Here is a 55,267-nt window from a genome sequence, read left to right as displayed (position 1 = left end):
ACCCCGGATCAGCTCCTCGGCCGCCTTGTCGGCCTCGCTGACCGGAGTCATGTCCGGCTTCGTCTCGACCTTCAGGTCGAGCGCCTGGAAACGGTCCATGGTGGCCGCGTCGGCGGCATCCGCGAGGACATGGGCGAGACGCAGATCATCGTGGTAATCGGCCATGGTCGGCACTCTATCGCCGTGTGATCGCCACGCGGAGAACCGTCCACCGGCACTCTTGACAGGGCGTGACCGGCTGCCGACGCTGTGCGGAGAACCGTTCCCTCCCGGAGGTGCCGATGGCGACCGCCCGCGAGGCCCTGCTCGACGCCGCGCTCGCCGCGCTCGCGCACCGGCCCTGGTCCGTCGTGCGGATGGCGGACCTCGCCGCGGCCGCCCGGGTCTCCCGGCAGACCCTCTACAACGAGTTCGGCAGCAAGGACGGGCTCGCCCGCGCCCTGGTGCGACGGGAGGCCGACGCCTACCTCGACGGCGTACGGCGGCTGCTCACCGCCCCGGCCCCGCCCGAGCGGAACCTGGTCGCCGCCGTCGAGTGGATCGTGGCCAGGGCGGCCGCCCGCCCCGTCCTCCGCGCCCTGCTCACCGGCGCCTGGGACGGGAGACTGCCCGCGCCCCGGCCCGCCAGGACCGGCGCCCGCCCCGCCGCCGTCCCCGCCCAGCGCCGCGCCGACGAGGGGCCGCCGGCGCCCGGCGAGCTGGTCGAGGCGACCGTCGCCTGCGTGGACGAACGGTGGGCCGCCGGCTGCGAGCTCGCCGTCCGGCTGGCCCTCAGCCATGTCGTGGCGCCCGCCTTCCCCGCCGCGTGGGGCGCGGGGGGTCAGTGCGAGGAGCCGGAGAGCTGGAGTCCGATGACCCCGAGGATCACCAGGGTGATCGAGACGATCTTGAGCGTGGAGACCAGGTCGCCGAGGAAGAGCATGCCGTAGATCGCCGTCCCGGCCGCGCCGATCCCCGTCCACACCGCGTACGCCGGACCCACGTCGAGCTTCCGCAGGGCGAGCGTGAGAAGGCCGAAGCTGCCCAGGGCGAAGGTCGCGAAGGCGATCGTCGGCCAGAGCCGGGTGAATCCGTGCGAGAGCTTCAGACAGACCGCGAAGCCGGTCTCCAGGAGCCCCGCGAGTACCACCAGCAGCCACGCCATCGAAAGTGCCTCCCACGCCGTCGGTGACTGCTTCGTCGCACTTGGTGCGATTATGCCCACATCGGTCACGGTCAGCCCTCAAGGCGGACGGCTCAGTCGCCCTCGCGTCGCTCCCGGGTCGACAGCAGCCGGCGCAGCGACTCCAGGCGCGCCGGATCGGCGTGCCCGTCGGCCACCCAGGAGTCGAGCGCGCAGTCCGGCTCGTCGTGGCTGCACGCGCGCGGGCAGTTCTCCGTACCCGGCACGAGGTCGGGGAAGGCGAGGATCACCCGGGACGGGTCGACGTGGTGCAGACCGAAGGAGCGCACGCCCGGCGTGTCGATCACCCAGCCGCCCTCCTTGTCGTCCAGCGGCAGGGCGAGCGCCGAGGTCGTGGTGTGCCGGCCGCGGCCGGTGACCGCGTTGACGACGCCCGTGGTCCGGCGCCTGTCCGCCGGGACCAGGGCGTTGACCAGGGTCGTCTTGCCGACGCCGGAGTGCCCCACGAACGCGGTGGTGCGCCCCTTGAGGTGCTCGTGCACCCGGTCGGCGGCGACGCCGTCCACGAACTCGTCGCGCGTGGTCACCACGTGCGGCACGCCCAGCGCGCCGTACATGTCGAGGAGCGCGTCCGGCGACGCCAGGTCCGACTTGGTGAGGACGAGCAGCGGGGTGAGACCGCCGTCGTACGCGGCGACCAGACAGCGGTCGATCAGCCGCGGGCGCGGCTCGGGGTCGGCCAGCGCGGTGACGATCGCCAGCTGATCGGCGTTGGCGACGACCACCCGCTCGTACGGGTCGTCGTCGTCGGCCGTTCGGCGGAGCACCGAGCTGCGCTCGCCGATCCGCACGATCCGGGCCAGCGTGTCCCGCTCGCCGGACAGGTCGCCGACGATCGAGACCCGGTCGCCGACCACGGCGGCCTTGCGGCCCAGCTCGCGCGCCTTCATCGCCGTCACGACCCGGTCGTCGACCAGACAGGTCAGCCGGCCCCGGTCGACGGTGAGGACCATGCCCTCGACGGCGTCCTCGTGCTTCGGGCGGATGGTCGTCCGGGGACGGGTGCCCTTGCGGTTGGGCCGCTGGCGGATGTCGTCCTCGTCGGTGTTCTTGCCGTAACGCCGCATGGTTCAGACCCCGAGCATTTCGGTCCACATCCTCGGGAAGTCAGGCAAGGTCTTCGCCGTCGTCGCCACGTCCTCGATCTCCACGCCCTCGACCGCGAGGCCGATGATCGCGCCCGCCGTCGCCATGCGGTGGTCGTGGTACGTGTGGAAGACACCGCCGTGCAGCGGGCGCGGGCGGATGTGCAGACCGTCCTCGGTCTCGGTGACGTCGCCGCCCAGCTCGTTGATCTCCTTGGTGAGCGCCGCGAGCCGGTCCGTCTCGTGCAGCCGCAGATGGGCGACCCCGCGCAGGGTGGACGGGGAGTCGGCGAGGGCCGCGACCGCCGCGATGCCCGGCGTCAGCTCGCCGACCTCACCGAGGTCCACGTCGATGCCGTGGATCCGGCCCGTGCCGGTGAACGTCAGACCCGCGTCGGTCAGCTCGCAGGAACCACCCATCTCGGTGAAGATCTCCCGCAGCGCGTCACCGGGCTGGGTGGTCCGCGCGGGCCAGTCGCGGACCGTCACCCGGCCACCGGTCACCAGCGCGGCCGCCAGGAACGGCTGCGCGTTCGACAGGTCGGGCTCGACCACCAGGTCCCGGCCGCGCAGCGCGGACGGCGACACCCGCCACACGTCCGGGGCGCCGCCGTGCTCCGGCTCGTCGACCTGGGCGCCGACCGCCCGCAGCATGTCGACCGTCATCCGGATGTGCGGCAGCGAGGGAAGCCGCGTGCCCACGTGCCGTACCTCGACGCCCTGGTTGAAGCGGGCCCCGGACAGCAGCAGGGCGCTCACGAACTGGGACGACGAGGAGGCGTCGATCTCGACCGTGCCGCCCTCCAGACCGCCCCCGCCGTGCACGGTCAGCGGCAGCGCGCCCCGGCCGTCGTCGTCGATGCGGGCACCCAGCGCGCGCAGCGCGTCGATCACGCCGTGCAGCGGGCGCTCGTGGGAGCGGGGGTCGCCGTCGAAGCGGACCGGGCCGTCGGCGAGCGCCGTGACCGGGGGCAGGAAGCGCATGACCGTGCCGGCGTTGCCGACGTCGACGGTCGCCGGTCCGCGCAGCGGCGCCGGGATGATCCGCCAGACCTCGCCGGAGCCGTCGGGGCCCACGCCCTCCTCGATGCGCACGCCGAGGGTGCGGAGCGCCTCGGCCATCAGGAGGGTGTCCCGGGAGCGCAGCGGACGCCGCAGCCACCCGGGCTCGGAGGCCAGGGCGGCCAGGACCAGGGCACGGTTGGTGACCGACTTCGAGCCGGGCACGGTGACGGTCGCGTCGACGGCGCCCCGCGCGTACGGGGCGGGCCAGAGGTCGGTGGACGGGTCGGTGTGCGCGGAAGCAGCTGCGGTCATGGAACTCACTGTACGGGGGAGTCAGTAGCCCAGGAGCCAGCGCCCGCCGCCGATCAGGGCGCAGATCGAGACGGCGTGGAAGAAGAACAGCCACACCCCGGCGGGCACATGGGTGAGCCGCGCCAGCTGGTCCGCGTCCGAGTCGCCGGCGCCGCCGTGGCGCCGCTTCGCCTGGAGCTCGAAAGCGGGACGCACGCCACCGAGGAGGAGGAACCAGACCACCGCGTAGGCGAAGGCCGACTGGACCTCGGGTCCGGTCAGCCAGGAGACGAGGAGGAAGGCCGCGCCCGTCAGCAGGACGGTGAGGATCCCGTACGCGTTGCGGACCATCACCAGCATCGCGAGGAGCAGGGCCGTCGCCACCCACAGCAGCAGGGTGACCCGGCCGGTGCCCAGCAGGGCGGCGCCGCCCAGGCCGAGCAGCGGGGCCGCGGGATAGCCGGCGGCCAGGGTGAGCACCACGCCGAGGCCGGTCGGACGGCCTCGGCTCACGGTCAGGCCGCTGGTGTCCGAGTGCAGCCGTATCGCCTCCAGGCGCCGGCCGGTGGCGAGGGCGAGGAGCCCGTGGCCGCCCTCGTGGGCGATGGTGATCGCGTTGCGGGCGAGCAGCCAGAGGCGGCGGGGCACGGTGACGGCGAGGGCGGCGACGCCGGTGGCGATCACCAGCCACTCGGCCGGGGCTGCCTGCGGGGTGAAGAGGTCCATGTCTCGGGCCGCTCCTCGGGGGGTCGTGGGTCGTGGCAGTCTGGCACGTATGTGCGGACGGTATGCAGCGAGTCGGCGGCCCGAGGACCTCGTCGACGCCTTCGGAATAGAGAAGTGGGAGCCGGAGGAGACTCTGGCCCCGGACTGGAACGTGGCCCCCACCAAGGAGGTCTGGGCCGTCCTGGAGCGTCCGCTGAAAGACGCAGGATCGCGGAGTCCGGTTCGCCAGCTGCGCGCACTGAAATGGGGCCTCGTGCCGTCCTGGGCCAAGAACCCCGAGGGCGCCGCCCGGATGATCAACGCGCGCGCGGAGACCGTGGCCGAGAAGCCCTCCTTCAAGCGGGCCTTCACGGCCCGCCGCTGCATCCTGCCCGCCGACGGCTACTACGAGTGGGTCACCGGGGCGGGGGAGCGCGATCTGGAGGTCGAGGGCAAGAAGAAGCGGCCCCGGAAGCAGCCGTACTTCGTGACCCCGGCGGACGGCTCGGTCTTCGCCATGGCGGGGCTCTACGAGTTCTGGCGCGACCGCACCCTCCCCGACGACCACCCCTCCGCGTGGTGGGTGACCTGCTCGGTGATCACCACCGAGGCGGAGACCGGCCCCCTCGGCGTCGCTCCGGCCGAGGGCCCGCACTCGCTCGCCGACATCCACCCCCGGATGCCCCTGATGCTCACGGAGGACCGCTGGGACGCCTGGCTCGACCCGGCGCGCACCGATCCCGAGGAGCTGAGCCGACTGCTCGCCCCACCGCCCGGCGGACGGATGCGGGCCTACCCCGTGGCCACCGCCGTCAGCAACGTCCGCAACAACGGACCCGAGCTCCTGGAGGAGCTGGAGGGCCCGGAGATGGCCACGCTGTTCTGACCCTCCGGGGCGCGCGGACGGCACTATGGCCCTGTGACCGATGTGACACAGTCCGAGACCGTTCCCACCGACGCCGGTGAAGCCCGCGTCACCTGGCACGAGGGGACGGAGCCGTGGGCCGTCCTGGCCCTCGGCCACGGCGCCGGCGGCGGCGTCGAGGCCCGCGACCTCCAGGCCCTGGCCGCCGCGCTCCCCGCCCGCGGCGTGACCGTCGCCCTCGTCGAGCAGCCCTGGCGGGTCGCCGGCAAGAAGGTCGCGCCCGCCCCGAAGACCCTCGACATCGGGTGGCGCGGCCTCTGGCCCGCCCTCGCCCGCCCCGGCCTCCCGGTGATCGCCGGCGGCCGCAGCGCCGGCGCCCGTGTCGCCTGCCGCACCGGCCGGGACCTCGGCGCGCGCGCCGTCCTCGCGCTGAGCTTCCCGCTGCACCCCCCGGGCAGGCCGGAGCGGTCCCGCGCCGACGAACTCCTCGGCACCGGCCTGCCGACACTCGTCGTCCAGGGCGGCAACGACCCCTTCGGACGCCCCGAGGAGTACCCGGAAGGCCCGTACGACCTCGTCGTGATCCCGCACGGCGACCACGGCCTCGCCGTGCCCAAACGCGCGCCCCTCGGCCAGGACGAGGCCATGGACCGGCTCGCGGACGGGGTCGCCGAGTGGATCACCGGACTGCGCCGAACACCCCGCCGCTAGCGGGAATGTGGAACGGGGCGGCGCTGTTGTCGAGAGCGTCTGTGTGAGAGCAAAGGAAGAGGTGTCCGTCGTATGGGTTCGACCATCTGCCCGGAGCGTGCGCAGGTCGCTGACCTCGACTGGACAGTGCTGCCCGCCCCCCAGGGCGCCCACATTCGGGCGGCGGGCGGAGCGGTTCCTCGTCTATCCTCCGAAACGAGCGGGTCCGCCCTCGGGCTCGCCGCCGCGCTGGAGGAGGTGGGTCCGGTCACTGGGACCGACACAGGGACCGACGACGGCCCCGAGGAGACGACCGAGGAGCGCAACGCGCGCTTCGAGCGGGACGCCCTCGGCTTCCTCGACCAGATGTACTCGGCCGCGCTGCGCATGACGCGCAACCCCGCGGACGCGGAGGACCTGGTGCAGGAGACCTACGCCAAGGCGTACGGATCCTTCCACCAGTTCCGCGAGGGTACGAACCTCAAGGCGTGGCTGTACCGCATCCTCACGAACACCTTCATCAACTCGTACCGCAAGAAGCAGCGCGAGCCCCAGCGCAGCGCCGCCGAGGAGATCGAGGACTGGCAGCTCGCCCGCGCCGAGTCGCACATGTCGACCGGGCTGCGCTCCGCCGAGTCGCAGGCTCTCGACCACCTCCCGGACTCCGACGTGAAGGAAGCCCTCCAGGCGATTCCCGAGGAGTTCCGCATCGCCGTCTATCTCGCGGATGTCGAGGGCTTTGCGTACAAGGAGATCGCGGACATCATGGGGACACCCATCGGTACGGTGATGTCCCGACTGCACCGGGGCCGCCGCCAGCTGCGCGGCATGCTCGAGGACTACGCCCGCGACCGCGGGCTCGTTCCCGCGGGCGCCGGAGAGTCGTCGAACGATCTGAAAGGCTCGGGCTCATGAGCTGCGGAGAGCCGCACGAGACGGATTGCTCAGAGGTCCTGGATCATCTCTACGAGTTCCTCGACCACGAGATGCCCGACAGTGACTGCACCAAGTTCGAGGTGCACTTCGAGGAGTGCTCCCCGTGCCTGGAGAAGTACGGTCTCGAGCAGGCGGTGAAGAAGCTCGTCAAGCGCTGCTGCGGCAGCGACGACGTCCCCACCGACCTGCGGGCCAAGGTCATGGGCCGGATCGACCTGATCCGCTCCGGGCACATGGTGCCCGAGCAGGAGATCACCGAGATCCTCCCCACGACGCCGGCTCCGCAGGAGTAGTACCCCTCCGGCAGAGGGAAAGGAGGCCGCCGCGGCACGAACGCGGCGGCCTTCCCCGTAAGTCAGCTTGTATCACCCGATGGTGCGAATCAGCGCCACACCGCCGCCCCCGGCAGCCCCGCTCGCTAGCGTGACACGCGTGATGGGCGTGAAGGTCATTCCACGGGCGGCCCGCGTGTACATCGGCTGCGCCCTGCTCGGCGCCGGGGCCTGCGCCCTGCCCGCGCTGCACCCCGGCGCGTCCACCCCCTGGAGCACCCTCGCGCTCCTCGCCGCCCTGTACGCGCTCTGCGAGCTGCCCGCCCGCTGCCCGCTCCTCGGCCGCGCCCTCGGCGGCTCCGTCCCCATGGGCACCGGCTCCTTCCTCCCCGTCCTCCTCGCCGCCGCCCTCCTCCTGCCGCCCGCCGCCGCCGCGCTCGCCTCCCTCCCCGGCAGCCTCCTCACCCGCGTCGACGAACCCCCCGCCGCACCCCGCCGCGCCTGGCGCACCGCCGCCACCGCCCTCGCCGTCTGGGCCGCCGCCCGGGCCGCCGAGGCCCTCGACGCCTCCGACGCCCTCGGACGCGGCCCCGACACCCCCGACCTCCCGTACGTCCTGCTCCCCGCAGGCGCCGCCGCGCTCACCTTCTGCCTCGTCCTCACCGCCCTCGACGGCGGCATCCGCGCCACCGCGGACGGGGTGCACCCACGGGCCGCCTGGCGCGGCCTGCTGGGCCGGGCCCTCGCCCCGCACATCGTCCACGGCCTCGCCGGACTGATGATGGCCGTCCTCTGGCGCAGCACCTACGGGCCCGTCTCGGCCCTCTACGTGCTCCTCCCGATGTACATCTCCTGCTGGGTCTTCGCCCAGTACCACCGCGAACGCGCCGCCCACCAGGCCACCATCCGCGCCCTCGTCCAGGCCGTCGACATCAAGGACCGCTACACCCGCGGCCACAGCGAACGCGTCGGCCACGCCTCCGTCCTGATCGCCCGTGAGCTCGGCATGCCCGACGACCGGCTCGACGTCGTACGGTTCGCCGGCATCCTCCACGACGTCGGCAAACTGGGCGTCCCCACCCGCGTCCTGCGCAAGGACGGCCCCCTCACCCCCGAGGAACGCCGGGTCATCGAACTGCACCCCGAGTACGGACACGAGATGGTCCGGGGCATCGGCTTCCTCGGCGAGGCACGGGACGCGATCCTCCACCACCACGAACGCATGGACGGCACCGGCTACCCCTACGGGCTCCGCGGCGAGGAGATCCCCGAATTCGCCCGGGTCGTGGCCGTCGCCGACGCCTTCGACGCCATGACCTCCACCCGCTCCTACAGCCGCGCCCGCCCCGTCCCCACCGCCGTCGCCGAACTGGAGCGGTGCGCCGGCAGCCACTTCGACCCCCGGATGGTCACCGCGCTCGTCCAGGCCCTGGACCGGCACGGCTGGCAGCCCGCCGTCACCGCCGACGAGACGCCCCCGCCACCCGACCAGGTACCCCCACCGCGCGGACCCGGCACCTCCCGCCCCACCGGGCCGAGGGAGCGCGCGTGAGGCCCGGCGCCGTCACCGTCGGCGCCGTCCACGGCGCCGCACTCCTCCTCGGCCTCACCGCCTTCGGCTCCACCCTCTGGTACGGAGTCGTCGAACCCGGCAACGCCCTCGCCTTCGGCACCCTCGTCGTCCTCGGCGAACTCGCCCGCTGGGGCGCCGCCCCCGACATGGGGGTACCCCCCGCGGCCGAGGACCTACGAGGGAGCGAACCCGCCCCCCTCGCCGCCGCCGGAGCCCTCGCCTACGCCCTCCTCGGAGCGAGCGCCGGCACCGCCACCACCCACGGCGTCCTCCAGACCGTCGCCGTCGTCGTCGCCGCGGGCCTCGCCGGGATCGTCCCCCACCTCGCCCGGGGCCGCGGCCCCACACCCGACCACCTCGCCCGCCGCGTCCTCACCGTCGCCTTCGCCGCCCTCTGCTTCCAGCCGCTCTACAACTCCGGCGCCCTCATCGAGCACCTCGGCCACGGCCCGCCCTACGCCCTCTTCCTGCTGCTCCTGCTCGCCCTGACCGCCCTCTGCGACGCCGTGCTCGCCGCCCTCCTGCTCCGCGCCCGCACCGGATTCCCGTACGGCCCCCTGCTCCGCGACGAACTGCGGGCACTCCTCGGCATCGGCTCCGCCGTCTGCGCCACCGGCACCGTCATGGCCCTCGGCGTCGCCGCCGCCGGGCTCTGGGCGCTGCCCGTGCTCGCCGTGCCGCTGCTCCTCACCCAGTTCTCCTTCCGGCGGTACGCGGCCGTGCGCACCGTCAACCGCCAGACCATCGCGTCCCTCGCCCGCGCCACCGAGATCGCCGGCTGCACCCCGCCCGGCCACGCCCGCCGGGTCGCCCTCCTCAGCACCGCCGTCGGCCGCGAGCTGGGCCTCTCCGGGGCCGAGCTGACCGTCCTGGAGCACGCGGCGCTCATGCACGACATCGGCCAGCTCTCCCTCGTCGACCCGGTCGAGGGCGGCGCCACCGCGACCCTCCCGGCCGACGAGCAGCGCAGGATCGCCCTCCTGGGCGGCGAGGTCGTCCGCAGGACCGGCGTCCCCACGGCCGTCGCCGTGATCGTGGAGCGGCAGGCCGACCCGTACCGCGAGCAGCCGCTGCCCGCCCGGATCGTCCGGGCCGTGAACGCCTACGACGACCTCGCGGGCGTCGAAGGACCGGGCGCCGCCCTCGACGCCCTGGAGCGGCTCCGCCTCGGCACCGCCCGCGACTATCACCCGGATGTCGTCGAATGCCTGGCCAGGGTCCTGGCACGGGGCGGAGCCCCGGGGGTGACCTCCGCGGTCACGGGGTAACCCATGGGTAATGAGCGCGCGTCCGACCGGGCATGGTTGGATGCGAACAAGAGGGTGAAGCGACCGGCAGGCGGGAATCGTGAAGATCTTCGGGAAGGTACGGCATCGGCCCTCCGCCTCGTGGCGGCAGGCCACCGACCGCGCGTTCACGCTGATCGGCGACGGACGGTACGAGGACGCGGGCGCGCTCCTCACACGCGCGGCGGACATGGAGCCCTGGCTCTCGGAGTCCTGGTTCAACCTGGCGCTGCTGCACAAGTTCCGGCACGACTGGGAGCAGGCGCGGGCCGCCGGGCTCCGCGCGGTCGCGCTCCTCGACAAGGAGAGCGGCGCCCCCGACTGGTGGAACGTCGGGATCGCCGCCACCGCGCTCCAGGACTGGCCGCTCGCCCGCCGCGCCTGGCAGGCCTACGGCCTCAAGGTGCCCGGCGCCGCCTCCGGCACCGGCGAGCCCGCCGGGATGGAACTGGGCAGCGCCGCCGTCCGCCTCTCGCCCGAGGGCGAGGCCGAGGTCGTCTGGGGCCGCCGGCTCGACCCGGCCCGGATCGAGGTCCTCTCCATCCCGCTGCCGTCCTCCGGGCGCCGCTGGGGTGAGGTCGTCCTCCACGACGGCGTGCCGAACGGCGAGCGGACCACCACCGCCGGACCCTCCTACCCGGTCTTCGACGAGATCGAGCTGTGGGCGCCGTCACCCGTCCCCACCTGGGTGGTCCTCCTCGAAGCGGCCACCGAGGCCGACCGGGACGCGCTGGAACAGCTCGCCGCCGAGGCGGGATTCGCCGCCGAGGACTGGTCGTCCTCCGTGCGGCTGCTCTGCCGCGCCTGCTCCGAGTCGACGATGCCGAGCGCCGAGGGCGAGGGCGAGCACTCCGACCCCCACGACCACAGCGAACCGGGACACCCCGGGCCGCTCGGCCACCGCTCGCCCGGCGAGCTGTGGGTGCCGGAGCGGGAGTGCGGCCTCGCGGCCCCCGCGGGCCTGGTGCGCGGCCTCCTCGACGGCTGGGTGGCCGACAGCCCCGACAGCCGCGAGTGGCGGGATCTCGAAGAGGTCTGCTGAGGCTTCTGTCCCGGGCCCGTAGGCTGTCCTCCGACGGAATCGGGTTTTCAGAAGGGCGCGGCCGGACATGGCGCAGCAGGAGACGGACGAGCAGACGCAGATCAACGACGGCTTCGTCGTGGACACGGAGGACTGCGAGGCGCGCGAGCTCGCCCACCGCGAGCGCGGCACCGCCCGCCCGATCACGGTGGTCGGCAACCCGGTGCTCCACAAGGAGTGCAAGGACGTCACCGCGTTCGACGACGAGCTCGCGGCGCTCATCGACGACATGTTCGCCAGCCAGAAGGCCGCCGAGGGCGTGGGCCTGGCCGCGAACCAGATCGGTGTGGACCTGAAGGTCTTCGTCTACGACTGCCCCGACGACGAGGGCGTCCGGCACACCGGCGTCGTCGTCAACCCGGTGCTCCAGGAGCTCCCGGCCGAGCGGCGCGTCCTCGACGAGTCCAACGAGGGCTGCCTGTCCGTGCCGACCGCCTACGCCGAGCTGGCCCGCCCCGACTACGCGGAGGTCCACGGCCAGGACGCCCAGGGCAACCCGATCAAGGTGCGCGGCACCGGCTACTTCGCCCGCTGCCTCCAGCACGAGACGGACCACCTGTACGGCTACCTGTACATCGACCGCCTCTCCAAGCGCGACCGCAAGGACGCCCTGCGCCAGATGGAAGAGGGCACCCCGCGCTACGAGACGGTGCCGAACGCCTGATCGTCGTACGGCGAAGGGCCCTGCACTCGGTGAGTGCGGGGCCCTTTCCCGTATCCGTGCCCTGTCCGTGGGGCCTAGAAGTCCTCGTCCAGGTCCACCGAGCCCTCGACCGCCACCTGGTAGGCGGACGGGCGGCGCTCGAAGAAGTTGGTCAGCTCCTGGACGCCCTGGAGCTCCATGAACGAGAAGGGGTTGTCGGAGCCGTAGACGGGCGCGAGGCCGAGGCGTACGAGGCGCTGGTCGGCGACGCACTGGAGGTACTCGCGCATCGACTCGGTGTTCATGCCCGGCAGGCCATCGCCGCACAGGTCGCGGCCGAACTGCAGTTCCGCTTCGACCGCTTCCTTGATCATGGCCGTGATCTGCCGGCCGAGCTCGTCGTCGAAAAGCTCCGGTTCTTCCTCGCGTACGGTGTCGACGAACGCGAAAGCGGCATCCATGTGGCAGCTTTCATCCCGGAACACCCAGTTGGTCCCCGTCGCCAGGCCGTGCAGCAGGCCACGCGAGCGGAACCAGTACACGTACGCGAAGGCGCCGTAGAAGAACAGGCCCTCGATGCACGCGGCGAAGCAGATCAGGTTCAGCAGGAAGCGGCGCCGGTCGGCGGCCGTCTCCAGCTTCTCGATCTTCTCGACGGAGTCCATCCACTTGAAGCAGAACTGCGCCTTCTCGCGGATGGACGGGATCTCCTCGACGGCGTCGAACGCGGCGGCGCGGTCGTCCGGGTCGGGCAGGTAGGTGTCCAGCAGCGTCAGATAGAACTGGACGTGCACGGCCTCCTCGAACAGCTGGCGCGACAGGTACAGGCGCGCCTCCGGGGAGTTGATGTGCTTGTAGAGCGTCAGGACCAGGTTGTTCGACACGATCGAGTCGCCGGTCGCGAAGAACGCGACGAGCCGGCCGATCATGTGCTGCTCGCCGGGGGTGAGCTTGGCGAGGTCGGCGACGTCCGAGTGGAGGTCGACCTCCTCCACGGTCCAGGTGTTCTTGATGGCGTCCCGGTAGCGCTCGTAGAAGTCCGGGTAGCGCATCGGACGGAGGGTCAGCTCGAAGCCCGGGTCGAGGAGGTTCTTCTGTTCGGTGGAGCTCATCACTGGCAGGCCTCGCAGGACTCGGGGTTTTCGAGGGAGCAGGCGAGGGCGTCCGCGTCGGGAGTCGCCTGCTGGACGGGGATGGTGGCGGCGGCGGGCGTCGACGCCTGGGCGGCGCGGGCGATGCGGGTCGCCGGGCGGGAGCGCAGGTAGTACGTCGTCTTCAGGCCCTGCTTCCAGGCGTACGCGTACATCGACGACAGCTTGCCGATGGTCGGCGTCTCCAGGAACAGGTTCAGCGACTGCGACTGGTCCAGGAACGGGGTGCGGGCGGCGGCCATGTCGATCAGGCCGCGCTGGGGGATCTCCCACGCCGTGCGGTACAGCTCGCGGACCTCGGCCGGGACCCAGGTGAAGCCGGCCACCGAGCCGTTGGCGTCGCGGAGTGCCTCGCGGGTCTGCGCGTCCCAGACGCCGAGCCGCTTCAGCTCGTCGACCAGGTAGGAGTTGACCTGGAGGAACTCGCCGGAGAGCGTCTCGCGCTTGAAGAGGTTGGAGACCTGCGGCTCGATGCACTCGTATACGCCGGCGATCGAGGCGATGGTCGCCGTCGGCGCGATCGCCAGGAGCAGGCTGTTGCGCATGCCGACCGTGGCGATCCGCTCGCGCAGCGCGGCCCAGCGCTCCGGCCAGTTCAGCTCCACGTCGTAGTGGTCCGGGTGCAGGACACCGCGGGCGGCGCGGGTCTTGTCCCAGGCGGGGACCGGGCCGTTGCGCTCGGCGAGGTCGGTGGAGGCCTCGTACGCGGCGAGCATGATCCGCTCGGCGATACGGGTGGAGAGCGCGCGTGCCTCGGGGGAGTCGAACGGCAGCTTCAGCTGGAAGAAGACGTCCTGGAGGCCCATCGCGCCCAGGCCCACCGGCCGCCAGCGGGCGTTGGAACGGCCCGCCTGCTCGGTCGGGTAGAAGTTGATGTCGACGACCCGGTCGAGGAAGGTGACGGCCGTGCGGACGGTCGCGTCGAGGCGCTCCCAGTCGATGTCGGAACCGACGACGAACGCGCCGAGGTTGACCGAGCCCAGGTTGCAGACGGCGGTCTCGCCGTCGTCGGTGACCTCCAGGATCTCCGTGCAGAGGTTGGAGGAGTGGACGGTGTGGCCGGGCTCGGCGGTCTGGTTGGCCGTACGGTTCGAGGCGTCCTTGAAGGTCATCCAGCCGTTGCCGGTCTGGGCCAGGGTCCGCATCATCCGGCCGTACAGGTCGCGGGCCGGCATGGTCTTGCGGGCCAGGCCCGCCGCCTCGGCCTTGTGGTAGGCGGCGTCGAACTCCTCGCCCCACAGGTCGACCAGCTCGGGCACGTCCGCCGGGGAGAACAGCGACCAGTCGGCGTCCGCGTTGACCCGGCGCATGAACTCGTCGGGGATCCAGTGCGCCAGGTTCAGGTTGTGCGTGCGGCGCTGGTCCTCGCCCGTGTTGTCGCGGAGCTCCAGGAACTCCTCGATGTCGGCGTGCCAGGTCTCCAGGTAGACGGCGGCGGCGCCCTTGCGGCGGCCGCCCTGGTTCACGGCGGCGACGGAGGCGTCGAGGGTCTTGAGGAACGGCACGATGCCGTTGGAGTGCCCGTTGGTGCCGCGGATCAGCGAACCGCGGGCCCGGATGCGGGAGTAGGAGAGGCCGATGCCGCCCGCGTGCTTGGAGAGGCGCGCGACCTGGTGGTAGCGGTCGTAGATGGAGTCCAGCTCGTCCAGCGGGGAGTCGAGGAGGTAGCAGGAGGACATCTGCGGGTGGCGGGTGCCGGAGTTGAACAGCGTGGGGGAGGACGGCAGGTAGTCCAGGCGGCTCATCAGGCCGTACAGCGCGGCGACCTCGTCCAGGGCCCGCGTGCTGTCGTTCTCGGCGAGACCGCAGGCCACGCGGAGCATGAAGTGCTGGGGGGTCTCGACGACCTTGCGGGTGATCGGGTGGCGCAGCAGGTAGCGCGAGTAGAGGGTGCGCAGACCGAAGTAGCCGAAGCGGTCGTCGGCGTCGCGGTCGATCGTCGCGTCCAGGCGGGCCGCGTGGAGGGCGACGAACTCGGCGGTGCGGTCGGCGATCAGGCCCTCGCGGTGGCCGACGGCGACGGAGGCGGAGAAGGAGGCCGAGCCCTGGCCGGCCGCCTCGTCGGCGATGGTGATCGTGAGGAGCCGGGCGGCGAGCCGGGAGTACGCCGGGTCCTCCGCGATCAGGCCCGCGGCCGCCTCGGTGGCCAGCTCGCGCAGCTCCGCCTCGTCCGACGTGGCGCTGCGGCCGCGGAGCGCGGCGGCGGCGACCTTGCCGGGGTCGGTGTCGGGGAGATCGGCGGTGAGGTCGGTCAGGGTCCGCAGCAGCACGGTCCCGGGGCCGTCGCTCTCGACCGCGGAAGCCTCGGCGGTAGCCGGATCGGCGGGCGCGATGGTCACGTGGGGGCTCTCCCTCGCTCGGCTCGGGGCCGCGGCGGGGGAAGGCGGGCACGCGGGCGTCCGTAACGCCGGACGCGACGCTTCCACCGGCCCACTCCGCGAGGCCCGGACGTCAGTGGCACCCGGAACGGACGGACCGGGTGCGCTGCGGCAGGTTGTCGGACTCACCTCGTACGAATGGGTCGTATCCGTAGGAGGCACACCGTTGCGGGACAGTTCCGGATTCGCGCCGGATTCCCCTGCGTCGACAGCGAGCACGAGCATACATGTGGGGGGCGCCGCTCATGGCACCCCCCACATGTTGTGTCGTCGTCCGGCTTCAGAACTCCAGGGCGTAGGTGCGCAGCAGCAGGCCGGGGGTCGGCTCCCAGTCCCGGTGCGGGGTGCGGACGAAGCCGAGGCGCTCGTAGATCCGGTGCGCCGAGACCATCTTCGCGTCCGTGGAGAGCACCAGCCGCGCGCACCCCGGCAGGGCCCTCGCGCGCTCGATGCAGGCCCGTACGAGGGCTTCTCCGACGCCCCGGCCGCGGGCCTCCCGGGAGACGGCGAGCATGCGGAACTCGGCCTCGCCCTCGACCGCGATGTCCGCCCAGGGGGTGCCGCCGGTGGCGAAGGTCACCCCGCCGAGGAGCCGTCCCTCGGCGTCGTCGGCGACCAGCACCTCGCTCTCGCGGGCCCGCCGCGCGGTGTCGCGCAGCACGTCCAGGTAGAAGTCCTCGGCCCCGAACTGCAGCAGCCCGTCGTTCAGATAGGTGCTCGCGGTCAGTTCTCCGAGCGCCTCGTACTCCTCGGGCCGTACCGCCCTGATCGTGAAGTCCATGAGGGAAGTGTGCCTGCCGGGGGGACGCGGGAGGGCCCGGGATCCCTCGCGGAGATCCCGGGCCCTCGTGCGCGGTCGTGCGTCGGGTCAGTGCGTGTCGGCGCCGAGCTTCGGGAGCTCGGTCTGCACGCCGGGGTCACCGGCGTCCGCCGTGTAGTCGGACGGGGAGGTTTCGTCGATGCCCTCGGGGGCCTTGACGGCCTTGAGGACGAAGGTGAGGACGACGGTGACGAGGAGGTTGAGGACGAAGGCGGTGAGGCCGATGTAGCCGATCTCGCCGATGCCCGGGATCTCGGCGGAGGAGCCGCCGAAGTGCTTCTGGGTGGGGCTGGCGACGCCGTACGCGGCGACCGTGCCGTAGAGCATGCCGACGGCCCAGCCGGCGAGCAGTGCCCAGCGGTGGAACCAGCGGGTGAAGAGGCCGCCGACGAGGGCGGGGAAGGTCTGCAGGATCCAGATGCCGCCGAGCAGCTGGAAGTTGATCGCGACGGTCTTGTCCATGGTGAGGACGAAGGCGAGCGCACCGACCTTCACCAGGAGCGAGACGATCTTGGAGACCTTGGTCTCCTGCGCCGGGGTCGCGTCCTTCTTGATGAAGTCCTTGTAGATGTTCCTCGTGAAGAGGTTGGCCGCGGCGATCGACATGATCGCCGCCGGGACGAGCGCGCCGATGCCGATCGCGGCGAACGCGACGCCCGCGAACCAGTCCGGGAACATCGTCTCGAACAGCTGCGGGATGGCCAGCTGCCCGTTCTTCACCTGGATCCCGGCGGCGATCGCCATGAAGCCGAGCAGCGCGAGCAGGCCCAGCATCAGCGAGTACAGCGGCAGGATCGTGGTGTTGCGGCGGATGACCTCACGGCTCCGGGACGACAGGGTCGCCGTGATGGAGTGCGGGTACATGAACAGCGCGAGCGCCGAGCCGAGCGCGAGCGTCGCGTACGTCCACTGGCCGGCCTCACCGGGGACGAGCGCACCGCGCGGCTTGTCCGTCGCCGGGTTGGTCTGCGCGTACGCCTCGCCGGCCTTGGCGAAGATCTCGTCGAAGCCGCCCAGCTTGATCGGGATGTAGATGATCGCCACCGCGATGACGATGTAGATCAGGGTGTCCTTGACGAAGGCGATGAGCGCGGGGGCGCGCAGACCCGAGGAGTACGTGTACGCCGCGAGGACACCGAAGGCGATGAGCAGCGGCAGGTCCTTGATGAACCAGTGGGTGTTCTCGCCGCCGCCGACGCCCATCACGTCCAGGACGGCCTGGATGCCGACGAGCTGGAGCGCGATGTACGGCATCGTGGCGAGGATGCCGGTGACCGCGACCGCGAGGGAGAGGCCCTTGGAGCCGAAGCGGCCGCGCACGAAGTCCGAGGTGGTGACGTAGCCGTGCTTGTGCGAGACGGACCAGAGGCGCGGCAGGAAGGTGAAGATCAGCGGGTACACCAGGATCGTGTACGGCACGGCGAAGAAGCCGGCCGCGCCCGCCGCGTAGATGGCCGCCGGGACGGCGACGAAGGTGTAGGCGGTGTAGAGGTCGCCGCCGAGGAGGAACCAGGTCACCCAGGTGCCGAACGACCGGCCGCCCAGGCCCCACTCGTCGAGGCTGTTCTCGTTCTCGGCCTTGCGCCAGCGCGAGGCGAGGAAGCCCATGACCGTGACGGCCAGGAAGAAGAAGATGAAGACGGCGAGTGCGACGCCGTTCACGCCGTCCTTCATCGCGCGTCACCACCCTTGCGGGAGCGCTGGTCGATCTGCCACAGCTTGTAGGCGACCATGGTGAGCGCGGTGGAGATCAGCACCCAGAGCATCTGGTACCAGTAGAAGAACGGGATGCCGGCGAAGAGCGGTTCGGTCTTCGCGTAGGAGCTCACCCAGAGCATCGCCACGAACGGGGCGAACAGGCAGAGGCCGATCACCACCCGCATGGGTGTGATGGTGGGTTGTTTCCCTTGTGTCGCATCTGGCGCGTCTGACATGGCGATTCCCGTCCCCTCGCTGATCACCTCGGTAATGGTGGGGAAATCTAGGGGACGTCTCAGCTCCATGGAACCCCTGTCCGCATAACGGAAGTGATTCGTCATGACCCGAGTGATGTGTCGTGCGGTCCCCGGACGCGCTGTCAGAGCCAGCCCTCCTTGGCGGCCCGCACTCCCGCCTCGAAACGGCTGCGGGCGCCGAGACGGCTCATCAGCTCCGAGCTCATCCGGCGCACGGTCCGCAGGGAGATCCCGAGCCGCCGGGCCGCGATGTCGTCCGTGCAGCCGATGCCGAGCAGCATGAGCAACTCGCGCTCCTGCGGGGTGAGGTCGTGCTCGTCCCGGCGGGGGGTCTCGCCGAAGGGGGTGCCGGTGTCCCACAGGCGGTCGAAGAGCACCACGAGCGCGTGGACGAGTCCGGGGCTGCGGACCTCCAGGGCGCCCGCGCGCCCGTCCTCCGGGTCGACCGGGACGAGCGCGGCCTCGCGGTCGACGATCACCATGAGCATCGGGACCACGGGTACGGTCCGCGCCTCGCCGCCGAGGTCGCAGTACCAGCGGACGTACTCGACGGTCGGCGGGTCGTTGCGGAAGCTCTCCTGGTAGATCGACCGGATCTTCACCCCGCGTTCCAGGGCGAGTTGGTCGAGCGGCTGGCTCGCGTCCATGGTGTCGGGGAGCTGTGCCCCGCCCGGGAGGAGCGAGAGGCACTCGGTGCGGGCGTTCGCGGCCAGGTCCTCGAGTCGTTCGCGGACGTCGTCGAGGCCGGTGATGCGGTCCACGAGGTCGTGCCGGACGCCCGGCTCGGGGTGGTCGGCGTACGAGGCGAGGATGCCCGCCACGGCCCGGCCGGCCTGCTCGACCTGGCGCTTGCGCTTGCTCAGTTCGGCCTCGGCGCGGGACAGCAGGAAGGAGAAGCCGACGTCCGGGTTGAAGGGCTCGACCTCGCCCGAGGAGTCGTCCATCAGGACGAGCTTGAGGTCCGCGAGGCAGGCGAGCGCCTCGCGGACCTCTGGTTCGGGGCGGCCGAGGTGGGCCGCCATCTCCGTCACGTCGTACTCGGGTCGCTCCAGGAGCAGGCGGTAGACGGCCTCCGTCGACTCCTTTATGCCGAGCGCCTCCAACATGCGTTATCTCCCCCGTCGTCCCCGTCGTCACGTTCCGTCGCGCGATCGATCGCGTTGGTGATCGCGGTCGTCGATGCTAAGCGGGAGGGGCTCTCTAGGTCTAGACCAATCGGGGTGAACTCCGGAGTACGGCGACCGGTCCGGACGGCGGTACGGCCAGCCGCCGGCCGGCCAGCGCGTCCAGCGTCGCCGCCATCGCGAACCCCGAGACCAGCAAAGCCAGTTCGACCTGCGGGCCGAGCCCGACGGCGAGGACCGCGAGCGCGCCGGCACCCGCCGCCACCGGACCCGCCCACGACGGACCACCAGACGCCGAGGCGACCGCGCGCTCCAGCGAGACGCAGAAGGCGAACACGCCCACCACCAGCGGGACCCAGCCCGTCACCGCGCCGGTGCCGGCCGGACCCCACTGCCACAGGACGGTCAGCGCGCCCGCGGACGCGGCGGCGGCGAGCAGGCCGCCCGCCACGGCGCGGGCGGCGGCGCCCGCCGCCGTGAAGGCCGCGAGCACGCCGAACCCGGCCAGGGCCGCCGCCGGGACCGCGTACGGGAGGAGCCCGTACACCCCGTCCACGAGGTCACGGTCCACCACCCCCGAACCGCCCACGAGCACGGGGGCGTCGGTGCCGTCGTGACCCGCGCCGTCGTGCCCCGCGCGTGCCCGAGTGCTGTCGTGTTTCGCGCCGTCGAGGCCCGCGCCGTCGTGCCCCGCGTCCGACCCGGTGTCGTCCGGCCCCACGAGGGCCGAGCGCAGGGCCGTCACCGTCGCGGCGCCCGCCGCCGTCATCGGTTCCTCCTCCGGTACGACCACGACCAGGGCCGACCCGGCGCGCCGCCAGTCGGGGGCCGTCGGCGCCGCCGCCAGCAGTACTCCCGGCACCCGGGCCGCCCGCGCGGCCACGGCCCGCGCGTCCACGCCCCCGGGTACCAGGACCTCCAGGGGGTTCAGCGCCCCCGTCGGCACCCCGGCCGCCGTGAGCCGGTCCAGACCGTCCCGGGCGGGGCCGCTCGCCACCAGGGCACGGGCCTCCGGATTGCCCACCCGCAGCTGGGTGGCCGCCCCGGCGAGCACGACGAGGAGCGCCAGACCGAGCGCCGCCGGGACGCCCCTCGGCCGCCACCCGACCCGTACCGCCGCCGGGACGCCCCTAGGCCGCCACCCGACCCGTACCGCCGCCGGTCGCGTCGTCCCGCTCCGGCGCAGGGCCGACCGCAGCACCGGCGTCAGGGTCAGGGACGCCGCCGTGCCCACCGCGCACACCGCGAGCCCCGCGATCCCGACCGAGCGCAGGAACGCCGCCGGGAAGAGCGCGAGGGCCGCACAGGCCGCCGCGCCCGCCGCGCCGCCCGCCACCCCGGACCGGGCGGCCGGACCCGGCGGCTGCGCCCAGCGGTGCACCGCGAGCACCAGCGCCGTGACCGGCACCAGGTAGACCACGATGAAGCTGATCTCGGTGAACCCGGCCACCGCCTCCACCAGGACCAGCGCCCCCACCGACGTCACCCCGGCGAGCAGCAGCGGGGCCAGGGCGCCCACCGGCGAGCGGAACGCCAGGACCAGCAGCACGAGCAGCCCGAGCGCGCAGGCCGCCTTCGCCGCCAGGGCGAGGGGCCCCGGCCCCGCCACCGCGCTGTCGTGCGTGAGCGGAAGGACACCCGTCACGTCGACCCGGGCCTCGGGGAGGGCCGACCGCAGCCCGGCCCGCAGGGTGCCCGCCGCCTCCTCGACGGCCGTCAGCCCCGCCAGGTCCGGCCTCCCGGCCCCCGGGTACACCAGCGCGTACACGGTCCGGCCGTCCGCGCCGAGGAAGCCCTCGTCGCCCGTGCCCGCGTACGAGACCGTCCGCGCGCCCGGGCCCGCCACCCGCCCGACGGCGGACGCGAACCGCCCGGCCGTGCCCGGGTCCCGTACGTCCGCCGCCGCCGGCCAGGTCGCGACGGCGACCAGCGGGGCGACGGCCGCCCCGTTCCCGTACCGCTCCTGGACCGCCTGGTTCGCGCGGTGCCCCGGCCCGCCGGACGCGGTGAACGACTGGTCGAGCCTGCCGAGGCCCGCCACCGCCGCCGCACCGCCGAGCAGCAGCACCAGCGACCACACCACCACCATGGCCACCCGGTGCCGCAGCGCGAACTCCTCGACCGCGCGGAACCGTTCAGTCGACATCGTCGAGCCGCTTCCTCAAGTCCGCGTCGAGCCGCAGCCCCACCGCGCCGAGCGCCTCGTCCAGCTGCGCCGGCGAACTCGCCCCGATCACCGGCAGGACCGGCAGCGCACCGCCCAGGGCCCAGGCCAGGACCACCTGGTTCGCGGTCACCCCGAGCTCCGCCGCGACCTCCGCGAGCACCTTCAGCCGCCGCTCCGACCCCGCGTGCCGGTACTGCTCCGGCACCTCCTTGCCCGGATCGGTGTAGGCGCCCGTCAGCTGGGTCGTGTACGCCGTGAACGTCAGCTCCGGCCGCGTCCCCAGATAGTCGAGCAGCTCCTCGGAGGCGTGCGGGTTCACCCCGAAGTCCGCGCCGGGACGCGGCCGCAGATAGGTGTACCGCTGCTGCACGGCCGCGTAGTCCGGCACCCCGGCGGCGACCGCCGCGCCCCGGGACTCCTCGATCCGCCAGGCGGCGAAGTTGGAGCAGCCGGCCCGGCCTATCTTCCCCGCGTCCTCCAGCTCGCCGAAGGCCCCCATCGTCTCCGCGACCGGGGTCGCCCGGTCGTCGATGTGCGCGTAGTAGAGATCGATCCGGTCCGTGCCCAGGTTCCGCAGGCTCTCCTCCACCTGACGCCGCAGCACCGGGGCCGAGAGGCCCTCCGCGCACTCCGGCCAGGCCGAGCCCGGCGGGTCCGGCAGCGCCCCGACCTTGGTGGCGATCACCATCTCGTCCCGGACGCCCCGGCTGCGCAGCCAGCGGCCGATGAGCAGCTCGCTCTCGGCGCCGGTCGCGCCCGGCTCCCAGAAGGCGTACGTGTTGGCGGTGTCGATGAACGTGCCGCCGGCCTCGTGGAAGCGGTCGAGGACGGCGAAGGCGGCGGCCTCGTCGATCCGGGTGCCGAACGGCAGGGTGCCCAGGCACAGGGTGCTCACGCGGGGGCCCTCGGGGCCGCCCAGGTGGGTGTACTCCATCGGTTCTTCCCTCTCTCTCATAGGTGGGGGGTGGTGACGGTCAGCTCCTGGACCAGGTGGTCCGAGAGGCCCTCCGCGTCCCGGAAGCGGTAGGTGCCGACCCGGGCGCCGCCGCCGGTGAACGCCCAGTCGATCCGCCACAGCCGCAGCCGTGCGCGGGCGTTCCAGCTGGCGGGGAGGACCGAGCGGCAGGCGCCGATCGCGTCGCGCAGCGACCCGGGCATCCGGCGGATGTCCCCGATGGCCGCGCTGGTGTTGAAGTCGCCGGTCACCAGGACCGGGTGCGGGTTGCCCCGCAGGTCGGCGACGAGCGCCGCGTACTCCCGGTCGCGGGCGGCGGCCCGGCGCCGCATGTCCCGCAGGAAGGCGGGACGCAGCGGGTTCATCACGGTCAGCTGGACCGGGATGTGCACGTTGTACGTGGACAGGACCCCGTCGCCGATCCGCAGGTCCACCCGGAGCGAGCAGGCGCCGACGGGTACCGGCGGGGCGGCGGGCGGGAACCGGGACAGCGTCACGGAGTTGTTGCCGACGGCCAGGTGGTGGCCGGGGAACGCGGCCCGCAGCCGCTCCTCGTCGTCGATGTCCCAGACCTCGCCGCCCTCGAAGCCGTTCAGGTACTCCTGGAGCACGTAGACGTCGGCCGCGAGCGCGCGCAGGAAGCCGTAGAAGCGGTCCGGGTCGCCGCCCTGGTTCCAGTGCTGGGTGTTCCAGGAGACGAGCCGCAGCCCCGCCGCGGTCTCCGAACGGCGGCTCAGCGCCCGCAGGTTGACGCCGTTCTGCGACCAGCCCGCGAGGAGACAGCCCAGGGCGAGAGCCGCGGCCCACCCGCCGCCGGTGACTGCGGCGGCGGCGAGCAGGACCAGCGGGACGGCGGCGAAGGTCACCGGCGGCAGCAGGGAGACCGCGAGCCAGGGCCACCACCGCCCGTTGAGCGCGAGGTGCAGGGCGAGGAACACCGCCCAGACCAGGGCGCAGTACAACACCACGCCGTCACCCGTTCCCCGGCAGGGACACCCACAGGTCCTGCACCGCGTGGTCGGAGAGTCTCTCCGGCTCACCGAACGCGTACCGCTCGGCCCTCGCCCCGTTCCCGGTGAACGCCCAGTCGGTCCGCCAGAAGGGCTTCCAGCCGCCCTCCTCCCAGCTCGTGGGGTACGGGTCGGTGCTCACGTCCGCCGCGTCGTCGAGGCGCTCCCGCAGCGGGTCGAGGTCGGACATCGCGGCCGTCGCGTTGAAGTCCCCGGCCACCACCACCGGGTTGCGGTTGGCCGCCAGGTCGGCCTCCAGCCCCGCGTACTGGGCCCGGCGCGGGGCGAACCGCTCCCGCATGTGGCGGTAGAAGGCGGCGGAGAGGAGCCCGTCCGGCATGCTGTTCCACACCGGCATGTGCACGTTGTAGAACGAGACCGTCCGGCCTCTGACCAGCACGTCCGTCCGCAGCACCTTGTTCTCCCGGTACTCCGCCGCCCAGTCGGCGCCGGGCGGAAGGTCCCCGGCCGGGCCGACGGCCGGCTGCCGCAGGATCGGGAACCGGGAGAGCGTCACCAGCTCGCCCCTGACCGCCACCTGGTGACCGGGGAACTCCCGGCGCAGCCGCGCCAGGTCGTCGATGGGCAGCCGGCCCTTCCGGTCGGCGGTCACGTGCTGGTACTCGTGCAGCAGGTACACGTCCGCGTCCTTCGATCTCAGGAAGGCGTAGAAGTGGTCCTGCGTGCCGAGGAGCTGGTTCCACGAGTTCGTGTTCCAGGCGAAGACCCGCACGGAGTCAGGACCTGGCCTCGGCTCCGCCCGCCACAGCGCCGCCGGGTCGACGCCCGACTGGCCGAAGCCCACGGCCAGCGCGAGCACGGCGGCCGCCAGGCTCCGCCACCGGGCGGCGCCCCGGGCGAGCGGGGCGAGGGCCGCGAGCAGCAGCGGGACGATGACGAAGGCGGCCGGCGGGACGATGCCCACCAGGTGCCCCGGCCAGATCCGGCCGTCCGCCGCCCACTCCACGAGGAGCACGACGAGCCAGGCGAGGGCCGCGCCGAGGACGAGGCGGTCGCGCCGCCGCCGGGGAGGGGCGGGAGCGGTCGGCGCGGTCTCGCGTACGGGCTCCCGGGCGAGCGTGTCAGCCACGGGAGGCCCCCGCGGCCACCCCGGCCGTCGCCGCCGGAAGGTCCGGCCGGGGCTGCGGGTCGTACAGGTGCCGGAACCGCTTCGAGCACAGCCACTGCACGCCCGCGACCCCGATCGCCGCGCACACCGTCAGGTTCACCAGGAAGTTGACGGCCACGAAGTACCCGAGGAACACCCGCCCCCGGTGCCGCCGCACCACCCGGTACATGTCCAGATCGCCCCACACGCCGAGGCCGAACAGGGCGAGCGGCAGCAGCGCCCACCAGGCCCCCCAGAGCAGCGGCGCGGCGAGCGCGGCCACCGTCAGCGGCGCGGCGAGGCTCGCCCCCGCGCGCGGGCCGGTGACGAAGCCGCCCTGGAGCGCCCGGCGGCTCAGGATGAGCGGCACGGCGAGCCGGGCACGGGCGAAGACCTTGTCGAGGACGATCCGTACGGTGTCGTCGTGGTCGTGCCGGCCGAGGACCTCCAGGGAGCTGAGGACCGTGTAGCGCTCCGAGATGCGGCGGCCGTAGTCCTGGTCCTCGGTGTGCCGCAGGATCGGGTTGAACGGGCCGACCTCGTCGAAGACCTGCCGGGGGATCGCCAGGATCGCCGTGTGGACGGTGTCGATGACTCCCTCGGACCTCAGCAGCAGGTAGTACTGCTGGAGCGAGCGGTACTCCTCGATCAGGCTGTCCCGGATCAGCGGCTCCGGCTCGTAGGTGCCGCAGATCGCCCCGTACCCCTGTCCGGAGCCGAGCAGTTCGACCGACTTCGCGACGGCGTCCGGGTGCATGGCCACGTCGGAGTCGAGGAAGACCAGGATCTCGCCCGAGGAGAGGGCGGCGCCGAGGTTGCGGGCGACCGCGACCCCGCTGTTGACGCCGGTGGACACCACCCGGGCGCCGGCCGCCGCGGCGATCGCGGCGGAGTCGTCGGTGGAGCAGTCGTCGACGACGAGGACCTCGATGTTCGGGTACGTCTGGGCGAGGGCGGCCTCGACGCACAGGCCGATGGAGCGGCCGTAGTTGTAGTTGGGGACGATGACGGAGACCAGGGGGTGGTCGCCGGCGGTGGTGGGGGACATGGTGGGTGGCTCCTAGAAGAGGACCTTGGCGAGGGAGAGGGCTCCCTGCCGCCACGGTTCGACACTGGTGACGCCCTCGCTCTTCTTCGCGGGGCGGGCGCCGGCGGGGAGCGCGGCGGCGGCCCGCCGCTGCTCGCGCCACCAGGCGAAGGTGCGCAGGATCGCGTCCTGGTTGGAGTGCTTCGGCCGGAAGCCGAGGACGTCCCGGGCCTTGTCGGTGGAGACGAAGCTGTCGTCGAGCAGCTTGTGGAGCAGCCGTCCGTACACCGGGGAGAGCCCGCTGCGCTGGAGCAGGCTGAGGGCGGCGAGGGCCGGTCTGGCGGGCAGCGAGCGGACGCGCTTGCCGTGCCCGGCGGCGTCCAGGACGGCCTGGAAGTCCTCGCGGATCGTGCCGAACGAGGTGGCCCCGAGGTTGAACGTGTCGTCGGCGCGCTCGGCCGGCGCGTCCATCGCGGTCACCACCGCGTCCACCAGGTCGTCCACGTCGAACATCTGGATGCGGACGTCGCCGCGGCCCAGGACGGGGAAGTTCCGTCCCTCCTCGGCCCATTCGAAGAGCATCGCGAACAGGCCCATCCGGCCCGGCCCGAGGAAGGTCTTGGGCCGCAGGATCGGCACGCACGTCCCCCGGCCCCGGAAGCGCTCGGCGACCTCCTCGGCCTCCGCCTTCGCGGCGCTGTACGTGTCGACGGGCTCCCTGGGGTACTCCTCCGGGGTGGGCACCGTCTTCGGCAGGCCGTAGACGGCGGTCGAGGAGATGTGGACGACCCGGGGCACGGCGTTCGCCTCGGCGGCCGTCAGGACCGCCTCCGTACCGCCGACGATCACCGAACGGATGGTGTCGGCGGGGTAGCTGGGCAGGGCCGCCGCGCAGTGCACCACCACGTCCGTGTCCGCCGTGACCCGCTTCATCGCGACGGCGTCCCGGATGTCCGAGACGGTGTGGGTCAGGTTCTCGTGCTCCGTGCGCGGGGCCCGCAGGTCCACGCAGTGCACCTGCCGGCCGTCGCCGAGGAGCCGGTCGATCAGCGTCGAACCGAGCATGCCGGCGCCGCCGGTCACCACGATGCGCTCTACCACAGCGACGACACCTTCTCCTTGACGAAACGGGTGAGCAGCCGGGGCAGGCCCTGGGCCAGGGTCTTGTCGAGGGCGTCCAGGAAGAACTCGACCTCGTGCGGCTCGGCGACCAGCGAGGGGGCGACCATCAGCGGGTTGTCGCCGTTGAGCGTGTAGTACGCGTAGATCCCGTGGTCGCGGTAGAGGGCGTTGACCACCGACGAGGTGATGAGCTTGGTGCGGAACCGCGGGTCCTTCGTCATCGCGCCCGGCACCAGCTTCGTCACCAGCTCCAGGACCTTCGGGCCCTTGTGCAGGAAGACCCCGTGCAGCGCGCCGTGGCCACGGACCTCGGCCACCACGTCCGGGTACTCCTTGGCGATCCGCGCGAGGCCGGGCGCGAGGATCCGCTCGATGTCCCGGGCGCGGGCCGGATAGTCGTCCTCGACGGCCACGTTGACCGCCTCGATGGCGGTGACCGCCTCCTCGCCGAAGCCGTAGTAGGTGGTCGACGTCGACTGGAGCAGGGCGTCCGTGAGGTTGTCGTACGCCTTGCGGAACACGGGCTCACGGGCGACGAACGCGGAGATGGAGGACTTGCCGCCGCCGAAGGACTTCGAGGTGGTGAGGATGTCGGGGACCAGGCCCTCGTACCGCATGAAGTGGAAGAGGGTGCCGGTCTTGCCCCAGCCGGTGTAGATCTCGTCGAAGAGCAGCACGATGTCCTCGGCCGTGCACAGCTCCCGCAGCCCGCGCAGGAACTCCTCCGAGCACTCGTTCATCGTGGACGCCGACAGCGGTTCGATGAGGATCGCGTACACGTCCGACCCGCCCGAGGCGGTGCGGTGCGCGGCGACCAGCTTCCGGACCGAGTCCAGGTCCCCGTACCGGAAGATCTCCACCCCCGGGATGCCGGGGAACTGGAAGGTGGACTGGTTCTGGCCGGTGAGGCTGCCCGAGCCGAGGAGCTTGCCGTGGAAGGAGATGTCGGCCCGCAGCACCCGGGAGCGCCGGCCGCCGTGGTACTTGTACGCCAGCTTGACCGCGCCCTCGACCGCCTCCGCACCGGAGTTGGGGAAGAACGACATGCTCAGGTCGCCGGGCAGCAGCTCCGCGAGGTTGTGGCCGAGGGCCGCGATGTACGGCGAGAAGTAGGTCTTGTGGACCTCCATGCTCCTGCGCTCCTGGAAGCGCTGCCGGGCGGCCAGGATCCGGGGGTGGTTGTGGCCGTGGTTGAGGACCCCGACACCGCCGGTGAAGTCGAGCACGCGCCGGCCGTCGCGCTGGGTGATCCAGACGCCCTCGGCGCTCGCGACGAGCTCCTGGCCGAAGCCGAACGAGGTCATCAGGGAGACCTGGCTCCTGTTGACGTGGTCCTTGTACAGGCCGTGGACATGCTTGGTCGTCAGCGACTCGCAGTCGTCGACGGAGTACAGCGGGGGCATGGGGGCGGTCCTAACGTGTGGGAGGGGATGTCGGTTCGGTGGCGGAGGTGCGGGAGGGGAGGGTCAGGAGCAGGGCGGCGCCCCCGACGAGGACCTCGCTGAGCGTGCAGACCACCCGGCTGGCGACGGCGACGGCGGTCGCCTCCTGCCAGGGCAGGACGGCGGTCAGGGCCAGGAGCAGCAGCGCCTCGCGGGCGCCCCAGCCGTCCGGCAGCACCACCACGAGGCTCGCGGCGGCCGTGGCGAGGGCGAAGCCGCCGACGCAGACCGGCAGCGCGGTCAGCGGCGGGGCGCCCAGCATCACGGCGAGCGCCCACAGGTGGAGGCCGCCGACGGCCCAGGAGGCGGTCGCGGAGGCGAGGGCCCGCCGCATGCCCCGGTCGCTCGCCCGGGTGGACGGCGCGGGCCGCCGGGCGAGGCGGGCGGCGAACGCGGCCAGGTGGTGCAGCAGTCCGGGCCGGACGGCCCAGGCGAGGGTGACGGCGCCCGGCAGCACCAGCCACCAGGCCTCCGCGCCGAGGGTCCAGGGCGCGGCGAGGGGGCCGACGGCGAGACCGGTGAGGACGGCCACGATCAGGTTGAGCAGGAAGACGGCGAGCACGACCGGTGCCGGGACCCCCGCGGCGCCGCCCATCCGCAGCTGCGCGAGGACGCCCCAGACGGCGCCCGGCACGTACTTGCCGAGGTAGGAGGTGAAGTAGATCCGGGTCGCCGTCCTGCCCGGTACGCCGGGCCCCAGATCGGCGAGGAGGGTGCGCCAGGTGGTCATGGAGAGCAGGACGGCCAGGGCGTTGGCCGCGAGCGCGGTGAGCAGGTACGGGACGGAGTCGGGCCGCAGGACGAGGGCGGCGAGCTCGCCGGCCCGGCCGTACAGGGCGAAGCCGATGCCGGTGACGACGGCGACGGGGAACAGGACGGGGAGGGCGCGCCGGAGCGGGCCGCGGCGGGGTGCGGTGGCGGGTCCGGCGGCGGCCGGCGGGGAGGTCGCGGTGGCGCCGGTCGGGTCGGGGGCCCGGTCCGTGGCCGGGGCGGTGGTCGTCATGACCGCCTCACGCGCCGAGGTGGCTGAGCGGCCACGCGCCGGCGAGCAGCGCCGACCAGAGCAGGGCGTTGGAGACGGTCATCCGGTCGCTGAACAGGGCCCGGGAGGGGTTGCCGCCGCCCGCGTCGACCACCAGCAGCTGGAGGTAGCGGGCGAGCCCGAAGAGCGCGAACGGGGCGGTGAGCACCGCGACCAGCGGACCGTGCGGGCCGAAGACCGGGCTGTCCTGCACGTGCAGGACGTAACTGACCGCCGTGAGGACCGCGGTGAACGCGAGCAGCTGGTCGAGGAAGCCGAGGGTGTAGCCGCGCAGCGCGGGCCGGTGCAGGACGCCGCCGACCGCCATCTCGTGGCGCCGCTTGCCCAGGATGAGGAGCAGGCAGAGGGAGAGGACGCAGAGCGTGAGCCAGCTCGGCACCGGGTTCCCCGAAGCCAGGCAGCCCTGGGTGAGCCGCAGGACGAAACCGAGGGCGACGATGAAGACGTCGAGCAGCGGGACGTGCTTGAGACCTTTGCTGTACGCGGCGTTGAGCGCGATGTACGCGGCGACCGGCCACCAGTCGACCGGCGAGGCCGTGCCGGTCGACACCGTCAGCGCGACCGTCGCCGCGAGGAGGACGGCGAGGGCGGTGGCGAAGGCGACGGCGGTGGCGACCCCGATCCGCCCCGCGGCGATCGGCCGGTGCCGCTTCTCCGGGTGGCGGCGGTCGCGGTCACGGTCGCCGATGTCGTTGACCAGGTAGATCAGCGCGGACGCGAGGGTGAAGACGCCGATCGCGGACGCGGCCCCGGCGAGCGCTCCGGCGTCGAGCCGGGGGGCGCCGAGCAGCCCGAGGGGGACGACGACCAGGTTCTTCGTCCACTGTCCGGGGCGGACGAGGGCGGTGAGGTCGGCGAGGCGACTGGGAGGACGGGAGGCCGGCGGGCGGGCCGTCGGCGCCTGGGGGCCGGTGAGCGTGGGCGTGGCCATGAACGGGCTCCTGGGGGGAGGGGCGTACGGAGGAGGACGGCGGAGGTCATCCGGTGGTCGTGGGGGCGGCGGCTCCGGGGCGGTCTCCCGGGACGTCCGCGTCTCGGCGGTGCGCGCCGGGCCCGAAGTCCGGATCGGTGAGCCGGCGGACGGCGCCGCGCGCCGCGCCCAGCACGATCGCCTGGTGCAGCACGAAGTGGACGGCGGTGAAGTACAGGAGGAATCCGGGCCCCCGCGTCCGGAGCGCGAACCGGCTCAGGCCCGGGTCGGCGCAGACGAAGAGGAGCGCGCACAGGGCCGGGACGAGCAGCAGCCAGGGCGTGAGCGCGCCGAGCGCCAGGGTGGGGAGGGTGAGCGCGGCCGCCAGGACGCCGAGCGGCCGGTTGGCGGTGAGGCCGCCGTCCCGTATCTGCCCGAGCGCCGCGATGAGCAGTTGGGAACGCCGGTACTGCTCGCTGAGCATGTCCCCGAGCCGGTCGACGTCGTCGTGCCGGCCGCGGATCGCCTCGGTCATCAGGATGCGGTGGGTCCGGACGAGGCGGCCGCTGTACTCGACGTCCTCCGAGTCCCTGAGGTTCTCGTCGAAGGGGCCGGTCGCCTCGAAGACGTCCTTGCGGATCGCGCCGAGGGCGAAGAAGGCGGTCCTGACCTCGCCGACGGCACGGCGGCGCCAGAAGTGGGCGTGGAGGGCGTGGTAGCGCTCCACGGGGCCGTCGTCGAAGAGCGGTTCGGGGTCGAGCACGCCGTGGACGCAGCCCAGACCGGGGTCGTCCCGGAGCAGGTCGGCGGCGTTCGCGAGGGCCTCGGGGTGGAGCGCCGTGTCGGAGTCCAGGAAGAACAGGATCTCGCCGCGGGCGGCGGCGGCCCCCAGGTTCCGGGCGGCGGACACGCCGCTGTTGTGGGGATTGGCGATCAGGACGACGTCGAACTCCCGGGCGATGTCCCGGGACCCGTCGGTGCTGGCGTCGTCGACCACGATGACGTCGAGCGGGGCGTGGCTCTGGGCGAAGACCGAGGTCAGGCAGGCGCGGAGGGTCTTCTCGTAGTTGTAGTTGGGGATGATGACGGACACACTGGGACGGGCCCTGGGCATGGGGGTTCCTCGGGGTGGTGGCGCGGGGATCTCGCGGGGAGGCTTCAGAGGAGCCGGAAGTCCGCGATGCGGTGGCGGGAGAGCTCGGGGGAGTGGCCGAGGAGACGCCGGCAGAGCAGCAGCGCGTGGCCGACGGCCTCGATCTCGTCAGGGCCCCGGATGTACAGGGCGAGCCGGACCGACCGGTCGACGACCAGCGCCCGTGCGGACTCGAAACGGTCCTGCGGACGGGCGACGCGGTGCAGCGTCTCGACGAGTGCGGCGGCGGACGGGGCCGGTGGGTCGGTGTCCGGGGCGGGTTCGTCGTCCGGTGCCCTCATCGAGATGCCGACGAGGTAGATGACGATCAGCCCCAGGAGAACCCGTTGTCGCTGTTGGTGGGCCGCGCGGTCGGGGCGGTCGTGTCCTCGGCGGTGACGACGGCTGCCCCGGCGGGCGCCGGCTGGGCGGTGAGGACGAGGGTCAGAGCGGCGGCGGCCGGGACGAGCAGGGCGAGGGCGGGGCGGACCTGAACGCGGACGAAAGCGACGAAACGGGCGCTGCTGGGCATGGCGGTACTGCCTTTCCTGCGAGGCGGGCGTGACGGGTGACGGGCGTGACGGGCGTGGCGGGTGGCGGGCGTGACGGGCGTGGCGGTGCCGAGCGGGTCGGCCGGGGCTTCCCCCGGTGCCGCTCCGGGGCTCTGCCGGGCGGCTTCGACGGGTCCAAGACTGGCCCGGCCGCGGGGGCCCTGTCACCGGAGAACGGCTGGCGCCAACCGCGTGGCCGTTAGGAGCCACGCCGCGGGCCCGGCCGCCGCGCACCGCTCACCAGGCGGTTTCCCGAGGCCGTCACGTTGCTGCCAGGCGGAAGGTGCCGGGGTGCCGTCAGCTCCCCGCGGGGGCCTGTCGGCTCCCCGTACGGCCTCCGGAGAACGCCCGGGAAAGCGGAACGGCCGCACCCGGTGGGGTGCGGCCGCTCGTGGCGTACGGAAGGGGCGGGATCAGCCGTTGGGGCGCTTGAGGCGCGCCACGAACTTGTACCGGTCGCCGCGGTAGACGGACCGTACCCACTCCACCGGCTCGCCGTCGGCGTCCACGGAGTGGCGCGAGAGCATCAGCATCGGCAGGCCCACGTCCGTGCCGAGCAGTCCGGCCTCCCGGGGGGTGGCGAGGGAGGTCTCGATGGTCTCCTCGGCCTCGGCGAGGTGCACGTCGTAGACCTCCGCGAGCGCGGTGTACAGCGAGGTGTACTTCACGAGCGACCGGCGCAGGGCGGGGAAGCGCTTCGCCGACAGGTGCGTGGTCTCGATGGCCATCGGCTCGCCGCTCGCGAGCCGCAGGCGCTCGATGCGGAGCACCCGGCCGCCGGCCGAGATGTCGAGCAGCCCGGCGAGGGTGTCGTCGGCGGTGACGTACCCGATGTCGAGCAGCTGCGACGTGGGCTCCAGGCCCTGGGCGCGCATGTCCTCCGTGTAGGAGGTGAGCTGCAGGGCCTGCGAGACCTTGGGCTTGGCCACGAACGTGCCCTTGCCCTGGATCCGCTCCAGGCGGCCCTCGACGACCAGCTCCTGGAGGGCCTGCCGCACGGTGGTCCGTGACGTGTCGAACTCGGCGGCGAGTGTCCGCTCCGGCGGGACCGGAGTGCCGGGCGGCAGGGTCTCCGTCATGTCGAGCAAATGCCGCTTGAGTCGGTAGTACTTGGGCACGCGCGCGGTGCGGGTGGGTGCCCCGCCCTCCGTCTCCGTGCTGCCCGCGTCCGTGGCCATGGCCTGCCTTCCCGACTCCTGTGCTGCTGCCGTCACCGGCTCCTCCGTCTGTAGCGGCTCACATGGTGGCACGGACCGGTCACGGGTCGTCGCCCTCCCTCAGGTGTCGGTCCGATAACGGACGCGACTGCCCTTCTTATACACCCTTGACACCCCTAAAGGTCTAGGCCAAGCTCCGGGTACTGGTCTAAACCATTAAAGACCAGGTCCCAGCCCCACGAGCACTACCTGACGTATGTCTTCGCGCGGTGGGCAGGGGTTGCAGGCATCCCTGAGGAGGGTGGCGTGAAGCGCAAGCTCATCGCGGCGATCGGCGTCGCGGGCATGATGGTCTCTATCGCTGCGTGTGGTTCCGACAGCGACAGCGGCAAGGGCAAGGACGGCGCCAAGGCGTCGGCCGGGGGTGACAAGACCCTGACCGTCTGGGTCATGGACGGTTCCGCTCCGGACGCCTGGATGGCCGAGGTGAACAAGGCCTTCGAGGCCAAGCACCCGGGCGTCAAGGTCAAGGTCGAGAAGCAGATCTGGAACGGCATCCAGGAGAAGGTCACCACCGCCCTCTCCGAGGACACCCCGCCGGACGTCCTGGAGCTCGGCAACACGCAGACCGCGGGCTACGCCGTCACCGGCGGCCTCGCCGACCTGACCGGCGACAAGGCCACGCTGGGCTACGACGCCTGGAACAAGGGCATGGTCGCCTCCAACGAACTGGACGGCAAGCTCTACTCCGCCCCGTGGTACGCCGCCAACCGCGTCGTCGTCTACGACAAGGCCGCCTTCAAGAAGGCCGGTGTCACCCCGCCGAAGACCCGCGCCGAGTGGATCGACGGACTGAAGAAGCTCAAGGCCTCCGACCCGAAGTCGCAGGCGATCTACCTGCCGGGTCAGTCCTGGTACGTCCTCGCCGGCCTCATCTGGGACGAGGGCAGCGACCTCGCGGTCAAGGACGGCGACAAGTGGAAGGGCAACCTGTCCTCCCCCGAGGCCGCCAGCGCCATGAACTTCTACAAGGAGCTGGCGTCCTACTCCACCGCTCCGAAGGACAAGGACGAGGCGACCCCGCAGCAGTCCACCGACGTCGTCCCCAAGGGCGGCGTGGCGTCCTGGATCGGTCTCGGCTGGGAGGCCGGCGGCGCGATCGACGCCATGAAGAAGGCCGGCAAGACCGCCGACTTCGGCTACTTCCCGATCCCGGGCAAGACCGCCGACAAGCCGGGCTCCGTCTTCCTCGGCGGCTCCAACCTCGCCATCGCCGAGCGCTCCAAGAACAAGGACCTCGCGAAGGAGTGGCTGGCCCTCGCCGCCGGCAAGGAGTTCATGACGAAGTACGCCGCCGCCACCGAGGGCGCGCTGCTTCCGAACAGCGACGCCGCGCAGTTCAAGCCGGCCGCGGGCTCCTTCGCCGAGGCCATGGCCCTCTCCTCCGCCTCCGGCAAGGTCACCCCGGTCACCCCGGGCTGGGCGAACGTCGAGACCGCCCCGAACCCGATCAAGGACTACATGACCAAGGTCCTGAAGGGTGAGGACGCCAAGGCGGCCGGCGAGGCGGCCGACAAGGTCATCAACGAGCGCATCAACCAGCAGTAACCCGTAGCCCGGTGGTGCGGCCGGTGGCGCACCGGCCGCACCACCGGCGCTTTGCAGCGATGCAGTGATCAGCGGCCCGCTCCCCCGGGCCGCGCCCCGGTGGGCGCGGGAGCCCCAGAACCGCGAGGAATAAGACCATGACCGTGGACTCCCAGGGGACGGCGACCGCCGGTCCCCAGGACGCGCCCGGGAGGGCGGCAGAGAAGTCCCAGACTCCGCCACCCCCTTCCGGCCCGAAGGAAGTCCTTCAGCCTTCGCGTGGCAGACGCTCCCTGCCCGGCGGGCTGCTGCCGTACCTGCTCGTCGCGCCTGCCCTGCTGTCCATGGCGGTGCTGCTGCTCTACCCGCTGGTCCGCAATGTGCTCCTCTCCTTCCAGCAGCTCAACCGGAGGGAGTTCATCACCCGCGAGACGGTCTGGATCGGCTTCCAGAACTACACCGAGCTCCTCGGAGACTCGCACTTCTGGTCCGTCGCCGTCCGCAGCGTCGTCTTCACGGCCGTCAACGTCGCCCTCATCATGGCGATCGGCACGGGCATCGGCCTCCTGCTCAACCGCCTCGGCAAGAAGATGCGGCTGGTCCTCTCGCTGTCCCTGATGTTCGCCTGGGCCATGCCGATCGTCGCCTCCGTCACCGTCTTCCGCTGGCTCTTCGACGAGCAGTTCGGCGTCGCGAACTGGGTGATGCGCACCCTCGGCTTCTCCGGCTACGACCAGCACAACTGGTTCGAGACCGGCTTCTCCTCCCTGGTCATCATCCTGCTCCTGCTCGTCTGGGGCTCCGTCCCCTTCGTCGCCCTCAACATGTACGCCGGCCTGACCACCATCGGGTCCGAGCTGTACGAGGCCGCCAAGATGGACGGCGCAAGCGGCTGGCGGACCTTCTGGGCCGTGGTCTTCCCCAACCTGAAGTCCTTCTTCATGATCACCACGTTCCTGGAGATCATCTGGATCTTCAAGGCGTTCGCCCAGGTCTACGCCATGAACCAGGGCGGTCCCGACCGCGGCTCCGAGACCCTCCCGGTCTACGCCTACATCGAGGGCGTCGGCCAGTTCCACTACGGTGTCGCCGCCGCCATCTCCATCCTGACGATCGTGATGCTCATCGCGGTCATGTCCTTCTACTTCCGCCTGATCCTGAAGCAGGAGGAGGAGCTGTGAGCGCCACCACCCAGACTCCGCAGAAGCTGCGCACCAGGAAGCCGCTCACGGTCGGCGCGGTCGCCAAGAACGCCGGCGCCCTCGTCCTCGCGGTGGTGTTCGTCTTCCCCGTCTACTGGATGTTCTCGTCCTCGCTGAAGCCGCAGCACGAGATCATGACGAAGGACCCGGTCTTCGTCTTCACGCCGACCCTGGACAACTACACGACGGCGACCGGCGTCGACCTCTTCTGGACGTACGTCGGCAACAGCCTCATGGTCACCGTCGGCGCGGTGCTCCTCGCCCTCGTCGTGGCCCTGGCCGCGAGCTTCGCGATCGCCCGACTGAAGTTCAAGGGACGCAAGGGCATCGTCCTCGTCGTGATGATGGCGCAGATGGCCCCCTGGGAGGTCATGGTCATCGCGATGTACATGATCTCCCGTGAGAACGACATGCTGAACAGCATCCCGATGCTCACGCTCATCTACTTCGTCATGGTCCTCCCCTTCACGATCTGGACCCTGCGCGGCTTCATCGCCGCCGTCCCGGTCGAGCTGGAGGAGGCGGCGCAGATCGACGGCTGCACCCGCGGCCAGGCGTTCCGCAAGGTGATCTTCCCGCTGCTCGCCCCCGGCCTGATGTCCACCTCGCTCTTCGGCTTCATCACCGCCTGGAACGAGTTCGCCATGATCCTCATGCTGAACAAGGACAAGGAGTCGCAGACCCTGACGCTCTGGCTGACCCAGTTCCAGACCGCGTTCGGCAGCGACTGGGGCGCCACCATGGCCGCCTCCACGCTCTTCGCACTCCCCGTGCTCGTCGTCTTCCTCTTCCTCCAGCGCAAGGCCGTCGGCGGCATGACCGCCGGCGCGGTGAAGGGATAAGGGCTTCCCCATGACCACACTCACCCACGGCACGGACACCCTGACCCGGGACGCGCTCACCGTGCTCCAGCCCGGCTTCGTCGGCACCACCGCGCCCGACTGGCTGCTCCGCCGCATCGGCGAGGGCCTGTCGTCGGTCGGCCTGTTCGGCCGGAACATCGTCGGCCCCGAGCAGCTCACCGCGCTCACCGCGCAGCTGAGGGCCGAGCGGGACGACGTCCTCGTCGCCATCGACGAGGAGGGCGGTGACGTCACCCGCCTGGAGGTCAAGCAGGGCTCGTCCTTCCCCGGCAACTACGCCCTGGGCAGCGTCGACGACGTCGAACTCACCCGGGCCGTGGCCCGCGAGCTCGGCCGCCGGCTCGCCCAGTGCGGCGTCGACCTCAACTGGGCGCCCTCGGCGGACGTCAACTCCAACGCCGAGAACCCGGTCATCGGCGTCCGGTCCTTCGGGCCGGACCCCGACCTGGTCGCCCGGCACACCGTGGCGTACGTCGACGGCCTCCAGGGCGTCGGGGTCGCGGCCTGCACGAAGCACTTCCCCGGACACGGCGACACGAACGTGGATTCCCACGACGCGCTGCCCCGGATCGATGTGGACCTCGCCACACTGCACGCCCGTGAGCTGGTACCTTTCCGCGCCGCCGTCGCCGCGGGTACCAAAGCGGTCATGAGCGCGCATATTCTGCTCTCCGCGCTCGACCCCCACCGCCCGGCCACCCTGAGCCCGCAGATCCTCACCGGTCTGCTCCGGCAGGAACTGGGCTTCGAGGGGCTGATCGTCACCGACGGCATGGAGATGCAGGCCGTCTCGGCGACGTACGGCATCGAGCGCGGTTCCGTCCTCGCCATCGCAGCGGGCGCCGACGCCATCTGCGTCGGCGGCGGGCTGTGCGACGAGGACACCGTGCTGCGGCTGCGCGACGCGCTCGTCAGCGCGGTACGGACCGGTGAACTGCCCGAGGAGCGGCTGGCCGACGCCGCGGCGCGCGTGCGCGCCCTGGCGGCCTGGACCCAGGCGCACCGGGCCAGGGGGGCTGGTTCGGCGTCGGGCGCGGCAGTGCAGGAGGGGACCGCGCCCGGCGCCGACATCGGACTCGTGGCGGCCCGCAGGGCCCTGAAGGTGACCCGGGGGGAGTGGCCGCACACGCCGATGACCAGTGCTCCCTTCGTGGCCTCCTTCACCCCGGTCGCGAACTTCGCGGTCGGCGACGAGACGCCCTGGGGCATCGCGGCGGAGCTGGAGCGCCTGCTCCCCGGGACGGAGACCGGCTCGTACGACGAGTCCTCGTCCGTGGACGCCGTCCTGTCCGCCGCGGGGGAGCGGCGGATCGTGGCGGTCGTACGTGACCTCCACCGGCACCCGTGGATGACCGAGGCCCTGGACGGCCTGGTCGCGGCCCGGCCCGACACCGTCGTGGTCGAGATGGGCCTCAACGAGGCGGAGCCCCGCGGGGCCCTGCACATCGCCACGCACGGCGCCGCCCGGGTCTGTGGCCGCGCGGCCGCGGAGGCCGTCGTCGGAACCGGCGCCTGACCGCCGCCTCCGGCATCCGTCGTACGCGAAGGGGCCCGGCACCTGAACAGGTGCCGGGCCCCTTCGCCGTCCGCGGCGAGGTCCAGGCGGTTCAGATGCCCTGCCAGTCGGGCTTGGCGGCGTAGGTCTGGCGGAAGTAGTCGGCGAGCTTCAGCTTGGAGGCGGCGGCCTCGTCCACGACGACGGTGGCGTGGGGGTGGAGCTGGAGCGCGGAGGCGGGCACGAGCGCGGCGACGGGGCCCTCCACGGTCTGTGCGACGGCTTCGGCCTTGCCCTCGCCGGTGGCGAGCAGCACCAGGTGGCGGGCTTCGAGGATGGTGCCGATGCCCTGGGTGATGACGTGGTGGGGGACCTGCTCGATGTCGTCGTCGAAGAAGCGGGCGTTGTCGACGCGCGTCTGCTCGGTGAGCGTCTTGATCCGGGTGCGGGAGGCGAGCGAGGAGCACGGCTCGTTGAAGCCGATGTGTCCGTCGGTGCCGATGCCGAGGATCTGCAGGTCCACACCGCCGGCCTCGGCGAGGGCCTTGTCGTAGGCCTCGCAGGCGGCCTGGACGTCCTCGGCGGAGCCGTCGGGGCCCATGAAGGCCTCGGGGGAGAGCCCGAGCGGCTCGACGACCTGACGGAGCACGGTGGAGCGGTAGGACTCGGGGTGGCCGGCGGGCAGCCCGACGTACTCGTCCAGCTGGGCGATCCTGGCCCGGGAGGCGTCCACGGCTCCGGCCGTGACCTGGGCGACGAGGGCGTCGTAGATCGGGATCGGGGTCGAACCCGTGGCCACGCCGAGCAGCGCGTCGGGCTTGCGGCGCAGGAGGTCGGCGATGCCGTCCGCGATGAGCTCGCCGCCCGCCTTGGCGTCCTTGACGATGACAACTTCCACGCTGTGCCTGCCGATCTGGTGAGGGGCTGCTGAAGGACGGTGGTATAGACCAATCTCGGGTCAAATCTAGCAGAGGAGGGGCCTTCCCCTCATGCCGTTCCGCCCCCCGGACGCCCCCGTCGCCTCCATGGTCGGCCGCCCCCGTCACCCCAGCCACTCGAACCCCTCAGCCCCCGGGAGACACCCCCGACTCCCCTTCCGCAGCCGCCTGTCCCCGTCCCCGTCTGCTCTCCCGCCCCCGCCTGTGCGCCCCGCCTTCGGCGGCGTGCCCAGTCCCCGCCCGCCCAGCCCCCGCCTGCCCGCCCCGCCCGCGCTCAGACCATCGAGCCGCCCGTGGCGTCGATCCAGTGGCCCGTCACCCAGCGCGCGTCGTCGGAGGCGAGGAAGGCCACCACGTCCGCTATCTCCGCCGGGGATCCGACCCCGCCGAGCGCCGACAGGGCCGCCGCCCCCGCCCAGGCCTTGTCGTCGCCCCGCAGCCAGTCCGCGTTGATGTCGGTGTCCACGATCCCCGGCGCCACCGCGTTGACCGTGATCCGGCGCGGCCCGAGGACCTTCGACAGGTCTCGGGTGAAGAGGTCGAGCGCGGCCTTCGACATCGAGTACGCGATCAGCTCCGGCATGAGCGCCGCCTTGCTCAGCCCCGTGGAGACGTTGATGATCCGGCCGCCGTCGCGCAGCCGCTCCGCGCCCAGCTGGGCCAGGAAGAACGGCGCCTTGGTGTTGATCGCGAAGACCCGGTCGTACTCCTCCTCGGCGAGGGTCCCGAAGGGCTTCGGGGAGGTGATCCCCGCGTTGTTCACCAGGATGTCCAGGCCACCGTCACCGCCGGCGGCCGTGTCGAACGCCTTCCACAGGGCCGCCGCGTCCCCCGGCACCCCCAGCTCCTGGCCGATCGCGAAGGCCTCGCCGCCCGCCGCCTCGATCGCCGCGACCGTCTCCTCGGCCGCCGACCCGTTGCTCCCGTAGTGCACCGCGACCCGCGCTCCCTCGCGGCCGAGCCGCTCGGCGATCCCGCGCCCGATGCCCCGGCTGCCGCCCGTCACCAGGGCCGTCTTCCCGACCAGCCTCCCGGCCCCCTTCTCGGCCGTCCGTCCCGTCGTCGGTTCCGCGAGCACGCCCATGGCGACGCCCCCCTCATTTCTGTAGCGGTCGTTACGTAAAGACCGTACCCCAGTTCCGTAGCGTGCGCTATAGAATTCGCTCCATGGTGACGACACAGCGCGGCCGCCCCCGCTCCTTCGACCGGCTCACGGCCCTGGAGCAGGCCACGATGGCCTTCTGGGAGCACGGCTACGAGACGACCTCCGTCTCCGACCTCACCCGCGTCATGGGCATCAGCGCACCCAGCCTCTACGCGGCCTTCGGCGACAAGAAGACGCTGTTCGAGGAGGTCGTCGAGGCCTACGCCGCCTCGTACGGGGCCTACGGCGGCCGGGCCTTCGCGGAGGAGTCCACCGCCCGCGCCGCCATCGGCCGGCTCCTCGCCGAGGCGGCCGGGCTCTTCACGGAGTCCGGCCACCCCCGCGGCTGCCTGATGATCTCCGCCGCGATCAACTGCTCGACCCCGGAGGTCGAGGAGTCGCTGAGGGCCCGCAGGAACGCCAACCTGGCGTCCTTCGAGGCCCGTATCCGCCGTGACGTCGAGGCCGGGGAGCTGCCCTCCGACACGGACGCCCGCGCGCTCGCCCGCTTCAGCGGCGCCGTGCTCCAGGGCATGTCCCAGCAGGCCCGCGACGGGGCGACGGCGGAGGAGCTGGCGGCCGTGGCCGAGACGGCGATGCGGGCCTGGCCGCCGCGGACGGAGGCGACGACCCTGGAAGCGGCGGCGGCAGCGGCCCTGGAGGCGGCGCCGGAAGCGGCGGCGGCACCGGAAACGACACCGGGAACGGCCCCGGAGACACCCGCGGGCCGCGGCGCCTGACGGGACCCTCAGCCCGCCCGGCACCGCAGCCCGGAGTTGCTCCGGCCGGGGGTGTGCGGTCCCTCGGCCGTTGTGGGAGGTCTCGACGCAGTCAGGGCAGAGAGCGTCGGGTACCTCGTTCCACCCTCCTGTGCGGGGAGGATGGAGGCTCTTTGCATACATTGTGGACTAGACCATTCTTGTCTGTCCATCCACACGTACGCGGTCGTTCATGGCCCATCCTCCAGCACGAACGCCCGGAGATCCAGGTTCACCGCCTCTTTATTCCGCGGGTACGCTCGCACAGTGCCCTCCATGAACGACCTCGTGCGCCAGCACACCGCCCTGAGCGACTCGGACCTCGAGTGGCTCCACCTGCTGGTGTCGGAGTGGCAGCTGCTCTCCGACCTCTCCTTCGCCGACCTCGTGCTGTGGGTCCCGACCCTCGACGGCACGCGGTACGTCTCCGTCGCCCAGATGCGGCCGAACACCGGCCCCACCTCCTACCAGGACGACATGGTCGGCCATCTCGTGCCCCGCGGCCGCCGCCCGCTGCTCGACGCCGCGCTCGACGAGGGCAGGATCGTCCGCGAGGGCGACCCGGAGTGGCGCGAGGAGGTGCCGGTACGGGTCGAGTCCATCCCCGTCCGCCGCGAGGGCCGGGTCCTCGGCGTCATCGCCCGCAACACCAACCTGCTGACCGTCCGCACCCCCTCCCGGCTCGAGCTCACCTACCTCCAGTCGGCCTCCGACCTCGCCCAGATGATCGCGGCCGGCACCTTCCCGTTCCCCGGCGAGCAGGTCGACATGGACTCCTCGCCCCGGGCCGGCGACGGGCTCGTCCGCCTGGACGCCGAGGGCATCGTCCAGTACGCCTCGCCCAACGCCCTCTCCGCGTACCACCGGCTCGGCCTCGCCGCCGACCTCGTCGGCCAGCACCTCGGCCAGATCACGACCGAACTCGCCCCCTCCCGCGGGCCCGTGGACGAGGCCCTGGTCACGCTCGCCTCCGGCTACGCGCCGCGCGAGTTCGAGGTCGAGGGCAACGGTGGTGTGATCCAGCTGCGTGCGATCCCGCTCAAGCCCAAGGGCACCCGCATCGGCTCGCTCGTCCTGCTCCGGGACGTCACCGAACTGCGTCGCCGCGAGCGTGAGTTGATCACCAAGGACGCCACCATCCGGGAGATCCACCACCGGGTGAAGAACAACCTGCAGACGGTGGCCGCCCTGTTGCGCCTCCAGGCCCGCCGGATGGATTCCGACCGGGGCCGCGAGGCCCTCAACGAGGCCGTGCGGCGCGTCGGTTCGATCGCCATCGTCCATGAGACGTTGTCCCAGAACCTGGACGAGCGGGTGGAGTTCGACGAGATCGCCGACCGGGTGATCGCGATGGTGGCCGAGATCTCCCCGGGCCGGGTCACCTGCCGGCGCAACGGCCGCTTCGGCATCCTGGACGCCGAGGTCGCGACCCCGCTCTCCATGGTCCTCACCGAGGTCCTGCAGAACGCCCTGGAGCACGCGTTCGCCCAGGGTGACGAGGGCACCGTGGAGGTCACCGCCGTGCGCGGCGAGCCCAGGCCCGAGGCCCGGCTCCTGATCACGGTGCAGGACGACGGCCGGGGCCTGCCCGAGGGCTTCGACCCGCAGCGCGCCGGCAACCTCGGCCTCCAGATCGTACGGACCCTGGTGGAAGGGGAGTTGGGCGGATCCTTCGACATGCTGCCGGGCGCCGAGCGCGGCACGAAGGTGGTCCTCGACATTCCCGTGCGGTCGCAGAAGTAGGACACGGCGGCGGACAGCAGCGAGCCCCGGACCGAAGGAGATCGGTCCGGGGCTCGAATGCTGTGGGTTACTGCTGCGCGCTGCGACTCAAGGGCGGTGAATGCATACGCGATGTATGCGCCGCTGGCCTCAGGCTGTCGGTGGGGCGTCAGGCGCTGGCGTTACGCGCCCGGTTGCGAGCGGCACGGCGCTTCATCGCGCGGCGCTCGTCCTCGCTGAGGCCACCCCAGACGCCGGAGTCCTGGCCGGACTCGAGCGCCCACTGCAGGCACTGCTCCATGACGGGGCAGCGGCGGCAGACGGCCTTGGCTTCCTCGATCTGCAGCAGCGCAGGACCGGTGTTGCCGATGGGGAAGAACAGCTCGGGGTCTTCCTCACGACAAACGGCGTTGTGACGCCAGTCCATGGCTGCTACCTCTCTAGGGTGTTACAAGCTGGTTGCTTGTGAATGTGAACGCTTTCACGAATCCCCCCGCAAGGGAAGGGCCGACTGCCAGATCAACTGGTGTGGTCCTAAGACTGAGGAGGGGTTCTGGCTCTCAGTGGAGGCCGGTGTTGCGGGCCGTCCCGATCGCCAAGAAGAGACTCCCAAACCCCGGCAACGGATACAACCCCTTCCGGAAAGTTTTTTTTGATTCCTCGGTGTCGGCTAGGTCACAGCCGTACTTCTAAGGGGTGGATGCGCGCCTAAACGTTCGAGTGAAAGGACTTTGGGCCCTTCCACTCACACAATCACACGCAGTGCACGGCGAACGCCTGTGAACGTCACGCTCGTACGCAGTCCCAGGTGGTCTCCGTCCATCTGCAGGGGGAGGGGGACCTTCGAATGCAAGGTGAAGTCGGTCAGGTCGTGCAGGGACACGGCGTGCCTGCCGCGCGGGCCCCGCTCCGGGGTCGAGGTGAGCAGCTGGGTGGCGTAACGGGCCACCGCGGGGGTGGAGAGACGGCGCAGTCCGAGCACGTCGAGCGCGGTCTCGAAGGAGGCCTCCGGAGACGCGTACACCGGACGATTGCCCAGGTAGGTCCAGGGGGAGGTGTTGCAGATTATGGAGAGGACCAGGTTCTCGACCGGCTCGGCGCCGGGGCGCTCCAGGGTGATCGTGCCGTGCCGGCGGTTGGGTTCCTCGAGGAACTGGCGCACCACCTGGCGCAGATAGAGGGCGTGCGTGGATCTTCTCCCGCGCTCCCGCTGCTGTTCGACCCGGCCGATGACACTGGCGTCGAATCCGAGACCGGCGCAGAAGGTGAACCATCGGGACGGCACCGACTCGTCCTCCGTGCCCGGCGTCCCCGAGGCGAGCCCGAGGCTCACTGTGCGTGTCCGCCGCTCACGCAACGCGTCGAGCAGGGCGCCGGTCGCCTCCACGGCGTCGTTCGGCAGGCCGAGGGCGCGGGCGAAGACATTGGTCGAACCGCCGGGGACCACCGCGAGCCCCGGCAGCCGGTCGGGGTCGGGTCCGCCGTGCAGCAGGCCGTTGACGACCTCGTTCACCGTGCCGTCGCCGCCGAGGGCCACGACGAGATCGATGTTGCCGGCCTCGGCGGCCCGCCGGCCCAGGTCCCGCGCGTGGCCGCGGTACTCGGTGGTGACGGCCTCCAGCTTCATCTCGCTGGCGAGCGCGTGGATGAGCACGTCACGGGTGCGGGCACTGGTGGTGGTGGCTGCCGGGTTGACCACGAGAAGTGCGCGCATGAGCTTCAGCGTACCTACCCGGTGGTACCGGGCCCAGCCCCGCCCGCCCCGCCGAGGCCGGCGGCCGGGCGCCGCGAGCCCCCGCTACCCTGCCCTGTATGAGCAGTACGGAGCAGACCCCCCGCCCCGCCCGTCTCGCCGCCGCGGCGGCCGTGGCCGGGATCGAGGCCCTCGGACTCGTCGCCGGGGGCGTCTACATGCTGGTGGACGCCCTGACGCGGACGTCCGGCGACGTCACCGGCGCCCTCACCGGCGCCGTGACGCTTGTCGCACTCGGGCTGATCCCGCTCGCCGCCGCCCGCGGTCTGTGGCTGCGCCGCTCCTGGAGCCGCGGCCCGGCCGTGATCACCCAGATCCTGGCGCTGCCGGTCGCCTGGCAGATGCTCCAGGCGGACAGCGCGATGATCCCGGCCGGTGTCGTCCTCGGCGTCCTGGCCGTCGCCGGTCTCGTCCTCCTGGTGAACCCGGCCACGACCGAGGCGCTCGGCATCCGGCGCCCCGGTCAGGAAGCCTGACGCGGCCTACTCCTCGACCAGGAGCTTCTCCCGCAGCTGGGCGAGGGTCCTGGCGAGCAGCCGGGAGACGTGCATCTGCGAGATGCCCACCTCCTGCGCGATCTGCGACTGGGTCATGTTCCCGAAGAAGCGCAGCAGCAGGATGCGCTTCTCCCGGGGAGGCAGGTCCTCAAGCAGCGGCTTGAGCGACTCCCGGTACTCGACCCCTTCCAGGGCCTCGTCCTCCGCGCCCAGCGTGTCCGCGACCGCCGGGGACTCGTCGTCCGTGTCGGGGACGTCCAGGGAGAGCGTCGAGTAGGCGTTCGCCGACTCCAGGCCCTCCAGGACCTCCTCCTCCGAGATCCCGAGCCGCTCGGCCAGCTCGTGCACGGTCGGTGAGCGGCCGTGCTGCTGGGAGAGCTCCGCCGTCGCCGTGGTCAGCGAGAGCCGCAGCTCCTGGAGCCGGCGCGGCACCCGGACCGCCCAGCCCTTGTCGCGGAAGTGCCGCTTGATCTCTCCGACGACCGTGGGGGTCGCGTACGTCGAGAACTCGACCCCGCGCTCCGGGTCGAACCGGTCCACCGACTTGATCAGGCCGATCGTCGCCACCTGGGTCAGGTCGTCCAGCGGCTCGCCGCGGTTGCGGAAGCGCCGGGCCAGGTGCTCCACCAGCGGCAGGTGCATCCGTACCAGCCGGTTGCGCAGCTCCGCCTTCTCGGGGGAGCCCTCCGGCAGCTCGCGCAGCGTGACGAAGAGGGCGCGGGCGCCGCTCCGGTCGTGGGGGTCGGGGACCGCCGGGACGTCGTCCGGGGCGGCCTCGCCGTCCTCGTCCTCGTCGTCCGAGACCTTCGCCTCGACCGGCCTCCCGGCCCCCTCCGACGTCTCGGACGCCGGCCCCTGGGCAGCCCCTGCGGCCCCGGGGGACGCGGAGGCCTCGGGGGAGCCGTTCACACTCGCGGGGCCCCGGGGGGCCTCGGAGACGCCCGGCGCCTCGGGAACCTCGTGGTGCTGCTCGTGCTCGCTCATCTGGTCCGCCTGCTCCGTAGCGACCTCATGCGGCCGCGCCTGCTGCTCAGGGATGCCGGCCGTCGCGTCCCCGCTCCTCACGCCGGGCCTGGCCCCGCGCCGCGCTGTTTGTACAGGCTGATCGAGACCGTACGGTCCTCGGCCACCGACGATTCCACCTTCCCGGCCAGTGCCGACAGCACCGTCCAGGCGAAGGTGTCCCGCTCGGGCGCCCGCCCGTCGGTCGTCGGGGCCGAGACGGTCACGTCGAGGGAGTCGTCGACCAGCCGGAAGACACAGCTGAGGACGGACCCCGGCACGGCCTGCTGGAGCAGGATGGCGCAGGCCTCGTCGACCGCGATCCGCAAGTCCTCGATCTCGTCGAGGGTGAAGTCCAAGCGCGCCGCGAGGCCGGCCGTGGCCGTACGCAGCACGGACAGATAGGCACCCGCAGCGGGCAGCCGGACTTCCACGAAGTCCTGGGTCCCGGGCTCGCCTGCGATCTGGGACACCCTCACCTCCAAGGTGGCACAAGCTCATTTGGGGCTCGGGGGGAGAGCCCCCGAACCGGGCGGTACGCAGGGGGCTGCGCGGTCCGCCGTGACGCTATCGCGATCCGTCCCGCCGTGTCGCCGCGCACTCCCGACCCCCGACGCCCCCCGATCGCCGGTCGTCACCCATGGTAGGCCCATGGATGCGGACGGTGGACGGGGGTCTGCGGGGGCCGGAAACGAGCGACCGGCGGAGGGGTGACGTACCCACCCGTGGAGCGGGCGAATCCCGGACGGCCGAATCGCCGCACGGTCGTACGGCCCAAGGGCCGGACCGCACGGACGAACCGGGAGGAACCGGTCCGTCCCGGCCGCTCAGACGATCGCGCCGTCGACGAAGCACCAGCGCCAGGCCTCACCCGGTTCGAACGTCCGCATCAGCGGATGCCCGGTCGAGGAGTAGTGCCCCGTCGCGTGCCGCCCCGCAGAGGAGTCGCAGCAGCCCACGTGCCCGCAGCTCAGACAGAGCCGCAGCTGGACCGGGTGCGTGCCGTCCGCCAGGCACTCGGGGCAGGTGTCGGCCAGCGGCGCCGGCTCGGGGCGCGGCATTTCTGCAACGTGGGGGCACTCGCTCATGATGGCCAGGTTACGTTGCGGCTCACGACGGGGACGGGCATGGACGCACTGCAGCTGGTGGCACTGGTGGCGGCGAGCGCCGCGATCGCGGGGCTCGCCCGGCGGACCCCGGTGCCCGCTCCGCTGCTCCTGGTCGCCGCCGGTCTGGCCGCCGCGTACGTCCCCGGGGTGCCCGACTACACCCTCGACCCGCACATCGTGCTGCCGCTGATCCTGCCCCCGCTCCTCTACACGGCCGCCGTCGACTCCTCGTACCTCGACCTGAGGGCCAACATCCGGCCGGTCGCCCTGCTCTCCGTCGGGTACGTCCTCTTCGCCACCGTGGCCGTGGGCTGGCTCGCTTACGTCCTCGTCCCCGACCTGCCGCTCACCGCGGCCCTCGTCCTCGGCGCGGTGGTCGCCCCGCCGGACGCCGTCGCGGCCACGGCCATCGCCCGCAAGCTCGGCCTGCCCCACCGGATCACCACGATCCTCCAGGGCGAGTCCCTCGTGAACGACGCCACCGCCATCACCGCCTTCAAGGTCGCCCTCGCGGCGGCCGTCGGCGAGGGCGTGAGCTGGGCCGGCGGCCTCGGCGAGTTCGCGCTCGCAGCCGTCGGCGGGATCGGCGTCGGCCTGATCCTCATGGCTCCCATCCACTGGCTGCGCCTGCGCCTCGGCGACTCCCTGCTCCAGAACACCCTCTCCCTCCTGATCCCCTTCATCGCCTACGCGGCGGCCGAGGAGGTCCACGCCTCCGGCGTCCTCGCCGTCGTCGTGGTCGGTCTCTTCCTCGGCCACCGCGCCTGGCAGGTGGACTTCGCGACCCGGCTCCAGGAGGAGGCCGTCTGGAAGATGGTCGCGTTCGTCCTGGAGTCCGCCGTCTTCGCCCTGATCGGCCTCCAGCTGCCGTACGTCGTCCAGGGCCTCGGGCAGTACGGCATCGGCGAGGCGGCCTGGTACGCGGTCGGGGTCTTCGTCGCCGTGGTCGTCGTGCGGTTCGTCTGGGTCTATCCCGCGACCTTCCTGCCCCGCCGGCTCTCCGCCCGGGTCAGGGAACGGGAACCCGGCGTGGACTGGCGGGCGCCGCTCGTCGTCGGCTGGGCCGGCATGCGGGGCGTGGTCTCCCTCGCCATCGCCTTCTCCATCCCCGTGGTCGCGGACGGCGAGGAGTTCCCCGCCCGCAACCTCGTCCTCTTCCTCACCTTCACCACCGTCATCGGCACCCTCGTGGTGCAGGGCCTCACCCTGCCGCCCCTCATCCGGCTCCTGAAGCTCCCGGGGCGGGACAGGTACGCCGAGACCCTGGCCGAGGCACAGGCCCAGAGCGAGGCCTCACGGGCCGCGGAGGAGCGCCTGGAGGCCCTCCTCGCCGACGAGCGCAACGCCCTGCCGGCGCCGCTCGCCGACCGGCTCCGCACCGTCCTGGAGCGGCGTCGCAACGCGGTCTGGGAGCGGCTCGGCGCCGTCAACGAGGCCACCGGCGAGACCGCGGACGACACGTACCGGCGCATCTCGCGCGAGATGATCGACGCCGAGCGCGAGGTCTTCGTGCGCCTGCGGGACGCACGGCGGATCGACGACGAGATGATGCGGACCCTGCTGCGCCGCCTCGACCTGGAGGAGGCCGCCGCCTACCGCGAGGAGGAGGACTGAGCCCCGTCGCCGGATGAGGGGTCGGGCGGCGGAGGCGCGTCCGGGGTGCCCGTCACCACCGCCGCGAGCCGGGTGCCCGCCGGGAACGCGCCCTCCTCGGCCAGGACCGTGAGACCGTGCAGCATTTTGGCCACATACAGCCGCTCGATGGCGAGTTCATGCCGCGCCTCGAAGTCACGTGCGAACGCCTCCAGAACGGGGGACACGCGCGCGTACCCACCGCCGTGGAAGCGCTCGTCCAGCGCCCACGCGCCGCGCGGCCCACCGAACGCCGCCTCCTGGAGGGCGCGGACCTCCCCGCCCAGGAAACCGCCCTTGAGGACCGGGAAACCCAGCGCCCGCTGCCCCGGGGCGAGACCGGCCGCGAGGCCCGCGAGGGTGCCGCCCGTGCCGCAGGCGACGGCGACCGTGTCCGCCGCACCGGCGAGCTCACGGCCCAGCTCCACGCACCCCTGGACGGCGAGCGCGTTGCTGCCGCCCTCCGGGACCACGTACGCGCCCGCGGGGGCCCGCTCCAGGAGCGCCGCGAGGACCGCCGGGTCGTTCTTCGCGCGGTACGTGGCCCGGTCCACGAACTCCAGTCGCATCCCGTCCGCCGCACACCGGGCGAGGGACGGGTTGAGCGGCCGCCCGGCCAGCTCGTCGCCGCGCACGATCCCGACCGTGGGGAAGCCGAGCAGCCGGCCGGCGGCGGCCGTCGCCCGCAGGTGGTTGGAGTACGCGCCGCCGAAGGTGAGCACCGGACGCCCGTCCGCCGCGCCCAGGTTGAGGGCGAGCTTGCGCCACTTGTTGCCCGGCAGGTCCGGGTGGATGAGGTCCTCGCGCTTGAGCAGCAGGGTGAGTCCGCGCCGGGCGAAGCGCTCGTCCTCCACCGGCTCCAGGGGTGAGGGGAGCCGGGGCCGCAGGCGGGAGAGGTCGAACGCGTTCACCCGGTCATTGTCCGGGCCGGCCGGCACGGTCAGCGCAGGAGGTCGGCGATCCGCGTCCGCATGGAGCCCATCGTGAAGCCCCGCGGGTCGACCTTCCCCGGCTGCCACTCCAGGTGCCCGATGACCGACCGGTGCGTCCAGCCGTGCACCCGGCACAGGGCGGCCGCCGCCTTCGCGATGGCCTCCAGCTGGACCTTCGGCCACGGGTCCTCGCCGTCCCCGAGGTTCTCGCACTCGAAGCCGTAGAAGTGGCGGTTGCCGTCGGTGGTGGCCTCGTCGTCCCGCGGCAGCCGCCGCTCGGCGATGACCGCGCGGAGGACCTCGTCGTCGCCGAGCCCGGCGTGGTTCGCGCGCCCGTAGCCGACGAGGTGGACCGTGCCGTCCTTGGCGATCACGCCGTGACAGAGCGGCCCCGGCAGGCCCGCGTGGCCGTCGCGGCACAACCGGACGGTGTTCGCGGTGCCGCGGGTCACGGTGTGGTGGATCATCACGCCGTGCACCGGGCCCCAGGGGCCCTTGTGGTTGCGGTTGTGGGTGGACCAGTCGCCGACCTGGACGACCGCGAGGCCCTCGTCGCGCAGCGCGTCGAGGAACCTTTTCGCGGACATGGGGGTGGACATGACCGACTCCCTTCGGAGGACGGGATGAGCTTCCGGAGTACCGGAGCCTCCGGAGTACCGGAGTCCGCCACTCCGCTGCCATCCGTTCGGGCCGTGTGCGAGCCGATCCGGACACCGCTCGCCGTGACGCGTGGGACTCCTCTGTTCGGATGGAAATCGCGTGACATGCCCCGAAGATCGTCGAACAGTCCCACTCGAATGTGTAATGGCGCCGACACGCTCCGTGCTGAAAGGCTTCGTCTCGCAACTCAGTCATACGAGAGGGAGTTCCATGTCCGTTGGTTCGGTTGGCGACGAGGTCCGCGCGGAGCAGCAGGCCCCGCAGCAGAGTCTCGGTACCGCCGCCGCGCGGAACCTCGCCACGACCACCAAGTCGGCGCCGCAGATGCAGGAGATCACCTCACGGTGGCTGCTGCGGGCGCTGCCGTGGGTCCAGGTGCAGGGCGGTACCTACCGGGTGAACCGGAGGCTCAGCTACTCCGTGGGTGACGGCCGCGTCACCTTCGTCCAGACCGGAGAGCGTGTCGCGGTCATCCCCGCCGAGCTCGGCGAACTCCCCGTCCTGCGCGGCTACGAGGACGAGGAGGCCCTGTCCGAGCTCGCGTCCCGCTGCCGCCAGCGGGAGTACGCCGCCGGCGACGTCATCGCCGTCGCGGGCGAGCCGACCGACCGCGTCCACCTCCTCGCGCACGGCAGGATCGAGCAGATCGGCGAGGGGCCCTACGGCGACGAGGCCGTCCTCGGGGTCCTCGCCGACGGCTCCTACTTCGGCGACGCCGCGCTCGTCGACCCGGACGCCACCTGGGAGTGGAGCGCCCGCGCCGCCACCGCCTGCACGGTCCTGGAGCTCACCCGGGACGACGTGCGGAACCTCGCGGAGCGGGCCGGTTCGCTCGCCGCCCACCTCGCGAGCGTCGCCGCGCTGCCGCACCAGCGGACCAACAGGTACGGCGAGGCCGAGATCGACCTCTCCGCCGGTCACGTCGGCGAGGCCGTCGTCCCGCACACCTACGTCGACTACGACGCCTCGCCCCGCGAGTACGAGCTGAGCGTCGCCCAGACCGTGCTGAAGGTCCACAGCCGCGTCGCCGACCTCTACAACCAGCCGATGAACCAGACCGAGCAGCAGTTGCGGCTCACGGTCGAGGCGCTCCGCGAGCGCCAGGAGTACGAGCTCGTCAACAACAAGGAGTTCGGCCTCCTCGCCAACTGCGACTACGGGCAGCGGCTCCAGCCGCACGACGGCGCCCCCAGCCCCGACGACATGGACGAGCTGCTCTCCCGCCGCCGGGGCTCCAAGCTCTTCCTCGCCCACCCGCGCGCCATCGCCGCCTTCGGCCGCGAGCTCAACAAGCGCGGTCTCGTGCCCGAGACGATCGACATCAACGGCAACCGCATCCCGACCTGGCGCGGTGTGCCGATCTACCCGTGCAACAAGATCCCGGTCTCGGACGCCCGGACCACCTCGATCATCTGCATGCGCACCGGCGAGGCCGACCAGGGCGTGATCGGTCTGCACCAGACCGGCATCCCCGACGAGATCGAGCCCAGCCTCTCCGTCCGCTTCATGGGCATCGACGAGCAGGCGATCATCTCCTACCTCGTCACGGCCTACTACTCGGCGGCGGTCCTCGTCCCGGACGCGCTGGGCGTCCTGGAGAACGTCGAGGTCAGCCGCTGGCGCTGAGCCGACGACGCCCGGGGGCGGGGACCGAACCCTCCCGCCCCCGGCGTTCCGGCCCATCGCCCACATCGCAACGACACGGAGGACACGAAGGAGGTGACCGTCATCATGACCGGCGCGAACGCCGTCACCGACGGGCAGGGGGCCGTGATGCTCCTTGACCGGACGCGGACGGCCGTCGATCCCCACCTGCGCTCGACCGTCGAGACCCTGCCCGGCTCCATGCGCCGGGTCGCCATGTACCACTTCGGCTGGGAGCAGGCCGACGGCACCCCGGCCACGGAGCAGGCGGGCAAGGCGATACGGCCGGCCCTGGTCCTCGCGGCGGCCCGTGCGCTCGGCGCCGACGAGGCCCGGGCCGTGAAGGCCGCGGCCGCGGTGGAGCTCGCGCACAACTTCACCCTGCTCCACGACGACATCGTCGACGAGGACGTGACCCGCAGACACCGGCCCACCGCCTGGACCGTCTTCGGCATCCCGGACGCGCTGATCGCCGGTGACGCGATGAGCGCGCTCGCCCTGCGGCTGCTCGCCGAGGACCCGCACCCCGCGTCGGCGGCGGCCTCCGCGCGCCTCGCCGCCTGCATCATCGAACTGTGCGCGGGGCAGCAGGCGGACTGCGCCTTCGAGCGGCGCGGCCCGCGCGAGGTGTCCCTCGACGAGTGCCTGGCCATGGCGACCGCCAAGACCGGAGCGCTGCTCGGCTGTTCCTGTGCCCTTGGCGCGCTCTACGCGGGCGCGGGGGAGGAGGAGGTCGCGGCCATGGACGCCTTCGGCCGGGAGGCGGGCCTCGCCTTCCAGCTGATCGACGACCTCATCGGGATCTGGGGCGACCCCGACCGCACGGGCAAGCCGGCCGGGGCCGATCTCGTCGCCCACAAGAAGTCGCTGCCGGTGGTGGCGGCACTCGCCTCGGGCACTCCGGCGGGCGAGGAGCTGGCCGAGCTGTACTCGCGTCCGGTCCTCGACGCGGCGGCGGTCCGGGCTGCGGCGGACGCGGTCGAGCGGGCCGGCGGGCGCGACTGGGCCCAGGCCCAGGCGGCCGAGCGCATGGGCCGCGCCGTCGAGTACCTGGCGCAGGCGGTCCCGGACCTGGAGGCGGCGGGGGACCTGCTGGCCCTGGCGGAGTTCGTCACCCGGCGTACGCGCTGACGGCCGGGGCTCACGGGCCGGGGACGATCCGGGTGACCACGGTCTCGATCAGGTCGTCGAGTTCTCGGTCGCCGTGCAGGCCCGGCACCGTGAAGTGGTCGAACAGCAGCCCGGTGAGCGCGAAGTAGAGCAGCCGGACGGTGTCGGCGTCCCCGGGCATCCCCGCGGCGAGATGGATCCGGACGTTCTCGTCGAGGTCGGCGCGGAGCACCTTGGTGAGCTGGGTCCGCAGCTCGGGACGGCGTACGGCTTCGAGGCGGAGCTCGAAGAGCCCGAGATAGCAGGTGCGTTCGGCCGCGAGCCGCTGGGCGACCTCGCGCATCAGCTGCACGACCAGGTCACGGCTCGGTGGCGGGAGCAGCGCGGTGTCGATGACTCCGGGCTCGGGGGTCAGCCGTTCGAAGATGCGGTCGGCGACCTGGGAGAGCACCTGGTCCCGGTCGCGGAAGTAGTTGGACGAGGTGCCCGTGGGGACCCCCGCCCGGGCGTCGACCGCCCGGAAGGTGAGCCCACGGGCGCCTTCGTCCGCCAGTACCTGGATCGCGGCGTCGAGCAGGGCCGTGCGGCGTTCCGGGTTCTTCGCCATGTCGGGCTCCCTTCCGGAAAATAGGTCTTGCGTAACCACTACAGGTGAAGCACTATAGCCGTCGTGGTTGCGCCAGTAGCCACGTTCCGAAGCGGAAGAGGACCGGCTTGCGCCAGCTCACGTACTACATCGCCTGCACCATCGACGGCTTCATCGGCGACCCCGAGGGCGACGCCTCGTCGATGTACGCGTACACGACCGGCTCGTACATGCAGGAGATGAACGCCGAGTACCCCGAGACCGTCCCGACGCACGCGCGGGAGATGTTCGGGATCGACGCGGAGAACAAGCACTTCGACACCCTCGTCCAGGGGATGAAGTCGTACCAGCTCGCCCTGGACATCGGCGTCACCAGCCCTTACAACCACCTGCGGGAGTTCGTCGCCACCCGCTCGCTGGCCGAGTCGCCCCACCCGAACGTGGAGCTGATCGCCGACGACCTCGTCGGGCGCGTCCGCGAGCTCAAGGCGGAGGACAGCCCCCTCGGCATCTACCTCTGCGGCGGCTCCACCATCGCCGGCGAGCTGATCGAGGAGATCGACGAGCTGATCATCAAGACCTACCCGGAGGTCTACGGCTCCGGCATGCCCATGTTCGGCGCCGGCTTCGAGCCCCGCGCCTTCGAACTGGGCTCGGTGCGCGCGTTCGACAACGGCGTGCTCGTCCGCACGTACACCAGGAAGCGGTAGCGGCGGGGAGCGGTTCCGTGCGGGGCGTCCTACCCTGGATCCATGGGTGAACAGGCGTCCCGCACGACGCGTGACCCCCGGGGTGAGCACCGATGCCCGTCCTGCGGTGGCCCGCGTTCCACCGTCGCCACCCGGCACAAGGTCCTCGGGGCCTGGGTGCCGGAGTGGGAAGTGCAGCCGTGCCGGAACCCGGAGTGCACGCTCCACCAGGGTGAAGACGTCACGAGCACGCACGGGACCGGCAAGAACGACGAGATCGGGAGAAGTCCGGCCTCCGGGTGACCGGCCGCGCGCCGGAGCCGGTCATACCGCTACAGTCCGCGCATGTCATCGGAGTCGACAGAAGTCTGGACCGGCTGGTACCGGGACCGCAGCGGCGCGGAAGCGATCGTCATCACGGCCGACGGGCGGCACGTCGCCACCCGGATCAGGGGGGTCGAGTACACGGGTGACGGCTTCGCCGCGCTCAGCGCGCCCGACGAGGGCGGGCAGCCCCTCACCAACTGCGTCCTGGAGTGGGACCTTCCGCTCCCCGTCGTCGTGGACGGCGCCACCCAGCAGGCCACGCTCAGCTGTCTGCTGACGCTCGGTGAGCGCGCGGACCTCAGTCTGACGCTGCACTGCGGCGGCGCCGCCTTCGAATCGTGCGTCGCCGGAGGTGACTTCGACGGAGCGCTGGAGCGGGTGCGCCGGCAGCTTCCGCCCGGCGCGGACTTCGCCCGCCGTCTGCTCCAGACGGCCTGAGACCAGGACGGCGGCCGCCCCGGGGAGGGGGCGGCCGCCGTCGTGCGCAGGCGCCGTGCTCGTCAGCTCTTGAAGGCCGAGGCGAGGCCGTAGCGCCACAGCTGGTCGACGCGGGACCGCTCCTGGGCGTTCGGCTGGGCGTTCTGGCAGGACGTGCCGGGGCCGCCGCCCGACATCAGCTCGCTGCACGGACCGCTGTAGTGGTCCGGGAGCCCCAGGACGTGCCCGGTCTCATGGGCGGTGACCCGGGTCGAGTTGTACTGCTGGTTCTGCCGGTAGTCGAGGAAGATGTAGCCGCTTCCGTGGCCGTCGGTGCTCGCGTACGAGCCACGGGAGTCGTTGCCCTCGTAGTAGCGGAAGTCCGGGTTGCTGCCCTCGACGAGCCGGACGTTCACCACCGAGCTGTTCCATATCTGGGTGGAGCGGGCGATCTGGGTGCGGAAGCTGGGCGCGTTGGCGGCGCTGTAGACGACGGTGACGGCGACCGCGCCGGGGTTCGCGGCGCGCTTCTTC

At 72.2% G+C, this 55,267-nt stretch carries 55 protein-coding genes and 1 pseudogene (2 of these 56 only partly in view); 21 read left to right on the top strand and 35 right to left on the bottom strand.

Annotation, left to right across the window (positions count from 1 at the left end; all coding sequences use genetic code 11):
* Nucleotides 1–165, bottom strand: partial view of a histidinol-phosphatase gene (gene hisN / locus AMK29_RS06590; protein ID WP_073808911.1) — the start only. 645 nt of this gene lie to the left of the window's left edge; 165 of the gene's 810 nt are visible here — the first part of the coding sequence; it begins with the start codon at nucleotides 163–165; the stop codon falls past the left edge of the window.
* A gap of 116 nt (nucleotides 166–281) precedes the next feature.
* On the opposite strand from hisN, the gene AMK29_RS06585 reads away from it, so the two are divergent.
* Nucleotides 282–929, top strand: coding sequence for a TetR/AcrR family transcriptional regulator (locus tag AMK29_RS06585; RefSeq protein ID WP_073808908.1), 648 nt, complete (start codon nucleotides 282–284; stop codon nucleotides 927–929).
* Here AMK29_RS06585 and AMK29_RS06580 read toward each other — a convergent pair.
* From AMK29_RS06580 to AMK29_RS06565, 4 genes are all read right to left on the bottom strand, one after another.
* On the bottom strand, nucleotides 821–1,144 hold the full coding sequence (locus AMK29_RS06580; RefSeq protein WP_073808905.1) for a DMT family transporter: 324 nt from the start codon (nucleotides 1,142–1,144) through the stop codon (nucleotides 821–823). The two genes, AMK29_RS06585 and AMK29_RS06580, sit on opposite strands and share 109 nt — an antisense overlap.
* A 92-nt stretch (nucleotides 1,145–1,236) precedes the next feature.
* Nucleotides 1,237–2,250, bottom strand: coding sequence for a ribosome small subunit-dependent GTPase A (gene rsgA, locus AMK29_RS06575; RefSeq protein WP_073808902.1), 1,014 nt, complete (start codon nucleotides 2,248–2,250; stop codon nucleotides 1,237–1,239).
* Nucleotides 2,251–2,253: 3 nt separating this feature from the next.
* The gene (aroA, locus tag AMK29_RS06570; protein WP_073808899.1) at nucleotides 2,254–3,585 is read right to left on the bottom strand and encodes a 3-phosphoshikimate 1-carboxyvinyltransferase; all 1,332 of its coding nucleotides are present in this window, start codon (nucleotides 3,583–3,585) and stop codon (nucleotides 2,254–2,256) included.
* Nucleotides 3,586–3,606: 21 nt separating this feature from the next.
* Nucleotides 3,607–4,290, bottom strand: coding sequence for a M50 family metallopeptidase (locus AMK29_RS06565; protein WP_073808896.1), 684 nt, complete (start codon nucleotides 4,288–4,290; stop codon nucleotides 3,607–3,609).
* A gap of 49 nt (nucleotides 4,291–4,339) precedes the next feature.
* Between AMK29_RS06565 and AMK29_RS06560 the strand changes: the two genes are divergently transcribed.
* From AMK29_RS06560 to def, 8 genes are all read left to right on the top strand, one after another.
* Nucleotides 4,340–5,155, top strand: coding sequence for an SOS response-associated peptidase (locus tag AMK29_RS06560; protein ID WP_073808893.1), 816 nt, complete (start codon nucleotides 4,340–4,342; stop codon nucleotides 5,153–5,155).
* Between the two features lie 42 nt (nucleotides 5,156–5,197).
* Nucleotides 5,198–5,845 carry an alpha/beta hydrolase family protein gene (locus AMK29_RS06555; RefSeq protein ID WP_079196817.1) on the top strand — a complete coding sequence of 216 codons (648 nt, stop codon included), beginning with the start codon at nucleotides 5,198–5,200 and terminating at the stop codon, nucleotides 5,843–5,845.
* A gap of 237 nt (nucleotides 5,846–6,082) precedes the next feature.
* Nucleotides 6,083–6,739 carry a sigma-70 family RNA polymerase sigma factor gene (locus tag AMK29_RS06550; RefSeq protein ID WP_187282890.1) on the top strand — a complete coding sequence of 219 codons (657 nt, stop codon included), beginning with the start codon at nucleotides 6,083–6,085 and terminating at the stop codon, nucleotides 6,737–6,739.
* Nucleotides 6,736–7,053: a mycothiol system anti-sigma-R factor gene (gene rsrA / locus AMK29_RS06545; RefSeq protein ID WP_073808884.1), complete on the top strand. Its 318-nt coding sequence runs from the start codon at nucleotides 6,736–6,738 to the stop codon at nucleotides 7,051–7,053. The genes AMK29_RS06550 and rsrA overlap by 4 nt, the downstream gene beginning before the upstream one ends.
* Nucleotides 7,054–7,201: 148 nt before the next feature.
* Entirely contained in the window at nucleotides 7,202–8,584 is a 1,383-nt protein-coding gene (locus AMK29_RS06540) for an HD-GYP domain-containing protein (protein WP_311775908.1), read from the top strand.
* Nucleotides 8,581–9,873, top strand: coding sequence for an HD-GYP domain-containing protein (locus tag AMK29_RS06535; RefSeq protein ID WP_073808876.1), 1,293 nt, complete (start codon nucleotides 8,581–8,583; stop codon nucleotides 9,871–9,873). The genes AMK29_RS06540 and AMK29_RS06535 overlap by 4 nt, the downstream gene beginning before the upstream one ends.
* A 79-nt stretch (nucleotides 9,874–9,952) precedes the next feature.
* Nucleotides 9,953–10,933 (top strand): tetratricopeptide repeat protein, encoded by a 981-nt coding sequence (locus tag AMK29_RS06530; RefSeq protein ID WP_073808873.1) that lies wholly within the window; start codon nucleotides 9,953–9,955, stop codon nucleotides 10,931–10,933.
* 67 nt (nucleotides 10,934–11,000) lie between these two features.
* Complete coding sequence (def, locus tag AMK29_RS06525; protein WP_073808870.1) at nucleotides 11,001–11,636, top strand: peptide deformylase; 636 nt, start codon at nucleotides 11,001–11,003, stop codon at nucleotides 11,634–11,636.
* Nucleotides 11,637–11,710: 74 nt separating this feature from the next.
* On the opposite strand, the gene AMK29_RS06520 is transcribed toward def, so the two are convergent.
* The 19 genes from AMK29_RS06520 to AMK29_RS06430 form a co-directional block, all read right to left on the bottom strand.
* Nucleotides 11,711–12,727, bottom strand: coding sequence for a ribonucleotide-diphosphate reductase subunit beta (locus AMK29_RS06520; protein ID WP_198942190.1), 1,017 nt, complete (start codon nucleotides 12,725–12,727; stop codon nucleotides 11,711–11,713).
* Entirely contained in the window at nucleotides 12,727–15,105 is a 2,379-nt protein-coding gene (locus AMK29_RS06515; protein ID WP_073808865.1) for a ribonucleoside-diphosphate reductase subunit alpha, read from the bottom strand. The genes AMK29_RS06520 and AMK29_RS06515 overlap by 1 nt, the downstream gene beginning before the upstream one ends.
* Before the next feature lie 319 nt (nucleotides 15,106–15,424).
* Nucleotides 15,425–15,925 carry a GNAT family N-acetyltransferase gene (locus AMK29_RS06510; RefSeq protein WP_073808862.1) on the bottom strand — a complete coding sequence of 167 codons (501 nt, stop codon included), beginning with the start codon at nucleotides 15,923–15,925 and terminating at the stop codon, nucleotides 15,425–15,427.
* Nucleotides 15,926–16,012: 87 nt separating this feature from the next.
* Nucleotides 16,013–17,638, bottom strand: coding sequence for a monocarboxylate uptake permease MctP (gene mctP, locus AMK29_RS06505; protein WP_073808859.1), 1,626 nt, complete (start codon nucleotides 17,636–17,638; stop codon nucleotides 16,013–16,015).
* Complete coding sequence (locus tag AMK29_RS06500; protein WP_073810655.1) at nucleotides 17,635–17,898, bottom strand: DUF3311 domain-containing protein; 264 nt, start codon at nucleotides 17,896–17,898, stop codon at nucleotides 17,635–17,637. The genes mctP and AMK29_RS06500 overlap by 4 nt, the downstream gene beginning before the upstream one ends.
* Nucleotides 17,899–18,041: 143 nt before the next feature.
* Nucleotides 18,042–19,025, bottom strand: coding sequence for a helix-turn-helix domain-containing protein (locus AMK29_RS06495; protein ID WP_073808856.1), 984 nt, complete (start codon nucleotides 19,023–19,025; stop codon nucleotides 18,042–18,044).
* Between the two features lie 100 nt (nucleotides 19,026–19,125).
* Nucleotides 19,126–21,189 carry an MMPL family transporter gene (locus AMK29_RS06490; RefSeq protein ID WP_073808853.1) on the bottom strand — a complete coding sequence of 688 codons (2,064 nt, stop codon included), beginning with the start codon at nucleotides 21,187–21,189 and terminating at the stop codon, nucleotides 19,126–19,128.
* The gene (locus tag AMK29_RS06485; RefSeq protein ID WP_073808850.1) at nucleotides 21,179–22,144 is read right to left on the bottom strand and encodes an aldo/keto reductase; all 966 of its coding nucleotides are present in this window, start codon (nucleotides 22,142–22,144) and stop codon (nucleotides 21,179–21,181) included. The genes AMK29_RS06490 and AMK29_RS06485 overlap by 11 nt, the downstream gene beginning before the upstream one ends.
* Before the next feature lie 17 nt (nucleotides 22,145–22,161).
* Nucleotides 22,162–23,133 (bottom strand): endonuclease/exonuclease/phosphatase family protein, encoded by a 972-nt coding sequence (locus AMK29_RS06480; RefSeq protein ID WP_073808847.1) that lies wholly within the window; start codon nucleotides 23,131–23,133, stop codon nucleotides 22,162–22,164.
* Between the two features lie 4 nt (nucleotides 23,134–23,137).
* Complete coding sequence (locus AMK29_RS06475) at nucleotides 23,138–24,265, bottom strand: endonuclease/exonuclease/phosphatase family protein (RefSeq protein WP_073808844.1); 1,128 nt, start codon at nucleotides 24,263–24,265, stop codon at nucleotides 23,138–23,140.
* Nucleotides 24,258–25,331: a glycosyltransferase family 2 protein gene (locus AMK29_RS06470; RefSeq protein WP_073808841.1), complete on the bottom strand. Its 1,074-nt coding sequence runs from the start codon at nucleotides 25,329–25,331 to the stop codon at nucleotides 24,258–24,260. Before AMK29_RS06470 ends, AMK29_RS06475 begins: the two co-directional genes overlap by 8 nt.
* Nucleotides 25,332–25,343: 12 nt before the next feature.
* Nucleotides 25,344–26,411: an NAD-dependent epimerase/dehydratase family protein gene (locus AMK29_RS06465; RefSeq protein WP_073808838.1), complete on the bottom strand. Its 1,068-nt coding sequence runs from the start codon at nucleotides 26,409–26,411 to the stop codon at nucleotides 25,344–25,346.
* Nucleotides 26,405–27,835, bottom strand: a complete 1,431-nt coding sequence (locus AMK29_RS06460) for an aspartate aminotransferase family protein (protein WP_073808835.1) — start codon at nucleotides 27,833–27,835, stop codon at nucleotides 26,405–26,407. Before AMK29_RS06460 ends, AMK29_RS06465 begins: the two co-directional genes overlap by 7 nt.
* A gap of 10 nt (nucleotides 27,836–27,845) precedes the next feature.
* Nucleotides 27,846–28,877 carry a lysylphosphatidylglycerol synthase domain-containing protein gene (locus AMK29_RS06455; RefSeq protein WP_079196776.1) on the bottom strand — a complete coding sequence of 344 codons (1,032 nt, stop codon included), beginning with the start codon at nucleotides 28,875–28,877 and terminating at the stop codon, nucleotides 27,846–27,848.
* A 7-nt stretch (nucleotides 28,878–28,884) separates the two neighbouring features.
* On the bottom strand, nucleotides 28,885–29,847 hold the full coding sequence (locus AMK29_RS06450) for a UbiA prenyltransferase family protein (RefSeq protein WP_073808832.1): 963 nt from the start codon (nucleotides 29,845–29,847) through the stop codon (nucleotides 28,885–28,887).
* 46 nt (nucleotides 29,848–29,893) lie between these two features.
* Nucleotides 29,894–30,940, bottom strand: a complete 1,047-nt coding sequence (locus AMK29_RS06445; RefSeq protein ID WP_073808829.1) for a glycosyltransferase family 2 protein — start codon at nucleotides 30,938–30,940, stop codon at nucleotides 29,894–29,896.
* Between the two features lie 44 nt (nucleotides 30,941–30,984).
* Entirely contained in the window at nucleotides 30,985–31,260 is a 276-nt protein-coding gene (locus AMK29_RS06440) for a hypothetical protein (RefSeq protein WP_073808827.1), read from the bottom strand.
* Nucleotides 31,261–31,286: 26 nt separating this feature from the next.
* The gene (locus AMK29_RS06435) at nucleotides 31,287–31,490 is read right to left on the bottom strand and encodes a hypothetical protein (protein ID WP_073808824.1); all 204 of its coding nucleotides are present in this window, start codon (nucleotides 31,488–31,490) and stop codon (nucleotides 31,287–31,289) included.
* Between the two features lie 432 nt (nucleotides 31,491–31,922).
* Nucleotides 31,923–32,687, bottom strand: coding sequence for a GntR family transcriptional regulator (locus tag AMK29_RS06430; protein WP_073808821.1), 765 nt, complete (start codon nucleotides 32,685–32,687; stop codon nucleotides 31,923–31,925).
* A 285-nt stretch (nucleotides 32,688–32,972) separates the two neighbouring features.
* On the opposite strand from AMK29_RS06430, the gene AMK29_RS06425 reads away from it, so the two are divergent.
* From AMK29_RS06425 to AMK29_RS06410, 4 genes are all read left to right on the top strand, one after another.
* A complete protein-coding gene (locus AMK29_RS06425; protein ID WP_073808818.1) occupies nucleotides 32,973–34,274 on the top strand; it encodes an extracellular solute-binding protein in 1,302 nt (433 codons plus the stop codon).
* A gap of 137 nt (nucleotides 34,275–34,411) precedes the next feature.
* Entirely contained in the window at nucleotides 34,412–35,434 is a 1,023-nt protein-coding gene (locus tag AMK29_RS06420) for a carbohydrate ABC transporter permease (RefSeq protein WP_079196775.1), read from the top strand.
* On the top strand, nucleotides 35,431–36,297 hold the full coding sequence (locus AMK29_RS06415) for a carbohydrate ABC transporter permease (protein ID WP_079196774.1): 867 nt from the start codon (nucleotides 35,431–35,433) through the stop codon (nucleotides 36,295–36,297). The genes AMK29_RS06420 and AMK29_RS06415 overlap by 4 nt, the downstream gene beginning before the upstream one ends.
* Nucleotides 36,298–36,307: 10 nt before the next feature.
* On the top strand, nucleotides 36,308–37,834 hold the full coding sequence (locus tag AMK29_RS06410) for a glycoside hydrolase family 3 protein (protein WP_073808815.1): 1,527 nt from the start codon (nucleotides 36,308–36,310) through the stop codon (nucleotides 37,832–37,834).
* Between the two features lie 91 nt (nucleotides 37,835–37,925).
* Here AMK29_RS06410 and nagB read toward each other — a convergent pair whose 3' ends face one another.
* Nucleotides 37,926–38,711 carry a glucosamine-6-phosphate deaminase gene (gene nagB / locus AMK29_RS06405; RefSeq protein WP_073808813.1) on the bottom strand — a complete coding sequence of 262 codons (786 nt, stop codon included), beginning with the start codon at nucleotides 38,709–38,711 and terminating at the stop codon, nucleotides 37,926–37,928.
* A 314-nt stretch (nucleotides 38,712–39,025) separates the two neighbouring features.
* Nucleotides 39,026–39,835, bottom strand: coding sequence for an SDR family oxidoreductase (locus AMK29_RS06400; protein ID WP_073808810.1), 810 nt, complete (start codon nucleotides 39,833–39,835; stop codon nucleotides 39,026–39,028).
* An 83-nt stretch (nucleotides 39,836–39,918) separates the two neighbouring features.
* Here AMK29_RS06400 and AMK29_RS06395 point away from each other — a divergent pair.
* Together AMK29_RS06395 and AMK29_RS06390 are read left to right on the top strand one after the other, a co-directional pair.
* Nucleotides 39,919–40,506: pseudogene (locus AMK29_RS06395) on the top strand (TetR/AcrR family transcriptional regulator); the annotation flags it as partial.
* Nucleotides 40,507–40,929: 423 nt separating this feature from the next.
* Nucleotides 40,930–42,396 (top strand): sensor histidine kinase, encoded by a 1,467-nt coding sequence (locus AMK29_RS06390; protein ID WP_073808808.1) that lies wholly within the window; start codon nucleotides 40,930–40,932, stop codon nucleotides 42,394–42,396.
* A 148-nt stretch (nucleotides 42,397–42,544) separates the two neighbouring features.
* Here AMK29_RS06390 and AMK29_RS06385 read toward each other — a convergent pair whose 3' ends face one another.
* Nucleotides 42,545–42,802, bottom strand: coding sequence for a WhiB family transcriptional regulator (locus tag AMK29_RS06385; protein ID WP_003953983.1), 258 nt, complete (start codon nucleotides 42,800–42,802; stop codon nucleotides 42,545–42,547).
* Nucleotides 42,803–43,120: 318 nt separating this feature from the next.
* The gene (locus AMK29_RS06380) at nucleotides 43,121–44,089 is read right to left on the bottom strand and encodes a diacylglycerol/lipid kinase family protein (protein ID WP_073808805.1); all 969 of its coding nucleotides are present in this window, start codon (nucleotides 44,087–44,089) and stop codon (nucleotides 43,121–43,123) included.
* 98 nt (nucleotides 44,090–44,187) lie between these two features.
* Here AMK29_RS06380 and AMK29_RS06375 point away from each other — a divergent pair, with 98 nt between their 5' ends.
* Entirely contained in the window at nucleotides 44,188–44,604 is a 417-nt protein-coding gene (locus tag AMK29_RS06375) for a hypothetical protein (protein WP_073808803.1), read from the top strand.
* Between the two features lie 6 nt (nucleotides 44,605–44,610).
* On the opposite strand, the gene AMK29_RS06370 is transcribed toward AMK29_RS06375, so the two are convergent.
* From AMK29_RS06370 to AMK29_RS06360, 3 genes are all read right to left on the bottom strand, one after another.
* Complete coding sequence (locus tag AMK29_RS06370; protein WP_073808800.1) at nucleotides 44,611–45,690, bottom strand: RNA polymerase sigma factor SigF; 1,080 nt, start codon at nucleotides 45,688–45,690, stop codon at nucleotides 44,611–44,613.
* Entirely contained in the window at nucleotides 45,687–46,100 is a 414-nt protein-coding gene (locus tag AMK29_RS06365; protein WP_015036094.1) for an anti-sigma regulatory factor, read from the bottom strand. The genes AMK29_RS06370 and AMK29_RS06365 overlap by 4 nt, the downstream gene beginning before the upstream one ends.
* Before the next feature lie 354 nt (nucleotides 46,101–46,454).
* Complete coding sequence (locus AMK29_RS06360; RefSeq protein WP_073808797.1) at nucleotides 46,455–46,715, bottom strand: UBP-type zinc finger domain-containing protein; 261 nt, start codon at nucleotides 46,713–46,715, stop codon at nucleotides 46,455–46,457.
* Nucleotides 46,716–46,754: 39 nt separating this feature from the next.
* On the opposite strand from AMK29_RS06360, the gene AMK29_RS06355 reads away from it, so the two are divergent.
* Nucleotides 46,755–48,350 (top strand): Na+/H+ antiporter, encoded by a 1,596-nt coding sequence (locus AMK29_RS06355; protein WP_073808794.1) that lies wholly within the window; start codon nucleotides 46,755–46,757, stop codon nucleotides 48,348–48,350.
* Here AMK29_RS06355 and AMK29_RS06350 read toward each other — a convergent pair.
* Entirely contained in the window at nucleotides 48,329–49,279 is a 951-nt protein-coding gene (locus AMK29_RS06350; RefSeq protein ID WP_073810644.1) for a 1-aminocyclopropane-1-carboxylate deaminase/D-cysteine desulfhydrase, read from the bottom strand. The genes AMK29_RS06355 and AMK29_RS06350 overlap by 22 nt on opposite strands.
* 29 nt (nucleotides 49,280–49,308) lie before the next feature.
* The gene (locus AMK29_RS06345) at nucleotides 49,309–49,899 is read right to left on the bottom strand and encodes an N-acetylmuramoyl-L-alanine amidase (protein ID WP_073808792.1); all 591 of its coding nucleotides are present in this window, start codon (nucleotides 49,897–49,899) and stop codon (nucleotides 49,309–49,311) included.
* Nucleotides 49,900–50,170: 271 nt separating this feature from the next.
* Between AMK29_RS06345 and AMK29_RS06340 the strand changes: the two genes are divergently transcribed.
* Nucleotides 50,171–51,586 (top strand): family 2B encapsulin nanocompartment shell protein, encoded by a 1,416-nt coding sequence (locus AMK29_RS06340; protein WP_073808789.1) that lies wholly within the window; start codon nucleotides 50,171–50,173, stop codon nucleotides 51,584–51,586.
* Between the two features lie 105 nt (nucleotides 51,587–51,691).
* Nucleotides 51,692–52,735 (top strand): family 2 encapsulin nanocompartment cargo protein polyprenyl transferase, encoded by a 1,044-nt coding sequence (locus AMK29_RS06335; RefSeq protein WP_073810642.1) that lies wholly within the window; start codon nucleotides 51,692–51,694, stop codon nucleotides 52,733–52,735.
* Between the two features lie 10 nt (nucleotides 52,736–52,745).
* Here the strand turns inward: AMK29_RS06335 and AMK29_RS06330 are convergent, their stop codons facing one another.
* Nucleotides 52,746–53,321 (bottom strand): TetR/AcrR family transcriptional regulator, encoded by a 576-nt coding sequence (locus AMK29_RS06330; RefSeq protein ID WP_073808786.1) that lies wholly within the window; start codon nucleotides 53,319–53,321, stop codon nucleotides 52,746–52,748.
* 107 nt (nucleotides 53,322–53,428) lie between these two features.
* Here AMK29_RS06330 and AMK29_RS06325 point away from each other — a divergent pair, with 107 nt between their 5' ends.
* The gene (locus AMK29_RS06325; protein WP_073808782.1) at nucleotides 53,429–54,010 is read left to right on the top strand and encodes a dihydrofolate reductase family protein; all 582 of its coding nucleotides are present in this window, start codon (nucleotides 53,429–53,431) and stop codon (nucleotides 54,008–54,010) included.
* 324 nt (nucleotides 54,011–54,334) lie between these two features.
* A complete protein-coding gene (locus tag AMK29_RS06315; RefSeq protein ID WP_073808775.1) occupies nucleotides 54,335–54,754 on the top strand; it encodes a DUF6304 family protein in 420 nt (139 codons plus the stop codon).
* Nucleotides 54,755–54,816: 62 nt separating this feature from the next.
* Here AMK29_RS06315 and snpA read toward each other — a convergent pair whose 3' ends face one another.
* A protein-coding gene (gene snpA / locus AMK29_RS06310) for a snapalysin (RefSeq protein ID WP_073808772.1) crosses the window boundary here: on the bottom strand, nucleotides 54,817–55,267 show its 3' portion. 194 nt of this gene lie beyond the right edge of the window; 451 of the gene's 645 nt are visible here — the last part of the coding sequence; its start codon lies off the right edge, out of view; its stop codon occupies nucleotides 54,817–54,819.

The organism is Streptomyces sp. CB02261 (genome assembly GCF_001905665.1).
Classification (GTDB): Bacteria; Actinomycetota; Actinomycetes; order Streptomycetales; family Streptomycetaceae; genus Streptomyces.
The sequence above is the reverse complement of the archived record's forward strand: the minus strand, read 5'-3'. Positions and strand labels throughout refer to the sequence as shown.

What these genes read in the sequence shown, in the direction of transcription:
- rsgA (WP_073808902.1), bottom strand. Translation starts at nt 2,250, where the DNA reads ATGCGGCGTTACGGCAAGAACACCGACGAGGACGACATCCGCCAGCGG.
- AMK29_RS06565 (WP_073808896.1), bottom strand. Translation starts at nt 4,290, where the DNA reads ATGGACCTCTTCACCCCGCAGGCAGCCCCGGCCGAGTGGCTGGTGATC.
- AMK29_RS06380 (WP_073808805.1), bottom strand. Translation starts at nt 44,089, where the DNA reads ATGCGCGCACTTCTCGTGGTCAACCCGGCAGCCACCACCACCAGTGCC.
- AMK29_RS06580 (WP_073808905.1), bottom strand. Translation starts at nt 1,144, where the DNA reads ATGGCGTGGCTGCTGGTGGTACTCGCGGGGCTCCTGGAGACCGGCTTC.
- AMK29_RS06450 (WP_073808832.1), bottom strand. Translation starts at nt 29,847, where the DNA reads ATGGCCACGCCCACGCTCACCGGCCCCCAGGCGCCGACGGCCCGCCCG.
- def (WP_073808870.1), top strand. Translation starts at nt 11,001, where the DNA reads ATGGCGCAGCAGGAGACGGACGAGCAGACGCAGATCAACGACGGCTTC.
- AMK29_RS06315 (WP_073808775.1), top strand. Translation starts at nt 54,335, where the DNA reads ATGTCATCGGAGTCGACAGAAGTCTGGACCGGCTGGTACCGGGACCGC.
- AMK29_RS06385 (WP_003953983.1), bottom strand. Translation starts at nt 42,802, where the DNA reads ATGGACTGGCGTCACAACGCCGTTTGTCGTGAGGAAGACCCCGAGCTG.
- rsrA (WP_073808884.1), top strand. Translation starts at nt 6,736, where the DNA reads ATGAGCTGCGGAGAGCCGCACGAGACGGATTGCTCAGAGGTCCTGGAT.
- AMK29_RS06460 (WP_073808835.1), bottom strand. Translation starts at nt 27,835, where the DNA reads ATGCCCCCGCTGTACTCCGTCGACGACTGCGAGTCGCTGACGACCAAG.
- AMK29_RS06335 (WP_073810642.1), top strand. Translation starts at nt 51,692, where the DNA reads ATGACCGGCGCGAACGCCGTCACCGACGGGCAGGGGGCCGTGATGCTC.
- aroA (WP_073808899.1), bottom strand. Translation starts at nt 3,585, where the DNA reads ATGACCGCAGCTGCTTCCGCGCACACCGACCCGTCCACCGACCTCTGG.
- AMK29_RS06495 (WP_073808856.1), bottom strand. Translation starts at nt 19,025, where the DNA reads ATGTTGGAGGCGCTCGGCATAAAGGAGTCGACGGAGGCCGTCTACCGC.
- AMK29_RS06440 (WP_073808827.1), bottom strand. Translation starts at nt 31,260, where the DNA reads ATGAGGGCACCGGACGACGAACCCGCCCCGGACACCGACCCACCGGCC.
- AMK29_RS06435 (WP_073808824.1), bottom strand. Translation starts at nt 31,490, where the DNA reads ATGCCCAGCAGCGCCCGTTTCGTCGCTTTCGTCCGCGTTCAGGTCCGC.
- AMK29_RS06490 (WP_073808853.1), bottom strand. Translation starts at nt 21,189, where the DNA reads ATGTCGACTGAACGGTTCCGCGCGGTCGAGGAGTTCGCGCTGCGGCAC.
- AMK29_RS06560 (WP_073808893.1), top strand. Translation starts at nt 4,340, where the DNA reads ATGTGCGGACGGTATGCAGCGAGTCGGCGGCCCGAGGACCTCGTCGAC.
- AMK29_RS06520 (WP_198942190.1), bottom strand. Translation starts at nt 12,727, where the DNA reads ATGAGCTCCACCGAACAGAAGAACCTCCTCGACCCGGGCTTCGAGCTG.
- AMK29_RS06410 (WP_073808815.1), top strand. Translation starts at nt 36,308, where the DNA reads ATGACCACACTCACCCACGGCACGGACACCCTGACCCGGGACGCGCTC.
- AMK29_RS06510 (WP_073808862.1), bottom strand. Translation starts at nt 15,925, where the DNA reads ATGGACTTCACGATCAGGGCGGTACGGCCCGAGGAGTACGAGGCGCTC.
- AMK29_RS06330 (WP_073808786.1), bottom strand. Translation starts at nt 53,321, where the DNA reads ATGGCGAAGAACCCGGAACGCCGCACGGCCCTGCTCGACGCCGCGATC.
- AMK29_RS06420 (WP_079196775.1), top strand. Translation starts at nt 34,412, where the DNA reads ATGACCGTGGACTCCCAGGGGACGGCGACCGCCGGTCCCCAGGACGCG.
- AMK29_RS06455 (WP_079196776.1), bottom strand. Translation starts at nt 28,877, where the DNA reads ATGACGACCACCGCCCCGGCCACGGACCGGGCCCCCGACCCGACCGGC.
- AMK29_RS06470 (WP_073808841.1), bottom strand. Translation starts at nt 25,331, where the DNA reads ATGTCCCCCACCACCGCCGGCGACCACCCCCTGGTCTCCGTCATCGTC.
- AMK29_RS06500 (WP_073810655.1), bottom strand. Translation starts at nt 17,898, where the DNA reads ATGTCAGACGCGCCAGATGCGACACAAGGGAAACAACCCACCATCACA.
- mctP (WP_073808859.1), bottom strand. Translation starts at nt 17,638, where the DNA reads ATGAAGGACGGCGTGAACGGCGTCGCACTCGCCGTCTTCATCTTCTTC.
- AMK29_RS06445 (WP_073808829.1), bottom strand. Translation starts at nt 30,940, where the DNA reads ATGCCCAGGGCCCGTCCCAGTGTGTCCGTCATCATCCCCAACTACAAC.
- AMK29_RS06390 (WP_073808808.1), top strand. Translation starts at nt 40,930, where the DNA reads ATGAACGACCTCGTGCGCCAGCACACCGCCCTGAGCGACTCGGACCTC.
- AMK29_RS06375 (WP_073808803.1), top strand. Translation starts at nt 44,188, where the DNA reads ATGAGCAGTACGGAGCAGACCCCCCGCCCCGCCCGTCTCGCCGCCGCG.
- AMK29_RS06585 (WP_073808908.1), top strand. Translation starts at nt 282, where the DNA reads ATGGCGACCGCCCGCGAGGCCCTGCTCGACGCCGCGCTCGCCGCGCTC.
- AMK29_RS06345 (WP_073808792.1), bottom strand. Translation starts at nt 49,899, where the DNA reads ATGTCCACCCCCATGTCCGCGAAAAGGTTCCTCGACGCGCTGCGCGAC.
- AMK29_RS06340 (WP_073808789.1), top strand. Translation starts at nt 50,171, where the DNA reads ATGTCCGTTGGTTCGGTTGGCGACGAGGTCCGCGCGGAGCAGCAGGCC.
- AMK29_RS06360 (WP_073808797.1), bottom strand. Translation starts at nt 46,715, where the DNA reads ATGAGCGAGTGCCCCCACGTTGCAGAAATGCCGCGCCCCGAGCCGGCG.
- AMK29_RS06400 (WP_073808810.1), bottom strand. Translation starts at nt 39,835, where the DNA reads ATGGGCGTGCTCGCGGAACCGACGACGGGACGGACGGCCGAGAAGGGG.
- AMK29_RS06485 (WP_073808850.1), bottom strand. Translation starts at nt 22,144, where the DNA reads ATGGAGTACACCCACCTGGGCGGCCCCGAGGGCCCCCGCGTGAGCACC.
- AMK29_RS06430 (WP_073808821.1), bottom strand. Translation starts at nt 32,687, where the DNA reads ATGGCCACGGACGCGGGCAGCACGGAGACGGAGGGCGGGGCACCCACC.
- AMK29_RS06355 (WP_073808794.1), top strand. Translation starts at nt 46,755, where the DNA reads ATGGACGCACTGCAGCTGGTGGCACTGGTGGCGGCGAGCGCCGCGATC.